At 73.0% G+C, this 55,443-nt stretch carries 55 protein-coding genes and 1 pseudogene (1 of these 56 only partly in view); 25 read left to right on the top strand and 31 right to left on the bottom strand.

The genetic code is table 11. The features are described 5' to 3' along the window. Together ACFXOZ_RS10085 and ACFXOZ_RS10080 are read right to left on the bottom strand one after the other, a co-directional pair. Nucleotides 1–1,087 carry the beginning of a discoidin domain-containing protein gene (locus tag ACFXOZ_RS10085; RefSeq protein WP_380589065.1) on the bottom strand. The gene continues 1,388 nt to the left of window position 1, outside the view, so 1,087 of the gene's 2,475 nt are visible here — the first part of the coding sequence; the start codon lies at nt 1,085–1,087; its stop codon lies beyond the left edge, outside the window. A 270-nt stretch (nt 1,088–1,357) separates the two neighbouring features. Next, the gene (locus tag ACFXOZ_RS10080) at nt 1,358–2,383 is read right to left on the bottom strand and encodes a LacI family DNA-binding transcriptional regulator (protein ID WP_375894386.1); all 1,026 of its coding nucleotides are present in this window, start codon (nt 2,381–2,383) and stop codon (nt 1,358–1,360) included. A gap of 133 nt (nt 2,384–2,516) precedes the next feature. Between ACFXOZ_RS10080 and ACFXOZ_RS10075 the strand changes: the two genes are divergently transcribed. The 7 genes from ACFXOZ_RS10075 to manA all read left to right on the top strand — a co-directional run bounded on the left by ACFXOZ_RS10075 (nt 2,517) and on the right by manA (nt 12,479). Beyond that, nucleotides 2,517–3,806 carry an ABC transporter substrate-binding protein gene (locus ACFXOZ_RS10075; RefSeq protein ID WP_380589062.1) on the top strand — a complete coding sequence of 430 codons (1,290 nt, stop codon included), beginning with the start codon at nt 2,517–2,519 and terminating at the stop codon, nt 3,804–3,806. A gap of 171 nt (nt 3,807–3,977) precedes the next feature. Then, a complete protein-coding gene (locus tag ACFXOZ_RS10070; protein ID WP_375894380.1) occupies nt 3,978–4,850 on the top strand; it encodes a carbohydrate ABC transporter permease in 873 nt (290 codons plus the stop codon). Between the two features lie 4 nt (nt 4,851–4,854). Next, nucleotides 4,855–5,787 carry a carbohydrate ABC transporter permease gene (locus ACFXOZ_RS10065; RefSeq protein ID WP_380525388.1) on the top strand — a complete coding sequence of 311 codons (933 nt, stop codon included), beginning with the start codon at nt 4,855–4,857 and terminating at the stop codon, nt 5,785–5,787. Nucleotides 5,788–5,853: 66 nt separating this feature from the next. Further along, nucleotides 5,854–7,146 (top strand): glycosyl hydrolase, encoded by a 1,293-nt coding sequence (locus ACFXOZ_RS10060; RefSeq protein WP_380589059.1) that lies wholly within the window; start codon nt 5,854–5,856, stop codon nt 7,144–7,146. 73 nt (nt 7,147–7,219) lie between these two features. Next, nucleotides 7,220–10,273: an alpha-mannosidase gene (locus tag ACFXOZ_RS10055; RefSeq protein ID WP_380589056.1), complete on the top strand. Its 3,054-nt coding sequence runs from the start codon at nt 7,220–7,222 to the stop codon at nt 10,271–10,273. Between the two features lie 67 nt (nt 10,274–10,340). After that, nucleotides 10,341–11,267, top strand: a complete 927-nt coding sequence (locus tag ACFXOZ_RS10050; RefSeq protein ID WP_380525391.1) for an ROK family protein — start codon at nt 10,341–10,343, stop codon at nt 11,265–11,267. A 21-nt stretch (nt 11,268–11,288) separates the two neighbouring features. Further along, nucleotides 11,289–12,479: a mannose-6-phosphate isomerase, class I gene (gene manA, locus ACFXOZ_RS10045; RefSeq protein ID WP_380589053.1), complete on the top strand. Its 1,191-nt coding sequence runs from the start codon at nt 11,289–11,291 to the stop codon at nt 12,477–12,479. A 36-nt stretch (nt 12,480–12,515) separates the two neighbouring features. On the opposite strand, the gene ACFXOZ_RS10040 is transcribed toward manA, so the two are convergent. From ACFXOZ_RS10040 to ACFXOZ_RS10015, 6 genes are all read right to left on the bottom strand, one after another. Then, the gene (locus tag ACFXOZ_RS10040) at nt 12,516–12,911 is read right to left on the bottom strand and encodes a DUF2267 domain-containing protein (RefSeq protein WP_380589050.1); all 396 of its coding nucleotides are present in this window, start codon (nt 12,909–12,911) and stop codon (nt 12,516–12,518) included. Between the two features lie 349 nt (nt 12,912–13,260). Next, nucleotides 13,261–13,908 (bottom strand): acyl-CoA thioesterase, encoded by a 648-nt coding sequence (locus ACFXOZ_RS10035; RefSeq protein WP_380589047.1) that lies wholly within the window; start codon nt 13,906–13,908, stop codon nt 13,261–13,263. Then, a complete protein-coding gene (locus ACFXOZ_RS10030) occupies nt 13,905–14,216 on the bottom strand; it encodes a hypothetical protein (protein ID WP_375894358.1) in 312 nt (103 codons plus the stop codon). The genes ACFXOZ_RS10035 and ACFXOZ_RS10030 overlap by 4 nt, the downstream gene beginning before the upstream one ends. Before the next feature lie 265 nt (nt 14,217–14,481). Then, a complete protein-coding gene (locus ACFXOZ_RS10025) occupies nt 14,482–15,534 on the bottom strand; it encodes a DUF6528 family protein (RefSeq protein WP_380589044.1) in 1,053 nt (350 codons plus the stop codon). Between the two features lie 69 nt (nt 15,535–15,603). After that, nucleotides 15,604–16,995 carry an NAD(P)/FAD-dependent oxidoreductase gene (locus ACFXOZ_RS10020; protein ID WP_380589041.1) on the bottom strand — a complete coding sequence of 464 codons (1,392 nt, stop codon included), beginning with the start codon at nt 16,993–16,995 and terminating at the stop codon, nt 15,604–15,606. Between the two features lie 105 nt (nt 16,996–17,100). After that, nucleotides 17,101–17,583, bottom strand: a complete 483-nt coding sequence (locus ACFXOZ_RS10015) for a flavoprotein (RefSeq protein ID WP_380589038.1) — start codon at nt 17,581–17,583, stop codon at nt 17,101–17,103. A 284-nt stretch (nt 17,584–17,867) separates the two neighbouring features. On the opposite strand from ACFXOZ_RS10015, the pseudogene ACFXOZ_RS10010 reads away from it, so the two are divergent. The 4 genes and pseudogenes from ACFXOZ_RS10010 to ACFXOZ_RS09995 all read left to right on the top strand — a co-directional run. Then, nucleotides 17,868–18,365 (top strand): annotated as a pseudogene (locus tag ACFXOZ_RS10010) (NUDIX domain-containing protein); the annotation flags it as partial. Nucleotides 18,366–18,395: 30 nt separating this feature from the next. After that, a complete protein-coding gene (locus ACFXOZ_RS10005) occupies nt 18,396–18,752 on the top strand; it encodes a hypothetical protein (protein WP_375894442.1) in 357 nt (118 codons plus the stop codon). A 249-nt stretch (nt 18,753–19,001) separates the two neighbouring features. Continuing rightward, on the top strand, nt 19,002–19,496 hold the full coding sequence (locus ACFXOZ_RS10000; RefSeq protein ID WP_380525400.1) for a hypothetical protein: 495 nt from the start codon (nt 19,002–19,004) through the stop codon (nt 19,494–19,496). A gap of 145 nt (nt 19,497–19,641) precedes the next feature. Next, a complete protein-coding gene (locus tag ACFXOZ_RS09995) occupies nt 19,642–20,253 on the top strand; it encodes a class I SAM-dependent methyltransferase (RefSeq protein ID WP_375894825.1) in 612 nt (203 codons plus the stop codon). Between the two features lie 86 nt (nt 20,254–20,339). On the opposite strand, the gene ACFXOZ_RS09990 is transcribed toward ACFXOZ_RS09995, so the two are convergent. Further along, nucleotides 20,340–20,987, bottom strand: a complete 648-nt coding sequence (locus tag ACFXOZ_RS09990; RefSeq protein WP_380589035.1) for a response regulator — start codon at nt 20,985–20,987, stop codon at nt 20,340–20,342. Then, a complete protein-coding gene (locus ACFXOZ_RS09985; RefSeq protein WP_380589032.1) occupies nt 20,975–22,219 on the bottom strand; it encodes a sensor histidine kinase in 1,245 nt (414 codons plus the stop codon). Before ACFXOZ_RS09985 ends, ACFXOZ_RS09990 begins: the two co-directional genes overlap by 13 nt. A 373-nt stretch (nt 22,220–22,592) precedes the next feature. Here ACFXOZ_RS09985 and ACFXOZ_RS09980 point away from each other — a divergent pair, with 373 nt between their 5' ends. Both ACFXOZ_RS09980 and ACFXOZ_RS09975 read left to right on the top strand, forming a co-directional pair. Further along, complete coding sequence (locus ACFXOZ_RS09980) at nt 22,593–22,889, top strand: hypothetical protein (protein ID WP_380525404.1); 297 nt, start codon at nt 22,593–22,595, stop codon at nt 22,887–22,889. Continuing rightward, nucleotides 22,886–23,521 carry a ribosome-inactivating family protein gene (locus tag ACFXOZ_RS09975; protein WP_380589029.1) on the top strand — a complete coding sequence of 212 codons (636 nt, stop codon included), beginning with the start codon at nt 22,886–22,888 and terminating at the stop codon, nt 23,519–23,521. Before ACFXOZ_RS09980 ends, ACFXOZ_RS09975 begins: the two co-directional genes overlap by 4 nt. Before the next feature lie 108 nt (nt 23,522–23,629). Here ACFXOZ_RS09975 and ACFXOZ_RS09970 read toward each other — a convergent pair whose 3' ends face one another. After that, the gene (locus ACFXOZ_RS09970) at nt 23,630–25,150 is read right to left on the bottom strand and encodes a hypothetical protein (RefSeq protein WP_380589026.1); all 1,521 of its coding nucleotides are present in this window, start codon (nt 25,148–25,150) and stop codon (nt 23,630–23,632) included. An 89-nt stretch (nt 25,151–25,239) separates the two neighbouring features. Then, nucleotides 25,240–26,265 carry an FAD-dependent oxidoreductase gene (locus tag ACFXOZ_RS09965; RefSeq protein ID WP_380589023.1) on the bottom strand — a complete coding sequence of 342 codons (1,026 nt, stop codon included), beginning with the start codon at nt 26,263–26,265 and terminating at the stop codon, nt 25,240–25,242. A 225-nt stretch (nt 26,266–26,490) separates the two neighbouring features. Between ACFXOZ_RS09965 and ACFXOZ_RS09960 the strand changes: the two genes are divergently transcribed. Next, complete coding sequence (locus ACFXOZ_RS09960; protein ID WP_380525408.1) at nt 26,491–27,399, top strand: LysR family transcriptional regulator; 909 nt, start codon at nt 26,491–26,493, stop codon at nt 27,397–27,399. A gap of 89 nt (nt 27,400–27,488) precedes the next feature. Here ACFXOZ_RS09960 and ACFXOZ_RS09955 read toward each other — a convergent pair whose 3' ends face one another. Continuing rightward, nucleotides 27,489–27,671, bottom strand: a complete 183-nt coding sequence (locus ACFXOZ_RS09955) for an RlpA-like double-psi beta-barrel domain-containing protein (protein ID WP_380589020.1) — start codon at nt 27,669–27,671, stop codon at nt 27,489–27,491. Next, nucleotides 27,668–27,973, bottom strand: a complete 306-nt coding sequence (locus ACFXOZ_RS09950; RefSeq protein ID WP_380589017.1) for a hypothetical protein — start codon at nt 27,971–27,973, stop codon at nt 27,668–27,670. The genes ACFXOZ_RS09955 and ACFXOZ_RS09950 overlap by 4 nt, the downstream gene beginning before the upstream one ends. Nucleotides 27,974–28,259: 286 nt before the next feature. Here ACFXOZ_RS09950 and ACFXOZ_RS09945 point away from each other — a divergent pair, with 286 nt between their 5' ends. The 3 genes from ACFXOZ_RS09945 to ACFXOZ_RS09935 all read left to right on the top strand — a co-directional run bounded on the left by ACFXOZ_RS09945 (nt 28,260) and on the right by ACFXOZ_RS09935 (nt 29,921). Beyond that, nucleotides 28,260–28,472: a hypothetical protein gene (locus ACFXOZ_RS09945; RefSeq protein ID WP_380589014.1), complete on the top strand. Its 213-nt coding sequence runs from the start codon at nt 28,260–28,262 to the stop codon at nt 28,470–28,472. Between the two features lie 365 nt (nt 28,473–28,837). Next, complete coding sequence (locus ACFXOZ_RS09940) at nt 28,838–29,491, top strand: 4'-phosphopantetheinyl transferase (protein ID WP_375894844.1); 654 nt, start codon at nt 28,838–28,840, stop codon at nt 29,489–29,491. A gap of 46 nt (nt 29,492–29,537) precedes the next feature. Continuing rightward, complete coding sequence (locus ACFXOZ_RS09935; RefSeq protein WP_380589011.1) at nt 29,538–29,921, top strand: barstar family protein; 384 nt, start codon at nt 29,538–29,540, stop codon at nt 29,919–29,921. Between the two features lie 9 nt (nt 29,922–29,930). On the opposite strand, the gene ACFXOZ_RS09930 is transcribed toward ACFXOZ_RS09935, so the two are convergent. Beyond that, on the bottom strand, nt 29,931–30,596 hold the full coding sequence (locus tag ACFXOZ_RS09930; protein WP_375894848.1) for a polysaccharide deacetylase family protein: 666 nt from the start codon (nt 30,594–30,596) through the stop codon (nt 29,931–29,933). Between the two features lie 486 nt (nt 30,597–31,082). On the opposite strand from ACFXOZ_RS09930, the gene ACFXOZ_RS09925 reads away from it, so the two are divergent. Beyond that, a complete protein-coding gene (locus ACFXOZ_RS09925) occupies nt 31,083–32,726 on the top strand; it encodes a CehA/McbA family metallohydrolase (RefSeq protein WP_380525411.1) in 1,644 nt (547 codons plus the stop codon). 209 nt (nt 32,727–32,935) lie between these two features. Continuing rightward, entirely contained in the window at nt 32,936–33,457 is a 522-nt protein-coding gene (locus ACFXOZ_RS09920; protein ID WP_380525412.1) for a hypothetical protein, read from the top strand. Nucleotides 33,458–33,495: 38 nt separating this feature from the next. Here the strand turns inward: ACFXOZ_RS09920 and ACFXOZ_RS09915 are convergent, their stop codons facing one another. Next, complete coding sequence (locus ACFXOZ_RS09915) at nt 33,496–34,005, bottom strand: DinB family protein (protein ID WP_380525413.1); 510 nt, start codon at nt 34,003–34,005, stop codon at nt 33,496–33,498. Nucleotides 34,006–34,239: 234 nt separating this feature from the next. Here ACFXOZ_RS09915 and ACFXOZ_RS09910 point away from each other — a divergent pair, with 234 nt between their 5' ends. Together ACFXOZ_RS09910 and ACFXOZ_RS09905 are read left to right on the top strand one after the other, a co-directional pair. Then, nucleotides 34,240–35,052: a class I SAM-dependent methyltransferase gene (locus ACFXOZ_RS09910; protein WP_380589009.1), complete on the top strand. Its 813-nt coding sequence runs from the start codon at nt 34,240–34,242 to the stop codon at nt 35,050–35,052. 365 nt (nt 35,053–35,417) lie between these two features. Then, complete coding sequence (locus ACFXOZ_RS09905) at nt 35,418–36,050, top strand: polysaccharide deacetylase family protein (protein WP_380525415.1); 633 nt, start codon at nt 35,418–35,420, stop codon at nt 36,048–36,050. A gap of 68 nt (nt 36,051–36,118) precedes the next feature. On the opposite strand, the gene ACFXOZ_RS09900 is transcribed toward ACFXOZ_RS09905, so the two are convergent. Beyond that, the gene (locus ACFXOZ_RS09900; RefSeq protein WP_380589006.1) at nt 36,119–36,931 is read right to left on the bottom strand and encodes a hypothetical protein; all 813 of its coding nucleotides are present in this window, start codon (nt 36,929–36,931) and stop codon (nt 36,119–36,121) included. 264 nt (nt 36,932–37,195) lie between these two features. On the opposite strand from ACFXOZ_RS09900, the gene ACFXOZ_RS09895 reads away from it, so the two are divergent. Then, on the top strand, nt 37,196–38,194 hold the full coding sequence (locus tag ACFXOZ_RS09895; RefSeq protein WP_380589003.1) for a SpoIIE family protein phosphatase: 999 nt from the start codon (nt 37,196–37,198) through the stop codon (nt 38,192–38,194). A 101-nt stretch (nt 38,195–38,295) separates the two neighbouring features. Here ACFXOZ_RS09895 and ACFXOZ_RS09890 read toward each other — a convergent pair whose 3' ends face one another. Continuing rightward, entirely contained in the window at nt 38,296–39,405 is a 1,110-nt protein-coding gene (locus ACFXOZ_RS09890) for a peptidoglycan recognition protein (protein WP_380589000.1), read from the bottom strand. Nucleotides 39,406–39,656: 251 nt separating this feature from the next. Here ACFXOZ_RS09890 and ACFXOZ_RS09885 point away from each other — a divergent pair, with 251 nt between their 5' ends. Both ACFXOZ_RS09885 and ACFXOZ_RS09880 read left to right on the top strand, forming a co-directional pair. Further along, a complete protein-coding gene (locus tag ACFXOZ_RS09885) occupies nt 39,657–40,940 on the top strand; it encodes a hypothetical protein (protein ID WP_380588997.1) in 1,284 nt (427 codons plus the stop codon). A gap of 306 nt (nt 40,941–41,246) precedes the next feature. After that, on the top strand, nt 41,247–43,217 hold the full coding sequence (locus tag ACFXOZ_RS09880) for a family 20 glycosylhydrolase (RefSeq protein WP_380588994.1): 1,971 nt from the start codon (nt 41,247–41,249) through the stop codon (nt 43,215–43,217). Nucleotides 43,218–43,321: 104 nt separating this feature from the next. On the opposite strand, the gene ACFXOZ_RS09875 is transcribed toward ACFXOZ_RS09880, so the two are convergent. From ACFXOZ_RS09875 to ACFXOZ_RS09865, 3 genes are all read right to left on the bottom strand, one after another. Beyond that, complete coding sequence (locus tag ACFXOZ_RS09875) at nt 43,322–45,241, bottom strand: NAD-dependent epimerase/dehydratase family protein (protein ID WP_380588991.1); 1,920 nt, start codon at nt 45,239–45,241, stop codon at nt 43,322–43,324. Between the two features lie 439 nt (nt 45,242–45,680). Then, a complete protein-coding gene (locus ACFXOZ_RS09870) occupies nt 45,681–46,352 on the bottom strand; it encodes a response regulator (RefSeq protein ID WP_380588988.1) in 672 nt (223 codons plus the stop codon). After that, on the bottom strand, nt 46,349–46,654 hold the full coding sequence (locus ACFXOZ_RS09865) for a hypothetical protein (RefSeq protein WP_380588985.1): 306 nt from the start codon (nt 46,652–46,654) through the stop codon (nt 46,349–46,351). The genes ACFXOZ_RS09870 and ACFXOZ_RS09865 overlap by 4 nt, the downstream gene beginning before the upstream one ends. Between ACFXOZ_RS09865 and ACFXOZ_RS09860 the strand changes: the two genes are divergently transcribed. Continuing rightward, nucleotides 46,653–47,033, top strand: a complete 381-nt coding sequence (locus ACFXOZ_RS09860) for a hypothetical protein (RefSeq protein WP_380588982.1) — start codon at nt 46,653–46,655, stop codon at nt 47,031–47,033. The genes ACFXOZ_RS09865 and ACFXOZ_RS09860 overlap by 2 nt on opposite strands. Before the next feature lie 188 nt (nt 47,034–47,221). On the opposite strand, the gene ACFXOZ_RS09855 is transcribed toward ACFXOZ_RS09860, so the two are convergent. The 10 genes from ACFXOZ_RS09855 to ACFXOZ_RS09810 all read right to left on the bottom strand — a co-directional run bounded on the left by ACFXOZ_RS09855 (nt 47,222) and on the right by ACFXOZ_RS09810 (nt 55,325). Then, on the bottom strand, nt 47,222–47,623 hold the full coding sequence (locus ACFXOZ_RS09855) for a DMT family transporter (RefSeq protein WP_375894884.1): 402 nt from the start codon (nt 47,621–47,623) through the stop codon (nt 47,222–47,224). A 46-nt stretch (nt 47,624–47,669) separates the two neighbouring features. Further along, nucleotides 47,670–47,990, bottom strand: a complete 321-nt coding sequence (locus tag ACFXOZ_RS09850; RefSeq protein WP_360235350.1) for an SMR family transporter — start codon at nt 47,988–47,990, stop codon at nt 47,670–47,672. A 175-nt stretch (nt 47,991–48,165) separates the two neighbouring features. Then, nucleotides 48,166–48,828, bottom strand: coding sequence for a DsbA family protein (locus ACFXOZ_RS09845; RefSeq protein WP_380525426.1), 663 nt, complete (start codon nt 48,826–48,828; stop codon nt 48,166–48,168). Further along, nucleotides 48,825–49,313, bottom strand: a complete 489-nt coding sequence (locus ACFXOZ_RS09840) for a nucleoside deaminase (RefSeq protein WP_375894890.1) — start codon at nt 49,311–49,313, stop codon at nt 48,825–48,827. Before ACFXOZ_RS09840 ends, ACFXOZ_RS09845 begins: the two co-directional genes overlap by 4 nt. Before the next feature lie 295 nt (nt 49,314–49,608). Then, nucleotides 49,609–50,832, bottom strand: a complete 1,224-nt coding sequence (locus tag ACFXOZ_RS09835) for an IS701 family transposase (RefSeq protein WP_380588979.1) — start codon at nt 50,830–50,832, stop codon at nt 49,609–49,611. Nucleotides 50,833–51,131: 299 nt separating this feature from the next. Next, nucleotides 51,132–51,800, bottom strand: coding sequence for a TetR family transcriptional regulator (locus tag ACFXOZ_RS09830; RefSeq protein WP_380588976.1), 669 nt, complete (start codon nt 51,798–51,800; stop codon nt 51,132–51,134). Nucleotides 51,801–52,422: 622 nt separating this feature from the next. Continuing rightward, nucleotides 52,423–52,698: a DUF6253 family protein gene (locus ACFXOZ_RS09825; protein WP_375894897.1), complete on the bottom strand. Its 276-nt coding sequence runs from the start codon at nt 52,696–52,698 to the stop codon at nt 52,423–52,425. Beyond that, a complete protein-coding gene (locus tag ACFXOZ_RS09820) occupies nt 52,695–53,504 on the bottom strand; it encodes a maleate cis-trans isomerase (protein WP_380525427.1) in 810 nt (269 codons plus the stop codon). The genes ACFXOZ_RS09825 and ACFXOZ_RS09820 overlap by 4 nt, the downstream gene beginning before the upstream one ends. Nucleotides 53,505–53,514: 10 nt before the next feature. Continuing rightward, nucleotides 53,515–54,189 carry a transglutaminase family protein gene (locus ACFXOZ_RS09815; RefSeq protein ID WP_380525428.1) on the bottom strand — a complete coding sequence of 225 codons (675 nt, stop codon included), beginning with the start codon at nt 54,187–54,189 and terminating at the stop codon, nt 53,515–53,517. 17 nt (nt 54,190–54,206) lie between these two features. Further along, a complete protein-coding gene (locus ACFXOZ_RS09810; protein WP_380588973.1) occupies nt 54,207–55,325 on the bottom strand; it encodes an acyl-CoA dehydrogenase family protein in 1,119 nt (372 codons plus the stop codon). Between the last annotated feature and the right edge of the window lie 118 nt (nt 55,326–55,443).

Below are 55,443 nucleotides of genomic sequence, written 5' to 3'. Positions count from 1 at the left end.
AGAAGTCGGCCCGGTCGGTGGCGGACTTCCAGGTCCACTCGGGGCGGTAGAGGCCGAGCGAGGTGGTGTGCGGCTGCCCGGACGGGAAGAGGGTGTTCCAGTCGACGGAGGTGTTGTAGCCGTTCGCCTCGGTGTCGATGCCGGAGTACAACTCGTACTCGCTGCGGCCGAGTTGCCGGGCCAGGGTGCGGGAGGAGTCCAGGCCGTCCTGGCTCCAGCCGAAGTTGAGGAACATCGAGTCCGAGGTTCTCTTCGAACCGTCTTGCAGGAACGGTGAGTTGGCGGAGGTGAGGGCGTTCTGCCAGTCGACCGCACCGGAGGTGGTCATCGCGTCGTACCACATGAAGTCGGTACCGCTCTGCGCCTTGGTGTACTGCATCAGGTTGCGCACCTCGCCGGCCAGGCCCGAATCCCCGCCGCCGGTCTCCTGGTTGATGAACCAGCCGTCGAAGCCGTAGTACTGGGCGGCCTGGGCGAGCTTGTCGGCGACGGGGTAGCGGTTGCCGGACTTCTGGACGAAGTCGCGCACCCACTGGAGCTGGCCGCCGTACGCGGCGGGCGGGAAGAAGACGGTGCCGTAGACCTTGACGCCGTTGCGGTGGGCGGCGTCGATCACCGTCGGGTTGGGCGCGAGGATCAGGCCTTCCCCGGCCGAGCCGCCCCAGAACACCAGCTTGTCGACGTACTGCCAGTAGCCGAAGGCGTAGTAGTTGGGGTCGGCGGAGCCCTGGGAGGGGTTGTTGGAGGTGGGGCCGAAGGAGACCAGTGAGGCGATCTTCCCTTCGCCGGCGCGGGCGTTGGGGTTGGCGGCCAGGGCAGGGTCGCTGGTGCGGGGCTGGAGCGGGACGCGGGAGCGGTTGAACCGGGCATCCGGGTCGGTGGCCGGATCCCAGCTGAGGATCGTGCTGGGGTACCAGTAGGAGGCGTACGGCTGGCTGCCCGGGCCGGCGGGTGCCGTGGGCAGCGGCGCGGCAGCCGTGGGCGGCGGCGCGGCGGCCGTCACGGGTGCGGCCCAGGCGGAGGGCGTGGCGGTGAGTGCGGCCGTCGCGAGGACTGCGCTGAGCAGCAGGGGTAGGCGTCGTGACATGCGGGGGCTCCGATCGGGCGGAGGGGTGGGGGCGGGCCCGCCGTCGCGGACGGGGGCCGGCCGCATGCGGGCGTGCCGGTGCTGAACCGAGGGGAGCCGGAGGCCACAGGAACGGGCAGCAGGAGCGGACCCTCTCGGCGCAGCGAGGCTAAACCGGTTCAGAACGGGTGTCAACGACCCGGACAACAACCACCCGACGGAGTCAGGAACCGGCACCCGGAGGAGTCAGGGCCCGGCGCCCGGAGGAGTCAGGGCCCGGCACCGAGGGAGTCAGGAACCGCTGCCCGGCGGGGAGGTGGACTCCCGCACCGTCAGCCGGGGCGTCGGCATCTGGAGGTCGCGGTCGGGCCCGGCGCCGTCCAGGGCCTCCAGCAGGCTGCGCGCGACCTGCTCGCCGAGCGCGAAGGTGTCCCGGCTGAGCGCGGTCAGCGGCGGGTGGACGATCCGGGCGAGCACCGAGTCGTCGAAGGAGACGATGGACAGCTCCCCGGGCACCGAGACGCCCATCTCCCCCGCCACGCCCAGCCCGGCGACGGCCATCACGTCGCTGTCGTAGACGATCGCGGTGGGCCGCCCGGGCCGGGAGAGCAGGGTGCGGGTGGCCGCCGCGCCCTCGGCGTCGCTGAAGTCGGTGGGCACCGACAGCGCCTCCTCCAGTCCGAGCCGGCGCGAGGCGTCGCGCAGCGCGCGGATCCGGCGCTGGGTGTGCTGGAAGTGCGGCAGCCCGGCGAGGTGGGCGATCCGGCGGTGCCCGATGGCGGCCAGGTAGTCGACGATGGAGAGCATCGCCTCCCGGTCGTCGGCCCAGATCCGCAGCTGGTTGCCGCCCTTGCCGGGCCCGCCCAGGACGACGGCGGGCAGCCCGAGTTCGTCCAGGACGGGCAGCCGCGGGTCCTTGACCTGGAGGTCCACCACGATGAACCCGTCCACCCGGTGCTCGGAGGCCCAGCGCCGGTAGACCCCGATCTCGGCGGCGGTGTCCTCGACCACCATCAGGTGCAGGGCGACCGAGCTGGCCGAGAGCACGGCCTGGAGGCCGGAGAGCAGTTGGCTGAAGAACGGCTCGACGCCGATGGTGCGGGCCGGGCGGGCGATCACCAGGCCGACGGCGTCGGAGCGGGCGCCGCCGAGGGCGCGGGCGGCGCTGTGCGGGCGCCAGTTCATCTCCTCGGCGACCCGCAGGATCCGGTCCCTGGTCGCCTCGCTGACACCGGGGCGGCCGTTGAGCGCGAAGGAGACCGCGCCCTTGGAGACGCCGGCCTGGCGCGCGATGTCGGCGATCGTCGGTCTGCCCACAGGATCCGACTCCTCTCTTGACAGTCAAGTTTAGGCGGGAGCATAGTCCCTGCCAGAGCTAGACCGGTTTAGTTAAGCAGGTTCTGACACACCACCACCCATCCCAGAACCCCAGGACCACCGGGAGACCCTCATGCGAAGAATCTGGGCGGCACTGACCACCACGGCCCTCACCGCGGCGGCCCTCACCGGCTGCGGACTCGGCTCCGGAGACACCAAGAGCAGCGACAACGTGGCGAGTGCGGCCGCCACCGGTGAGGTCAAGGGCAAGGTCTCGATCCAGACCTGGGCGCTCAAGCCGAAGTTCACCGACTACATGCAGGGCGTGATCGACGGCTTCAAGAAGAAGTACCCCGGCGTCGAGGTCGACTGGCTGGACCAGCCCGGCGAGGGCTACTCCGACAAGGTGCTCAGCCAGGCCGCCTCCGGCACCCTGCCCGACGTGGTCAACCTCCCGCCGGACTTCGCCTTCCCGCTGGCCAAGAAGGACGTCCTGCTGGACGTCGCCAAGGCCGACCCGAAGCTCGCGGACGAGTACGTGGCCGGCGGCGTGAGCGCCTACCGCTACCGCGGCTACCAGGGCACCTTCGGCTACCCCTGGTACCTCAACACCGATGTGAACTACTGGAGTTCCGACCTCCTGACGAAGGACGGGCTGGACCCGAAGAAGCCCCCGACCACCCTGGACGAGCTGATCGCCCAGGCCCGGGTGATGAAGGAGAAGTCCGGCGGCCAGGCCTACCTGATGAGCCGCAAGCCCGGCCTCGGCGACCTCTACAACATCGGCGTCAAGATCATGGCCGACGACGGCAAGTCCTTCACCTTCAACACCCCGGAGGCCGCTGCACTGCTCGACAAGTACCGCGACGCCTTCAAGGAGGGCCTGATGCCGAACGGGGTGCTCACCGACACCTACGCCGGCAACTCCAAGCTGTTCAGCGCCGGGACCGCGGCCTGGACCACCGGCGGCGGCAACTTCATCACCAGCCTCGCCACCGACAACCCCACCCTGGCGCCGAAGGTCGTCCCGTCCCCCGCGATGGGCACCCCGCCGATGTACGTCCAGGGCCTGTCCATCCCGAAGAACACCAAGAACCCGGCCGCCGCGGTCGCCCTGGCCCGCTGGGTCACCAGCCCGGAGAACCAGGCCGCCTTCGCCCACCTGACCAGCGTCTTCCCGTCCACCAAGGCCTCCGCGAGCGACCCGTTCTTCAGCAAGAGCGACGGCACCAACGCGGGCGACGCCAAGGTGATCGCCTTCACCTCGCTCGCCAAGGCCGAGCTGATCCAGCCGGTCGAGGTGGACGACGCGATGGGCACCGTCGTCAAGCAGCAGTTCGCCCTCGCCATCAGCGGCCAGAGCAGCTCCCAGCAGGCCCTGGACACCGCCGTGGAGCAGTGCAACAAGCTGCTCAAGGGCTGATCCCCCGCAGCCGCGGCCTCACCGTCCCGACGTCCCGACGAACCGCAGTCCCGTACCCCCTACCGGCGAAGCGGCGGGTCCTCCCCCACACCCGCCGCCCCGGGCCTCGCACACCCCCGGGGCCTGTACCACCCCGGGCCCCGGAAGGCCCAGCCCCAGGAAGGCATCCGCATGACCCACCGGCGCTGGTTCACTCCCTGGCTGCTCGCCGGCCCCGCGATACTCTGGCTGGCCGTCTTCAACCTCTGGCCGGCCGTCAACACGGTGATCCTCTCCTTCACCAACGCCAAGCCCATCGGCGGCGGCCGGTTCACCGGCCTGGAGAACTACGGCCGGCTGCTGGACGACGCCCAGCTCGCCGACGCCCTGCTCAACAGCATCGTGTTCATGCTGGTCTGCCTCCCCCTGCTGACCGTCCTGCCGCTGCTGCTCGCCCTGCTGGTGCAGCGCCGGATCCCCGGCATCACCTTCTTCCGCACCGCCTTCTACACCCCGGTGATCGCCTCCGCCGTCGTGGTGGCACTGATCTGGGGCTGGGTGCTGGACGACCGGGGCCTGGTCAACGGCCTGCTCCAGGAGGGCGGCCTGGCCGACTCCCCGGTCCCCTTCCTCACCGACCGCTGGCTGCTGCTGTTCAGCGCGATCGCCCTGACCGTCTGGAAGGGGCTCGGCTACTACATGGTGATCTACCTCTCCGCCCTCGCCAACGTCCCGCACGAGCTGCACGAGGCGGCGGCCGTGGACGGCGCGAGCCCGCTGCGCCGCTTCTGGCACATCACCCTGCCGGGGGTGCGCCCGACCATGGTGCTCATCTCCGCGCTCATCTCGGTGAGTTCGCTGCGCGTCTTCTCCGAGTTGTACGTGCTCTCCAACGGACTGGGCGGCCCCGGCGGCCGCGACATGTCGGTGGTGATGCTGATCCAGATGTACAGCCGCGGCTTCAACGGCCACCTGGGCTACGCCTCCGCGCTCAGCCTGCTGCTGTTCGTCGTCACCCTCGGCCCGATGCTGTTCCTGCTGCGGCTGAACCGGAAGGCGGCCTGAACCCGTGACCACCGCGACCACCGACCCCCGCCGCAAGCCCGACCCGAGCGCCGAGGGGGGCAGGAGGACCAAGGGGGCCAAGGAGGCCAAGGGCGGCGCCCGCGGCTTCAACACCCCCTCCCGCGCCCGGACCGCCTCCCGTTACCTGCTCCTGCTGCTCGTCCTGCTGCTGGTGATCGGCCCCTTCCTCTGGCAGCTGTCCACCGCCCTCAAGGGCCCCACCGAGGACGTCTACACCCGCACCCCGAGCTTCCTGCCCGACCAGCCCACCCTAGGCAACTTCGGCAAGGTCGCCGACACCATCCCGGTGTGGACGTACGCCCTCAACTCGCTGACCGTCGCGGCCGTCTGCATCGCCGGCAACGTGGTCGGCTGCACTCTGGCCGGCTACGCCCTGGCCCGACTGCGCTTCCGCGGCGCCCGGCTGCTCCTCGGCCTCTTCCTGGCCACCCTGGTGCTGCCCGGCGAGGTCACCATCGTCTCCCAGTACGTGCTGGTGCGCGGCCTCGGCCTGGCCGACAGCCTGGCCGGGGTGGCCCTGCCCGGGGCGATCGCGATGCTCAACGTGCTGCTGATGCGCACCGCCTTCGCCGCCGTACCGGCCGAGCTCGACCAGGCGGCGCTGGTGGACGGCGCCAACGTCTGGCAGCGGCTGTGGTACATCGGTCTGCCGAACGTGCGCGGCATGCTCAGCGTGATCGTCATCTTCACCTTCATCGGTGCCTGGGACGACTTCCTCTGGCCGCTGATCGTGCTCAACGACCCGCAGAAGTACACCCTGACCGTCGGGCTCCAGTACCTCAACGGCACCTTCTCCGCCAATCCCCGGCTGATCGCGGCCGGCACCATGATCGCGTTCCTGCCGATCGTCGTGGTGTTCGCCGTCTGCCAGCGCTTCTTCTTCCAGGGCGTCGAGGAGGGAGCCGTCAAGGGCTGAGCCCCCGAGGACGAGAACACCGTCCGTACGCCCCGACCCAGTTGAGGTAGCCCACCCGTGACCCCCGTGACCACCGATTCCGCCGCTTCCACCGCTTCCACCACTCCGAAGGCCCCGCGCTTCGGCGTCAACTACACCCCCAGCAAGGGCTGGTTCCACCACTGGCTCGACTTCGACCTGGACGCCGTGCGCGCCGACTTCGACTCCGTCGCCGCCCTCGGCCTGGACCACGTCCGGGTCTTCCCGCTCTGGCCGCTGTTCCAGCCCAACCGCACCCTGATCCGCCCGCGCGCCGTCGAACAGCTGACCGCACTCGTGGACGCGGCCGGCGAACGCGGCCTGGACGTCGCGGTGGACGGCCTCCAGGGCCACCTGTCCAGCTTCGACTTCCTGCCCGCCTGGACGCAGACCTGGCACCGCCGCAACCTGTTCACCGACCCCGGGGTCCTGGACGGCCAGGCCGCCTACCTGCGCACCCTCGCCGGGGCCCTGCGCGAACGCCCGAACTTCCTCGGGATGACGCTCGGCAACGAGATCAACCAGTTCTCCGGCGCCCCGCACCCCGACCCCGACCGCTGCACCCCCGCCGAGGCGGAAGCCTGGCTGCACCGGATGCTCACCGCCTGCGAGGACGGCGCACCCGGGCGGCTGCACCTGCACGCCTCCTACGACGCCGCCTGGTACCTGGACGAACACCCCTTCACGCCTTGGCACTCGGCCCGCCTCGGCGGCGCCACCGCCGTGCACTCCTGGGTCTTCAACGGCACCGCCCAGCGCTACGGCGCCCACTCCACCGCCACCGCCCAGCACGCCGCGTACCTGGTCGAGCTGTCCAAGGCCTGGGCGGACGACCCGGCCCGCCCGGTCTGGCTGCAGGAGGTCGGCGCGCCCGCTCCGCACATCACCGCCGCGGACGCGGCCCGGTTCACCGGCGCCACCGTCGAGGCCGTGCTGGACTGCCCGGACCTCTGGGGCGTCACCTGGTGGTGCTCCCACGATGTGGACCGCTCGCTCGCCGACTTCCCCGAACTGGAGTACAGCCTCGGCCTGTTGACCACCGACCGGGCGGTCAAACCGGCCGGCGCCCGGCTCGCCGAGGCCGCCGCCGAGGCCCGCCGCAGCTGGCAGCCGCCCAAGCCGCGCGGCACCGCCGTGGTGGTCGCCACCGGTGACGAGGTCACCTCCCCGCGCCGCGCGGACTGCGGCCCCGGCGGCCCGGTGTACGAGGCCTTCATGCGCCTCGCCGAGGCCGGCGCCCGCCCGACCACCGTGCTCGCCGAACGCGCCGGGGACGCGGCGCACCTGGCGGCGCGCGGTATCACCGAGGTGGTCCACCCCGCCGACGTAGGTTCTCTGTAGTCCGCGCCGTCCCCCTCCCTTCCACCGCCCTCCCCCAGCAACTGCCCTCCCGCACGCAACGGAGCCTGCCGCCATGCACGATGACCGCACCCTCGTCGAGTCCCGCCTCAAGCGCGTCCTGGAGGAGCGCATCCTCCCGGCCGTGTACCCGGAGTCCGTCCCGCTGGAGGTCGGCATCTGGACCGCCCCCGGCGAGCCCGTCCCGGTCGCCGAGGGCCTGGCCGCGCCGCGCACCCCGATCGCCGTCGGCGACGCCTGGGGCGCGCCCTGGGGCACCAGTTGGCTGACGGTGTCCGGCACGGTGCCGCAGGCCTGGGCCGGACGGACGGTCGAGGCGCTGATCGACCTCGGCTTCGACGCCAACATGCCCGGCTTCCAGTGCGAGGGCCTGGTCTACCGCCCGGACGGCAGCCCGGTGAAGGGCCTCAACCCGCGCAACCAGTGGGTGCGGATCGCCGCCCCGGCGGCCGGCGGCGAGCAGGTGCTGCTGCACGTCGAGGCCGCCGCCAACCCGGTGATCCTGGACTACCACCCCTTCCTGCCGACCGAGTTGGGCGACAAGGAGACGGCCGGGGACCGTCCGCAGTACAAGCTCGCCCGGATGGACCTCGCCGTCTTCGACGACACCGTCTGGCAGCTGTCGCTGGACCTGGAGGTGCTCGGCGAGCTGATGGCCGAGCTCCCGGTGGACGGCGCCCGCCGCTGGGAGGTGCTGCGCGCGGTCGAGCGCGCACTGGACGCGATCGACCTCCAGGACGTCAACGGCACGGCCGCCGCGGCCCGTTCGGAGCTGACCGCCGTCCTGGCCGCGCCCGCCGTGCCGTCCGCGCACCGGATCAGCGCGATCGGCCACGCCCACATCGACTCCGCCTGGCTGTGGCCGCTGCGCGAGACGGTGCGCAAGGTGGCCCGGACCACCGCCAACATGACCGCCCTGCTGGAGGACGAGCCGGAGTTCCGCTACACCATGTCCCAGGCGCAGCAGTACGCCTGGATCAAGGAGCACCGCCCGGAGGTGTACGCCCGGGTGCGCAAGGCCGTCGCCGAGGGCCGGTTCGTCCCGGCGGGCGGCATGTGGGTGGAGTCCGACACCAACATGCCGAGCTCGGAGGCGATGGCCCGGCAGTTCGTGCACGGCAAGCGGTTCTTCCTGGAGGAGTTCGGGGTCGAGAACCACGAGGCCTGGCTGCCCGACACCTTCGGCTTCACCGGCGGCCTGCCGCAGATCATCCGCAACGCCGGCTCCAAGTGGCTGCTGACCCAGAAGATCTCCTGGAGCCAGGTGAACAGGTTCCCGCACCACACCTTCCTCTGGGAGGGCATCGACGGGACCCGCATCTTCACCCACTTCCCGCCCGTGGACACCTACAACTGCTCCATGAAGGGCAGCGAGATCGCCCACGCGGCACGGAACTTCAAGGACAAGGGGGTGGCCCGGCACTCGATCGCCCCGACCGGCTGGGGCGACGGCGGCGGCGGGACGACCCGCGAGATGGTCGGCAAGGCCGCCCGGCTGCGGGACTTGGAGGGCTCGGCCACCGTCCGCTGGGAGAACCCCGCCGAGTTCTTCGCCAAGGCCGAGGCCGAGTACCCCGACCCGCCGGTCTGGGTCGGCGAGCTCTACCTGGAGCTGCACCGGGCCACCCTGACCAGCCAGGCGAAGACCAAGCAGGGCAACCGGCGCAGCGAGAACCTGCTGCGCGAGGCCGAACTCTGGTGCTCCACCGCCGCGTTGCGCGCGGGCGCCGAGCAGCCGTACGCGTACCCGTACGAGCAGTTGGACCGGATCTGGAAGACGGTGCTGCTGCACCAGTTCCACGACATCCTGCCCGGCTCCTCGATCGCCTGGGTGCACCGCGAGGCCGAGGCCACCTACGCGGCGCTGGCCCGGGAGCTGGCGGAGCTGATCGACGCGGCCCAGCAGGCACTGGCCGGATCCGCCGACGGCGGGCGGGAGTTGGTGTTCAACTCCGCTCCGCACGCCCGTTCGGCCGTCCCGGCGGGCGGCGCGGCCGTCGCCACCACGGACGCCCCGGCCGCCACCGTCACTGCGCTCGACGGCGGCGGGTTCACCCTGCGCAACGGCCTGCTGGAGGTGGTGGTCGACGCCGACGGCCTGATCGGCTCGGCCGTCGAGCTCGCCACCGGCCGGGAGACCGTCGCCCCCGGCAGCCGGGCCAACCTGCTCCAGCTGCACCCCGACTTCCCCAACATGTGGGACGCCTGGGACGTGGACCAGTTCTACCGCAACACCGTCACCGACCTGACCGGCGTCGACTCCCTCACCGCCACGGCCGCCGACGGCCGGGCCGAGGTCAGGATCGCCCGCTCCTTCGGCTCCTCCACCGTCGTCCAGACCCTCACCCTGCACCCGGGCGAGCAGCGGCTCGACATCGACACCGAGGTCGACTGGCACGAGACCGAGAAGTTCCTCAAGGCCGCCTTCCCGCTGGACGTCCACACCGAGCGGTACGCCGCCGAGACCCAGTTCGGCCACCTCTACCGGCCCACCCACACCAACACCAGCTGGGACGCCGCCAAGTTCGAGGCCTGCAACCACCGCTTCGTCCACCTGGACGAGCCCGGCTGGGGCGTCGCGCTGGTGACCGCCTCCACCTACGGCCACGACGTCACCCGCACCGTGCGCGCCGACGACGGCGGCACCACCACCACGGTCCGCTTCTCGCTGCTGCGCGCCCCGCGCTTCCCCGACCCGAAGACCGACCAGGGGCTGCACCGCTTCCGGCACGCGCTGGTCCCCGGCGCCGCGATCGGCGACGCCGTCCGCGAGGGCTACCGGATCGGCCTGCCCGAGCGGCGGGTCACCGGCACCGCCGAGCGGGTCGCGCCGCTGGTCGAGGTGGACCACGACGCCCTGGTGGTCAGCGCCGTCAAGCTCGCCGACGACCGCAGCGGCGACCTGGTCGTCCGGGTCTACGAGGCCGGCGGCGGCCGCGCCCGGGGCCGGCTCAGCACCTCCTTCCCGCTGGCCGGCGCCGTCCCCTGCGACCTGCTGGAACGGCCCTGGGACGGCACCCGCGGCGAGGTGACGGTCGAGGACGGCGCGGTGCGCCTGGCACTGCGCCCGTTCGAACTCGTCACGCTGCGCCTCAGCCCCGCCCGCTGACCGACGTACGGTGAAGGCGCCCCGGCCCGCCCGGCCGGGGCGCCGCCGACCCCTCCTGGAGCCCGCCATGCCGCTCACCCCCCTGTTCGCCGCCGTCGACGTCGGCGGCACCAAGATCGCCGGCGCCCTGGTCGACGGCACCGGCCGGCTGCGGCACCGGCTGCAACTGCCCACCCCCGCCCGGGAGCCGGGCCCGGCCGTGCTCGCCGTCGTGCACAAGGTGCTGGAGCAGCTGGCCGGCACCCCCGACTGGGCCGCCGTGACGGCCGTCGGCATCGGCAGCGCCGGCCCGGTCGACCTTGCCGACGGCACCGTCAGCCCGGTCAACATCCCCGGCTGGCGGGGCTTCCCGCTGGTCGCCGAGGTCGCCGCGCACCCGGCGGTGGCCGGACTCCCGGTCCGCCTGGCGGGCGACGGCGTCGCGATGGCCGCCGCCGAGCACTGGCAGGGCGCCGCCCGGGGCGCCGCCAACGCGCTCTGCCTGGTGGTGTCCACCGGCGTCGGCGCCGGACTGGTGCTGGACGGCGCCGTGCGCCCCGGCCCCAGCGGCAACGCCGGACACCTCGGGCACATCACCGTCGACCTGGACGGCGAGCCCTGCCCGTGCGGCTCCCGCGGCTGCCTGGAGGGCCTCGCCAGCGGCACCGCGATCGCCCGCCGGGCCCTCGCCGAGGGCTGGCGCCCGCCCGGCGAGGACGCCACCGCCCGCGCCGTGGCCGCCTCCGCCGCCGCGGGCGACCCGGTCGCGCTGGCCTCCTTCGACCGGGCCGCCCAGGCCCTGGCCGCCGGGATCGCCGCCACCGCCGCCCTGGTCGACCTCCACCGGGTGGTGGTCGGCGGCGGCGTCGCCACCGCCGGGGAGGTGCTGTTCGCCCCGCTCGCCCGCCACCTGGACCGCTACGCCGCCCTGTCCTACGTCCGAGGCCTGGACGTGCGCCGCGCCGAGCTCGGCACCGACGCCGGGCTGATCGGCGCCGCCGCGCTCTGCCGCTGACAGCCCCGGGAGACCCCTGGCATGCCGCCCTACACCCTGCTCGACAACCCGGTCCGCCACTACCCCTGGGGCTCCCCCACCGCCATCCCCGCCCTCACCCGCACCGCCCCCGACGGCACCCCGCAGGCCGAACTGTGGATGGGCGCCCACCCCTCCGCGCCCTCCCGGGCCGGCGGCCGGGCGCTCGACGCACTGATCGCCGCCGACCCGGACGGCCTGCTCGGGCCGGACACCGTACGGCGGTTCGGCCCGGAACTGCCCTTCCTGTTCAAGGTGCTGGCCGCCGACCGGGCGCTCTCCCTGCAGGTCCACCCCACCCGCGCCCAGGCCGAGGCCGGGTACGCCGCCGAAGAGGCCCGGGGCATCCCGCCCACCGCCCCGGAGCGGGTGTACAAGGACCGCTCCCACAAGCCCGAACTGCTGGGCGCCCTCGGTGACTTCGAGGCCCTCTGCGGCTTCCGCCCGACCGCCGCCACGGCCCGGCTGCTGGACGCCCTCGGCGTGCTCGCCCCCTGGGCGGCCACCCTGCGCGAGCGGCCCGCCGCCGAGGCACTGCCCGCACTGCTGCGCCGGGCACTGGCCGCCGACGCTCCCCAACTCACCACCGTGGCCGGGGCGCTGCGCCGCACCGCCGCCTCCGGCGGCCCCCACGCGGACACCTGCGCGGCCTACGCCCGGCTCGCCGAGGAGTACCCCGGCGACCCTGGCCTGCTCGCCGCGCTGCTGCTCAACCACGTCCGGCTCGCCGCCGGCCAGGCGCTCTACCTCGCCGCCGGGGTGCCGCACGCGTACCTCCGGGGCGTGGGCGTCGAGTTGATGGCCAACTCGGACAACGTGCTGCGCTGCGGGCTCACCGGCAAGCACGTCGACGTGGCCGGACTGCTGGCCGTCACCGACTTCCGGGCGGCCGCGCCCGCCGTCCTCGAAGCCCGCCCACTGACCGCCGTCGAGGCCGAATTCCCTTCCCCCGCCGCGGAGTTCCGGCTCTCCCGGCTGCACCCGTCGGCCGCCCCCGTCCGGATCGAGCTGCCCACCCCGCAGATCCTGCTCTGCACCGCGGGCAGCGCCCGGCTGCACGCCCCCGGACACCCCGGCCTCGACCTGCCCCGGGGCGCCTCGGCGTACCTGCCCCCGGGCGCCGGGCCGGTCGAGCTGACCGGGCCGGGCGCGGAGCTGTTCCGGGCCACCACCGGCCGCTGGGGCGTGCCCTAGGCGCCCTGACCCGCAGGGTTGTGCACGCGGGGTTGTTCACGCGGGCAGCGGGTGGCCGAAGAGCAGGTCGTAGCCGTCCGGCAGCTGCTCGACCACCCGGTCGACCAGCTCCCCCGGGACGAGTTCGGCCAGGGTGCTCAGCACCGCCCCGATGTCCCACTGCGCGGTCGCGGTCGTGGCGCCGTCGATCCAGCCCACCACGGCCTCGACGAAGCGCTCGGCGGTCAGCGGCTCGGCGGCGGGCCGGGCGTCCCGGAGCAGCGTCGCGTACGTGGCGGGCAGCGCCCCGGCGAGTTCGCCGCGCTCCGAACCCACCAAGTGCTCACCCAGCAGGCAGAGCACGACCCGGACGGCGTGGTCCGCCTCCGCCTCGCCCCGGTACTCGCCGCGCTCCACGACACGGGCGAGGAAGTCCTCCCAGGAGATGGTCATCGCGTCCTCCTTCCGGTCGGCGGGACCGGGCCGGGTCGGCGGCCGATGGTCCAGGGAGGCTGCTGGTCGCAGCCCGTCACCGCCGGGGGACGTACCGGTTCCCGTGCTGCTCAGCGTACTGCGCTCCGGACCGGGCGGACCCGCCGCTGCGGGTGGGGCGGCGGTCCTGAACGGAACCCTGACGCCGTGCCCTTGCGGTGCGGCGGAAGCGGTCCGGGAGGGGCCGGACGGGAGGGGCCGGACCGACGGATCGACGCCGTTGTCGATCACGCCGCCGGCCCGCGCCGTCACCGGCACGGGAGCCCACGGTCGCCGGGCGGCTCAGTCGCCGGGCGGCTCAGCGGGCGGTTCAGCCCGCCGAGGTACGACACCGCCGACGCGGACCGCGCGGCGAGCCCACCCCGCCACCCAGCCGGGCCGGCGCCCAGCGCACCGGGTCCGACTCCGAGGCCGGGACCGGCGCCTGCACAGACGCCTGCGCCCGGGCCGCCGCAGCGGCACCAGCGGCAGCGGCAGCGGGAAGGCCGCCCGCCCGGCGGTCGCCACGCGCCGTGTCCGGCGCCGGGCCGGCCGCCGAGACCGACATAAACGCCGCCAGAAAGCGCCGCTCGTTCTGGCTGAGTTTGCGCGAACGCCCGGATTCCGGGTCCCGTGCGACCACCACGGTCCGCGCCCGCATAAACGTGAGCGGTTCCCGGCAGACATTCACCTCGACGTGCGCGGAACTCCGCCCGAGGTGTTCCACCGTCAGCCGCACCGACAAAGGCTCGGGGCGGTGGTGCAACTGTTCCAGGTAATCGATCTCGTGCCGGGCGATAATGAATCCGGACGGGAACAGCGATTGCCGGACGGCGGTCGCGTGGTGGCGGAACAGGTCGTAAATCCCCTCCTGGACGTAGCCGACCAGCCGGGCGTTGTTGATGTGCCCGTTCTCGTCGACGTCGCTCCACCGGGTGGGGCAGGACAGCACGTGCACGCCCGGACGCAGGGCGCTCACTGCTCCGTCAGCCCGGCGCCGGCGACGGTGGGGAGCAGCGCCCGCTGCAACCTGGCGTAGTAGCCGGACTGTTCGGCCGCCATCCGGGCCGCGGTCCAGCCCTCCTCGGCCGCCTCCGCGGCGGCCTGCACGACCAGGCTGTCGAGCACCGTGTCGACCGACCGGCAGAGTGCGGCGACCGCCGCGAGTCGCTCGGTCACGTCCGCCGTTCCGGCCGCATTCCGGGCCGGAAATGCCGCCAGCGAGTCGACCGCGAGCTGCAGATCGTCGATGACGTCCGACCGGCTTTCCTCCGGGGAATTCCGCATGCTTTTCTCCAGGACCAATTCGGGCCGTTACGGCCCGGTAGCTGACGTTCGAATACACCCGATCGGTGTCGGCCCCCCGACGGCTTCGACGCTATCCCAGTCGGCGCAGGTCCGCAGATGGTTTTCGGACGCTGAGGGGAAACTGACTTCCATTGGAGTAGTTTGCCGGGGTACACAATATGCCCCATCAGCCGAACGCGGTAAGCAGAACGGGTGGTATCGCCGACCCGCCGACCAAGATCGACTACTGTCCGTCACGGATCTGCTACCAGCCACCCCACCAGCGCGCCTTGTACAGCTGCGTGCCGGTCAACTTCCACGTCCTCTCGGGGCGGTGCAGGCGGATCACCGAGGTGCACCAGTCGCAGGCCGGGGAGTGGTCCGGGACCACCGTGAGCAGCCGCCCGGTGCCGGGCTCGTCACCGATGCTCTTGACGTCCCGCTCCTCGGCCGGATCTGCGGAACGGGCGGGATCGGCGGGATCGGCCAGATGGACGGCGGTGAACCCGTCGGCGGCGGGGTCGTACTGCCAGAGGCCGTTCAGGGTGCTCACCCAGAACCGGCCCGGCGAGCCCAGGACGGGCGCGAGGTCATGACCGCCCTGGTCGGGCAGCGGGGCACTGCGGACGGCGGTCAGGGCGGGCGCGTCCGGGTCTCCGCCGACCCGCAGCCCGGTCAGCTCACCGTCGCCGAGCACCCAGAGCAGGCCGGTCCGCTCGTCCCAGTGCACCCCGTGCGCGCCGGGGAGCCGGAACGTCGCATGGGCGGTGGCCCGGGAGCCCTGCGAGGCGGCGTACAGCCGTACCCACCCGCCGGCACTCGCGGCGACCGCGACGTTGCCGTCCGGGAGCAGCTCGATGCTGTGCGGATTGACGTCCCCGCCGAGGTCCGCCGCCCAGCGGCTGGCGCCGGTGGCGGTGTCGACGACGGCGGCGAGCCCGCCGGAGGCCGTGGTCAGCAGGTAGTGCCGGCCGTCCAGGGTCCGGCCCTTCGCCTCGTCCGGGTCGATCCAGCTCTGCTCGGGGTCCAGGTCGCCGAGGTCGGACGCCCGGTCGGCCGCCCAGGACCACACGACGGGCGGACGGTCGACGCCCTGATACTCCGTCAGCTCATCGACCCCCCGCAGCACGAGGACGCGGCGGGACGCCTGGTCCACGGCGACCACCTCCCCGTCCCGCGCGGCGTCCGGTGCGGCGGACGCGGCGCGGGTGACCGACGCGCCATGGGCAACGGACGCGGCACGGGCGGCATACGCGCGGCCCGCGGGCACGCAGAGCAGCAGGGCGAGGCACAGGGCCGGCAGGGTTCTCCTCAGCACGCCCCAACGGTGCGCGGCGCACGGCGCGGCACCCGGCAGACCAGCCGCGCGCCTCGGCCGAACGGCCCGTCAGATTCGCCCGGAGACCAGGTCCGCGACCCGGGCGATCGGCGAGGTGGTGGCCCGTCCGGCCGCCTCCTGCCGGTCGGCGGCGTGGTACGCGGCGTACATCGCCTGCACCCCCAGCCAGCGCAGCGGCTCCGGCTCCCAGCGCCGCACGGTGTGCCCCACCCAGGGCAGCGCGGTGAGTTCGGTGTCCCGCCCCAGCACCAGGTCGCGCAGGGTGCGGCCGGCCAGGTTGGTGGTGGTCACCCCACTGCCGACGTACCCGCCCGCCCAGCCGAGCCCGCTCGCCCGGTCCAGCTCCACCGTCGCGCACCAGTCCCGGGGGACGCCCAGCACCCCGGCCCAGGCGTGGTCGATCCGGGCGTGCGCGGCGGCGGGGAAGAAGTCGTTCAGGATCCGGCGCAGCTGGCGCACCGTCTCCACCTGGGTACTGCCGTCCGAGTCCGTCCGCGAGCCGAAGCGGTACGGCACGCCCCGCCCGCCGAGGGCGATCCGGTCGTCGGCGGTCCGCTGGGCGTACATGTAGGCATGCGCGAAGTCCCCGAGCACCTCCCGGCCCTGCCAGCCGGCCTCCGCCCAGAACTCCGCGGACAGCGGCTCGGTGGCCACCATCGCCGAGTTCATCGGCAGCCAGGTCCGCCGCTCGCCGCGCAGCCCGGCGGTGAACCCCTCGGTGGCGCGCAGCACGCGGTCGGCGGTGACGGTGCCGTACGGCGTCACGGCGCGCGGACGGCGGCCGTCGCCGCCGGGGACGATCCCGGTGACGGGCGTGCCCTCGTACACCTCGACCCCCAACTCCCGTACCACCCGCGCCAGGCCGCGCACGAGCTTGGCCGGCTGGATCCGGGCCCCGTACGGGGACCACGCCCCGCCGAGGATGCCCGCGGCGTTGACGCGCCCGCCGGCCTCCTTCGCGGAGAGCTCCTCCACCCGGCCCTCTCCGTAGCCCCGCTCGGTTTCGACGAAGGCCTTCAACCGCTCCAACTGCGGCCCGCTCCGGGCCACTTCGAGCACCCCGCCCCGGACGACGTCCGCCTCGATCCCCTCCGCGGCCGCGGTCTCCACGACCTCGCCGACCGCTGCGTCCATCACCCGCTGCATCGCCGCCGCCCGGCCCCGGCCGTACGTCCTGGCGAAGGCCCCGCGGCCGGCGAAGCCGTTGTACAGCCACCCGCCGTTGCGCCCCGAGGCGCCGTAGCCGCAGAATCGGCGCTCCAACAGGGCTACCCGCAGGCCGGGTTCGGCCTTCTTCACGTAGTAGGCCGTCCACAGTCCGGTGTACCCGCCGCCGACGACGCAGACGTCCACGTCCCGGTCTCCCGGCAGGGCAGGGCCCGGCTGCGGAACCCCCTCCGCCGCGTACCAGAACGACACCTCGCCGTTGACCGCTGCCACCGGAACCTCCCACACCGTCGCCGACCTGCCCGGACGCTACTCCGGGCCGCTCACGGGGCAACACCCGCACACTGCCAGGATCGGGCCGCCGGACCAGCCACCCTGTCAGTCCCCCAGCAGGTCCAGCGCCCGGGTCCAGCTGTACGACCCGGGCGTGAACTCCGCGATCCGCACGCCCATCCGCCGCAGCCGCTCCAGGCTCTCCCCGTACGCCGGGTGCGCCGCCTGGGCCGCGCTCAGACAGGGCTGGACGGCGACGGGGATGCCCCAGCCGTAGGACTCGCAGAGGATGCCCAGCGCGAGGGTGTCCGAGATCCCGGCGCTCCACTTGTTGATCGTGTTGAAGGTGGCCGGCGAGACCACCAGCGCGTCCGGGTCGGGCAGCGGACGGGGATCCCCGGGCTTCCGCCAGGCGGACCGGATCGGGAAACCCGTCTGCTCCTCAAGCCCTTCCACGTCGATGAACCCCATCGCCAACGGAGTCGCCACCACCCCGACGGACCACCCCCGCCCCTGCGCGGCGGAGACCAACTCCGGCACACCATTGGCCACTCCGGCCGCACACACCACCACATAGAGCATCGGCATCACCCGCACGCCCCTCTCTTACCTAGCAGCCCACCACCAGATCCGCATGCACGATCTTCCCGCATACCTCCACAGAGGCCCCCCAACGCCCGCCCCCGGCGCCCCTCCGATCCCATGACTCCGAGTCGGAGTCACCACACTCTCCGTAGCCGTACTATTGGCCCAGCCTTCAGGAGAGCGAGCGGTGGCGCGTCAACCAGACCCGAGCGAAGTCATCGAAGGGCGAGCAGAATCAGACTCCTCCTGCTCGCCGACATCATCCCGTCGCCCCGGAGAGGTCCATCATGAGGCCGACCACCACCGACACCGAGGCCTGGAACGCCCACCTCGCCGAGGGCAACGCGCGACAGGCGCGCAAGCGCGTCTCGGCGGACGTCATCCTGCGCGACGACGTCGGCCGGATCCTCACCGTCAACCCGACCTACAAACCGGCCTGGGACCTGCCCGGTGGCATGGCGGAGGCCAACGAGCCGCCCGACCGTGCAGCCGTCCGGGAACTGCGGGAGGAACTCGGCCTGAACATCACCGTCCACCGCCTCCTCGTCGTCGACTGGGTCGCCCCGCACGGCCCCTGGGACGATCAACTCGCCTTCGTCTTCGACGCCGGCGTCCTCGCTCCCGCCCTCGCCGCCGCCGTGCGCCCGCACGACGACGAACTCTCCGAGGCCATCTTCCTCCCCGCCGCCGAGGCCACCGCCAGGCTCCGCCCCCGTCAACGCCGCCGGTTCCAGGCCGCCCTGCACTCGCTCGCCGACGGCCGAACCCGGTACCTGCACAACGGGATTGATCCCACCACCGAGAAGGAATCCCCCATGACCGAGGACGGCCGGATCTTCCGCGAGGCCTGGATCGCCGGGGTGCGCAAGCACTTCCCCGGCGATCCCAAGCCCGGCTACGTCTCCCCCTGGGAGGAGACGCCCGACTGGGAACGGGCTGCCGCAGCCGCCGTGTTCGGCCAGGTCCGCGATTTCATCACCGTCAGCGGCGGGAGCACCTCGAAGCTCACCCGCGAGCAGAAGGGCCGCTTCGTCGCCCTCTGCTGGATCGCCCAGATCCACCACCACATCGCCGCCCCCAAACCCGCCTACACCGCCGACTGGGACGACCTCCCCAAGTGGCAGCAGGAGACCGACGCCGACATCTTCGAGGCCGTCGAACGCCACCTCTGACCCTCCCGCCCGCGCCTGCGAGTCCGCAGGCGCGGGCGCGGGCGCGGGCGCAGACCCGCGCCGCGTCGCCGGAGTTGGTCGCGCGGCCGCCGCGCGAGAAGCGGTCGCCGCGAAGTCGGTCATGGCCGCCCTGACGGACGGTACCTAGCACCACCATCAACTCGGATAGGAGCGCTACTGCCTCCGGCGCGCGCGAACGACATGCTGATGCCGTGCCCGAGGAACGGGCACGGGAGGGAGTCAGGTGTCATGGCGAGCACTCAGCCGACCGGCGTTCATTCGCTCCGTCCGGTCGGCGGGGACGCCGGTTCGGACGCCGGTGCCCGGCGGATCCTTCCGAAGGCCGCGGCCGCTTCGGCGCTCCCCCTGCTGCTTCGCCGGGGGGCCACGGTCCTCACCGCGCTCGGGCTGGCGATGATTCCCTGGCTGGTCTTCCTGCACACCGGACTGCCGGCCACCGCTCGGGCCTCGCACTGGGCCTGGACGTGGACGGGTCTGGACGGCCTTGAGGCGCTCGGCCTGCTCTCCACCGGACTGCTCCTCAGGCGCGGCGACCGCCGGGCCTGCCTGGCCTCCGCCGCGACCTCGGCCCTGCTGCTGGTCGACGCCTGGTTCGACACCATGACGGCCGCCCCGGGTTCGGACTTCACGCAGGCGGCGCTCATGGCGGCCTTCGCCGAGGTGCCGCTGGCGCTGGCCTGCGCGGTTCTCGCGACCCGGACCTTCCCTCGGCCGGGCCGCTGAGCGGAACAGCTCGTGACGTGATCGGCGCGCCTGCGGTCCGGTCCGCAGCGTCGGCGCTCCGACGCAAGTCGACTGCACACAAACACACCTGACGGACCATCAGAACTGCTCTCGATGGCCTTAGTCGGACATTTATGGAGGAATGATGAGGAATTCACGAGCATTGATCGGCGCGGGCGCTGCCGCCGCCGTCGCCACCTGGTGGTTCACCGACTCCGCGCCGTACCCGTACTCCCAGCACTGGCTGCTCGACCTGCCACTGCCGTTCCTGACCTTGAAGCGTCTGGACCACGTGCTGCAGGCCCGGGAGGGCGAGAGGATCCTGGAGATCGGCCCCGGAACCGGCCTGCAGTCGCTGCACGTCGCACCGCAGCTGGGCCCGGACGGGCAGCTGGACATCGTGGACATCCAGCAGGAGATGCTCGACCACGTGGGCCGCCGGGCCAAGGAGCAGGGTGTCGGCACCATCGTGCCGACCTGCGCCGACGCACATGAACTTCCTTTTGCGGACGGCTCGTTCGATGCGGCCTACCTGGTGACGGCGCTGGGCGAGATCCCGGATCCGGCGCGCACGCTGGCCGAGCTGCGCCGGACGTTGAAGCCGTTCGGGCGGTTGGTGGTCGGCGAGTTCTTCGACCGGCACCAGATCCGGCCGTCCTCGCTGATCAGCCTGGCGGAGGGAGCCGGGCTGCGGGTCGCCCGGCTGTACGGTCCGCCGTTCGCGTACTACGCGGTGCTGCGTCCGATCCACGCCTGACGCCACCGTGCGCGCGGCCGCACGGGTGCCCGAGGACCACGACGGGACTGGACGCGCACCAGGGGGCCCGCCCCCGCTCCCGGGGCTCAGTCCCTGGACGCGCCCAGGAAGCGCAGCACGGCGAGCACCCGGCGGTGGTCCGCATCGGCCACCGGCAGGTCGAGTTTGGCGAGGATGTTGTTGATGTGCTTGGCCACCGCGCTCTCACCGACCGTCAGCGCCTCGGCGATGCCAGCATTGGACCGGCCCTCCGCCATCAGGGCCAGCACCTCCCGCTCGCGCGGGGTCAGGGCGGCCAGCGGGTCGCCGCGGCGGAGCAGGAGTTGGGCGACGACCTGGGGGTCCAGCGCCGTCCCCCCTTCGGCCACCCGCCGTACCGCTGCCGCGAAGTCGTGGACATCGGCCACGCGTTGCTTGAGCAGGTAGCCCACTCCGCTCGTGTTGTTCGCCAACAGGTCAGCGGCGTACCGCTCCTCCACGTACTGCGAGAGCAGGACCACCGCCGTGCGCGGCCGGCTGCGGCGGATCGCCGTGGCCGCCCGCACGCCCTCGTCGGTGAAGGTGGGCGGCATCCGGACGTCCACCAGGGCGAGTTCGGGCCGGTGCTCCTCGACGGCGGCCAACAGCGCCTCCGCATCGCCGACTTCGGCGACGACCTGGAAGCCGCCCATCTCCAGTACCTTGACCAGGCCGACCCGCAACAGCACCGAGTCCTCGGCGATCACCGCGCGCACGGCAGCTCCACCGTCACGGTCGTCGGTCCCCCGACGGGGCTGCTGAGCCGGAGGACGCCGTCGACGGAGCCCACCCGCTTGGCCAGCCCGCTCAACCCCGTACCACCGGAGGGGTCGGCGCCGCCCAGCCCGTCGTCGGTGACGTTCAACCGCAGGACCGTCCCGACCCGTCGGACCGTCACCTCGACCCGCGAGGCGCCGGCGTGCTTGGTCACGTTCGCCAGCGCCTCGGAGATCACGAAGTACGCAACCGACTCCACGGCGGGCGCCGCCCGTTCCGGCAGCTCGACCCGCAGGCGCACCGGCAGCGGAACGCGGGCGGCCAGTCCGGACAACGCCGCATCCAGGCCCCGGTCCTCGAGCACCGCCGGATGCAACCCGCGTACCATATCGCCGAGTTCGGCGATCGCCGCCTTCGCCTCCAGGTGCGCTTCCGCCAGCATCGCACGGGTCTCGCCCGGCAGGTCGGGGCTGGTGGCCATGGCCAGTCCCAGGTTGACCGCCAGCGAGACCAGCCGCTGCTGGGTGCCGTCGTGCAGGTCGCGCTCGATCCGGCGGCGCTCGGCATCGACCGCCTCGATCAGATCGGTGCGGCTGGTCGCCAGGTACGCGACCCGCTCCTGGAGCCGATCGGCCCGGCTGGGTCCGAGCAGCGCCGCGGCGGAGCGCGACTCCGCCCGGGCCACCACCCCGGCGAGCCAGGGCAGGAGGGACAGCAGCAGGAGGCCGAGCACGGTGTAGCACGGCATCAGCGTCGCCCAGCCGAACCATACGCGCCGCGCCCCGACCGGCAGCGCCCACACCCAGCCGTACCCGGTGGCGCCCGCCAGACCCACCGCCGCCGCCACCAGCACCAACAGCTCCGCCAGGGCCGCCGGCGGGCCCAGCACCAGGTGGTACCCGACCTGGCGCCAGGCGCGCGGCGAGGCGAGCCACCGCAGGGCCGTGGCGGGCGACCACCGCTGCGGCACGGGCGCCGGGCGACGGATGTCCACCCCGAGCAGCGCCCGGTGCCGGTACCGCTGAACCATCGTCAGCACCGGGACGCCGCTCAGGACCAGGGCGACGGACACCGGGAGCACGAGCGCCCAGTCCCCCGTCCTGGCAATGGTCGCCGCGCCCCAGGCCCACACGGGCACCAGCGCCAGGTGCAGCGGGACACCCGTGGCCAGGAAGCCGGTGTCCCGCCGCGCCCGCCGCGCCAGGCGCCCCAACCGGGGTGGAATCGTCATGGCTCGACGTTAGAGCACCCCGACACGGGCCCGCTATGGATCTTGTATCCGCATCCCTGGTGAACCCAGTACCACCACGCCGGGGCCGGGTCCCAGCGGACGTCCAGTCCCGTTCTTGACGGTTCGGCAGCGCCCCATGGCCTGCCGGCCTGGCCTCGGCGGCGTTCCACTGCTTCGCCCTGTGGCGCGAGCGCGACCCGGACCGGCAGATTCAGGAACCGGCCTCCGAAGCCGTTGTCCACCGGCTGAACCCGCGGGCATCGTCGGCCCATGGTTCCGTACATACGGAGTATGTATCGCCGTACGCGTCAGGCCCTGCCCGACGCACCACCGCAGCACCATGTCATGCACGCCCAGAAAGGCCCCCTGGTCCATGCCCGCAGCAAACCGCTCCCTCGGCGGCTCGAAGCGCCTGACGGCGCTCCTGCTCTCACTCGTCGCCCTGTTCTCCGTGGCCCAGTTCAAGGCCGCCCCGACCGCCAAGGCCGACACCAGCAACTACTGGTCGGTCGTCACCTGGGACATCACCGGACTCGCCGCTGGGGGCAGCCGTCCCGCGGCGAGCTACCGGAGCATGATCAGGCAGCTCAGGGAGCTCTCCGGAACCAGCATCGCCCCCGCCTGGCACGGACCACCACGGCCACCGGGCGGTACATCGAGATCAGCGTGAACGACTACAGCGACCCGATCAACACGCACCGGCTCTCGCTCTACCTGCGCCTCGACAACCTGTACCTCGACGGCTTCACCGCCTCGGGGCGGAACTGGCGGTTCAGCGACGCTCCGACGTACCTCAGCACCCGGTTCGCCGCCGCCTACCCGCGGGACGGCCTCCTCGAGAACCTCCGGTACTCCTCCCACTACTCGGACCTCGCCAGCCCCGAGGCCCGCGGTGCCCAGCGCTACAGCGGAGCGGCCTTCTACGGCTTCCTCAGCACGCTCTTCGGGGTCTCCGAAGGCTCCCGGGACCAAGCCCGCGCCCCACTCGCCGCCATGATCGGAGCGACCTCCGAGGCGGCCCGTTTCGGTTGGATCGAGAACCGCATCGCCGCCTCGATCGAGACCGGCGGACAGCAGGACGGCGCCCAGCGCTACGACAACCTGGGCCCCTTCGGAGCCGGCCTGGAGAACAGCTGGGACGAGCTGTCGCGCCTCGTCTACCGGGAGCAGAACGGTGACTCCCAGCGCCCCACCGTCAGGATCGACGGCCGCAACTACAGCAGCATCAGCGACATCGTCAACGGGATCGGCACCGGAACGCCGAGGATCGCTCCCTTCCTGACCCACGGAACCGCCCACTGACGGCATCCCCACCTGCCCGGAGAACCGCCACGGCCGCCACCGAGAGCACTCGGTGGCGGCCGTGGCCCGGTATCAGCCCTGCGCGGAACGCGGGTCGCACCACCCGCCTCAGGACGGCATCCGCACCGGGGCGATCACCGAGGGCGGGGAGCAGTGCGGGGAGGTGCGGCAGACGGTGAGGGGACGGGGGTTGGCGCCGTCCAGGACCTGGACGGACCACAACACGGGGTAGCTGCCGCCGCAGATGCCGCAGGTCGGGGGCGGCGGCGGGGTGAAGCCCTCGGGCGGCGGGCCGAAGCCGGGCGGCACAGCAGGCGACGCGGCGGGCGGGGCAACGGGCGGGGCAACGGGCGGCTCCGTGGGCGGCGCCGGCATCGGGGCCACGGCCGGCATCGGCGGCACGGCCGGGCGCGGCGGCGCCACCGGTGGCGGGGGCGCGACCGGCGGCACCGGCGGCACCGGAGGCGGCGCCGCGCCCCACACCGCCAGCCCCGCCACCAGCGCCTCGAAGTCGTACCCGCACTCGCCGCAGCTGATCAGCGCCCCCTCCGTACGCATGTCCCCGCAGCCCGGGCAGAAGGTCACCGGGTGTTCGTCGGCCGCCGTGCTCTCGCAGCGCGAGCAGATGAAGTCGGGCTCGACCTTGCCCTGTTGGAGGAACGCCCCGATCATCGCGAAGGGGTTGATCTCACCGTTCTTGCCGTGGCCGGCCCGGACGACGGTGGTGATGAGCTTGAGCCGCCTCCGCCGTTCCCGCATCCGCTGGAGGTCCAGGTTCACCACCTTGGTCTGCCGGCAGTCCCGGCAGGTGCACAGGGTGCGGACCGGCAACTGGGAGCGGATGCCGAACTGGCGGTACAGGAACTCGAAGACGGGGCGCTGTTCGCTGCCGATCCGCACGTCCACCACACCGAACCCGACCGCCGCCAGGCAGCCCTCCACCTCGGCGGCCAACCGGGCTACTCCGGCGCCGAGTTGTTCCGGTACGCCGTCCGGCCGGCTGCTCATCATCACCGGTATCGCCAGCAGGGCGGCCAGGGCGGAGTGGTCCAGGCCGAGTACGCCCGCGCGGGAGTGGAAGACGGCGCCCTGCACCCCGCTCCAGAGCGAGGGCCCGGTGCGCCGGGGGGTGCCGGAGAGCCGGTCGTTGATCATGGCGGTGACCCCGCCGACCACCCGTTGCCCGGTCTGGTGGTGCCGGGCCAGCGTCTCGGCCTGGGGTGCGCTGGTCCACCAGCGGGGCTGCGGGAAGTCCGTCGCCGCCTCGGGGTCGAGGGCGGTCAGCGCCCGGTCGAGGGCGAACAGCGCGTTCTGGTACGCCGTCACGTACGGGGACTGCACACCGAGGGCGACCACCGAGACGGCCCGGTCGGTGAGGTGCACCGCAACCGTGGTGCCGTTCCCGTCGGCCGCGGCAGCGGCGGCGAACTGGAGCCGCGCCGCGAGCGGGACTTCGTCGGGCAGCAGCATGGCGGAGCGCACGACCGAGCCGCGCCGGGCCTCCACCACGGTGGCCTGCTCCGAGGTGACCTGGAAGCCGAGCGAGCGCAGCGCGTCGACGGCGGCGATCCGGACGCGTCCGGCGTCGGCGCGGACGCGGCGCTCGGCGTCGAGGGTGATCGAGGCCAAGACTCCTCCGCAGGAATGGATTTCGGGGCGGAACGACCGCACGACGGACCGGGATTCTAGTCACCGACGGCCGCACCCCGCAGGACGAATCATCGGATCCGGGCACCCGCCCCGACCAGCTCCACCACCGCGTCCGCACACCCCCAGCTCAGTGTCACGCCCGCGCCGCCGTGCCCGTAGTTGTGCACGATCCGGAGCCCGGCCGCCGCCTCCCCGCCCACCGCTTCCCCATCGGCCGACTCCTCGACCGCCAGCCGCACCCCGCCCCTGCGGTCGGGCCGCAGGCCGACCGGGCAGCCGATGAGTTCGGCTCCGCGCAGCTCGGGGACGTGCACCGCGCACCGGGCCAGGATCGCCTCGGCCGCCGCCCGGTCGCCGCGGAGGTCCCAGCTGCCCTCCTCGAAGGTGCCGCCGAGGACGACGTCCCGGCTGCGCGGGTGGACGTAGGTGTACCCGGCCGGTTCGTCCTGGATCCGCAGCGAGGCCCGCAGACCGGGGTTGCGCACCAGGGCGAGCTGTCCCCGCACCGGCCGCACCGCGTCGTCGCCGCACAGCAGCCGGGCGCCGAGGCCGGCCGCGTTGACCACCACGGGCGCCCAGGCGCCGGCCTGCCGGAGGGTGTCGAGCCGCCGGTGGAGCACCTTGCCGCCGCCCTCGCGGAAGCGGCCGAGCAGCCAGGGCAGGTAGCGCGGCATCTCGACCGTGGGGGCGGTGAACCGCCAGCCGTCCGCGTAGGCCGGGGCGAGGTCGGCCGGCTCCAGTCGGCGCAGGTCGGGGACGCCGGCGCCCCACCAGGGGGTGCCGCCGTCCTGATGCCGGAGCGCGGGCATCCAGGTGTCGCGCAGGACGACGCCGGGCACGCCGGCCCGGGCCTGCCGGGCGAGTTCGGCGTAGGTGGCGGCCGACCAGGCGGCCACCTGCCCGCCCGCCTCCACACCCACCGGGTACCAGACGGCTGCGGCCACGGCCGAGACCGTGGACAGCAGCCCGTCCGCCGTCACCACCCCGACCCGCAGGCCCCGCTCCTGGAGGCGCAGGGCCGTGGTGAGCCCGATGATCCCGCTGCCGATCACGACCACGTCCAGGCCCACGCCCAGGTCCGCATCCGCATCCACGCCCGTACCAACACCCGTACCAACACCCACACCCACGGTGCCCCCCCCTCCCACCGACTCCCCGCCGGCCGATCCGGCCGCGGCGTCCGGACTCCAGGAAAGCGGGGCGGGCGGCGAGGCGTCCAAGACCGGTTGCGTCCTCCGGCGATAAGGCGCCCTTATCGCCGCCGGTGGGCGGTGCGCGGGCCCGGCGCCGGTCCACCGCGGCGGGCCTATCATCGCCCGGTGGACCTCCGTCGCATGCGTTACTTCGCGGTCCTGGCCGAGGAGTTGAACTTCACCCGGGCCGCCCGCCGACTGCGGGTGGCCCAGCCCGCACTGAGCCAGCAGATCAAGGCACTGGAGCGGCAGCTCGGCGTGCAGCTGGTCGAACGCACCAGCAGGGGCTGCACGTTGACCCCGATCGGCGGCGCGGTCGCCGAGGAGGCCCGGCAGCTGCTGCACCGGGTGGCCGAGGCCGACCGGCGGATCGCGGCGGTGGCCCGGGGGCAGCAGGGCAGCCTGCGGGTGGCGTACACCCGCTCGGCCCGCGGCGGCGTCTCGGACACCCTGATGGGCGAGTTCCGCAGTCGCTACCCCCGGGTGGACGTCGCCCTGCAGACCGGCTGGACCGCCCTCAACGTCGACGAGCTGCTCGCCGGGCGGCTGGACGCGGCCTTCGTCCGTCCGCCGCTGGACGTCCCCGAGCTGGCCTGCCGGGTCATCGCCGAGGAGGAACTGCTGCTCGCGGTGCCGAGCGGCCACCCGCTCGCCCGGGGCCGCGGCCGGCTCGACCGGGGCGCGATCCGGGACGAGCCGGTGGTGCTGTGGCCGCGCGACAACGGGCCCGGGATGCACGCGTCGATCACCGGCCAGCTCTGGCCCGACCGGCCGCCCCGGATCGTCCGCGAGGAGCCGGACGACGAGCAGCTGCTGCTCGCGGTGGCGGCGGGCCACGGCATCGCGCCGATCCCGGAGGGCCGGGCCCGGGTCTTCCGGATCCCCGGTGTCAGCCTGCGCCGCCTGGCCCGCCCGGCGCCGACGGTCTCACTGGGCCTGGCCCACAACCCCCGGACGGCCTCCCCGGCGGTCCAGCTGCTGCTCGCCATGGCCCCACGGCTCGGCGCCACAGCGGCTTCCCCGCCTGGCAGTTGAGACCGCCGGGCCCACCCCCGTACGCACGCGCACGAGCCCGTGGGCACGCGCGCGAGCGGCCGAGGTGGGCCCGGCGGGGTGGGCGGCCGTCAGCCGATGGTCGAGCCGGTGACGGGCTCGGACAGCTCGACGGTCCTGCCGTTCAGCCCGGCCTTGACGAACTGCCAGGTGAGGCCGCTGATCACGCCCTTGTCGAGCGGGGCCAGCTTGGCGAAGGCGGGCTGGCTGAGGTCGATGTGAGTGGAGTCGCAGGACGGACACTGGTCCTTCACCGGGACGGTGATGGCTTGCCCTGGTACGTGACCTTGACCGAGATGCCCTTGCACACCGGGTCGTTGTTGGGGTTCGCGGTGGTCCACCAGGTGTGCGAGACGGCGACCAGCATCTGGTTGGAGGCGTTGATCTGGGTGCCGCAGGCGCCGTAGCCCGCGTCGGTGTAGTACGTGGCCTTGCCGGTCATCGGCTTGTTGATCGGTATCGCGGCGCTGGCGGAGCCGGCCGTCAGGGCGATGAGGGCGGCGGCGGCGAGCGGGGCGCCCGCGAGGATCCTGAGGTTCTTGCCGATGGCGCGCATGGTTCGTTCCCTCCGGTTCGACGATCCCGGGAAAGGTCATGGGCATGACAGCAAGAAGTCACCGAGGCCACAGTGCAGTTCGGCGACCGATCCGACGATCCGATGCCCACCCGGTGAAAGGAACGTATGCGCCCGTCCTCGGCATGGTCCAGACCTCCCCGGTGTTGCCATGAACACAAGGCAAGGATCTTTACCAATGCGGCCGAAGGGGCGAAGATGCGTGACCGCTCCACCACACAGGGTGTTGACAGGCCGTCACGACCGCCCGCCCCGGAGGCCCGCCCCCATGCGCACCGCCCTCGCCGCCCTGCTCCTCGGCGCCGCCCTGACCCCGGCCCTCGCCGCACCGGCCCTCGCCGCCCCCTCGCCCGCCGCCGCACCCGCGACCCGCGAGGTGAACCAGGGCTACAGCATCCCGGTCGGCGGCGTGACCGACCTCGGCGCACTGCCCGTCCTCGGCAGCCTCGGACTGGACTTCGCCCACCTGCTCGGACAGTGACGGGCGGTCACCACCGCCCCGCACCCGGGCAGCACCCGACCCCGACAGCCGCACTCCCGCCATCGGACCGCCACCCCGCCGCCCGGTCACCCTGCTGCCCGGCACCCCCGAGCTGGAACGCTACCGCTCCTCCCGGCTGATCTCCCTCCGCTCCTTCACCGCCGTACGACCGGAGACGGTCGCCCGGGCCCTGCGCGAGGCGGCGGCCGCCTTCGAGTGACCGCCCCCCCAGTGACGGCCTTCCAATGACCGCCGCTGCGCGAGCGGCCCCGATTTGCCGAAGATCACGGACCGGGCCCGCCCGCCCGCGTTAGGCTCGCTCCGCGCGGCCCGCCGCCCGCGCTCGCCGACCCAGGGGGGAACGCATGATCGGGGACCTGCTGCCGGACGTCGTGGTGACCGAGGTGGCCTACGACGACCCGCCCGAGGCCCGGCTGGAGCCCGCCGAGGAGGCCGCCGTCGCCCGCGCCGTGGACAAGCGCCGCCGCGAGTTCACCACCGTCCGCCACTGCGCCCGCACCGCGCTGGCCCGCCTCGGCGTCCCGTACCGCCCGCTCGTCCCGGGCCTGCGCGGGGCGCCGAGCTGGCCGGACGGCGTGATCGGCAGCCTCACCCACTGCGACGGCTTCCGCGCGGCCGCCGTCACCCGGGCCGGCACCCTGGCCTCGGTGGGCATCGACGCCGAGCCGGCACTGCCGCTCCCCGAGGGCGTGCTGGACTCCGTCGCCCTGCCGGTCGAGCAGGAACGGCTGGCGAAGCTCGCCGCCGAACACCCGGACACGCCGTGGGACCGCATCCTGTTCAGCGCCAAGGAGTCGGTCTACAAGGCCTGGTTCCCGCTCACCCGGCTGTGGCTGGACTTCCACGAGGCCGAGCTCGACCTCTCCCCCGACGGCACCTTCACCGCCCGGCTGCTGGTCCCCGGCCCGGTGGTCGGCGGCCGCCGCCTGGACGGCTTCGAGGGCCGCTGGGCGGTGCGCGACGGCCTGCTCGCCACCGCGATCGCCGTCCACCCGTAACCGGCCGCCACCCGGCGGTTCGCCGCCCGGGCATATCCTCGTCCCCGTGACGGTGACCTATGTGCTCGACGGCGGGAAGATCGGCAACCTGGAGGACTTCTGGGCGGAGGTCGGTCGGAAGATCGGCGCCGACGGCTACTTCGGCCGCAACCTGGACGCCTTCGCCGACTGCCTCAGCGGCGGCTTCGGCACGCCGGACGACGACGACTACGTCATCGAGTGGCGCGACCACGAGGCCTCCCGCCGCGCCCTCGGCTACCCGGAGACAGCCCGCCAGCTGGAGCGGCAGCTCCCCCGGGTCCACCCCACCAACCGCGCGCAGGTCGCGGCCGAGCTGGCCGCCGCCCGGGCGGGCAAGGGCCCGACGGTCTTCGACTGGCTGGTCGACATCATCGAGGAGCAGCACCCGGGCGGCCTCCGCCTGGCCTGACCCTCGGGCTCACAGCACGTCGGACAACCGGACGAACCTCCGCCCCGCCGCCAGCAGCCCCGGCAGCGCCGCCGCCACCCCGCGGGCGGTGCCGTGGCCGGGCTGGTTCATGTGCCCGATGACGATCGCCCCCGGCGGCGCCGACGCCACCTCCTGCCGCACCTCAGCGGCCGGGAGGGTCGCCCCGCCGTCAGCGTTCACGGTGAACCCGGCGATCCGTTCGCCCAGGTCGGCGACCACCCGGACGGCGACGTCGTCGTAGTACGCGGTGCCGGAGCGGAAGAACCGCGGCGGGTGCCCGAGCAGCTCGGTCAGCTTGTGGGCGTTGCCCGCCACCTCGTCGTACACCTCGCCGACCCCGCCCGTGCCGGCGATCCCCTCGGCCGAACGGCCGGTCACGGAGAGCGGGCGGTGCACGGTGCCGTGGTTGCCGATCTCGAACAGCGGGTCGGCGGCGAGCTGTTCGAAGGTGCGCGGATTGGCGTCGATCCAGCGGGCGTTCAGGAACAGCGTGGCCGGGACCTCGTGGGCGCGCAGGAAGTCGATCAGCTCGGCGTCGTAGCGGCTCCCGCCGGGCCCCCCGCAGGCGTCGAAGGTGAGCGCCGTGGCCTGCTGACCCTCCGGCAGCCCGGTGACCACCCCGGGGAGGTCCAGGCCCCAGGCGGTCGGCGCCACGGCCGCGTAGCGCTGGACCAGCTCGGCCCGGCCCGGCTCCCGGGGGGTCGCGGCAGCGGAGGGTGCGGCCGACGCCGTGCCCGCGGGACTCCCCGAGGGCGCCGCCGAAGGGCTCGGCGTAGAGGTCGCCGAAGGACTCGGCGAAGAGGTCCCCGCCGGAGTCCCCGTCGAGCCGACGGCCGCCCTGCCCCCCTCCGCGCCGCGCCCCGACCCGCACCCCGCCAGCGCACCGCCGCCCACCACCGCCGCCAGCAGCGTCCGCCGACTCAGTGCCACGCCTGCCTCCCGACCGCCCCGTCGTCACCTTCCGTACGAACCACCACATGACTATGAACCGGTCATCCGTCACTCCCCGCAACTCGCCCCGCCCTGGCCGGGCCCCTCTTTCACCGGCCCGCCCCACCCCGGTGGGTCCCGCCTCACCCCGGGTTCACCCCCGGGGGTAGGCGAACGGACGGACCAGCCCACCCCAGCCCGGAGGCCCCGATGCCCGCCGACCCCACACCTCCCGCCGACCCGACACCCCCCGCCCGGCCCGCGCACCCCGCCGCTCCCCCGCACCCCGCCCGCCGCGACCTGCTCCGCACCGGCCTCGCCACCGGCGCCGCCACCGCCCTCGGCCTGGCCGCCACGACCGGTGCCGCGGGCACCGCCTCGGCCGCCCCGAACCGCGACACGAACCAGGACGCGGACCGGACCGACCGCACCCTCACCCTCACCGGCCACCTCCCCACCGGCTGCCCCGACTTCGTCTACCTCCCGCTCGAAGTCCCCGAGGGCGTCCGCGAGATCGCCGTCTCCTACGGCTACGACAAGCCGCCGGTCCCGGCCGGCACCCCCGGCAACTCCTGCGACATCGGCATCTTCGACGAGCGCGGCACCGACCTCGGCGGCGACGGCTTCCGCGGCTGGTCCGGCGGCTTCCGCACCGAGTTCGCGCTCGCCCGCGGCTCCGCCACCCCCGGCTACCTCCCCGGCCCGATCAACCCGGGCACCTGGCACCTCGTCCTGGGCCCGTACCAGGTCGCCCCGCAGGGCCTGGAGTACCACGTCGAGGTGACCCTCCGGTTCGGCGAGCCGGGGCCGGAGTTCACCCCGCACTACCCGCCGGAGCGGGCCCGCGGCCGCGGCCGGGCCTGGTACCGGGGCGACTGCCACCTGCACACCGTGCACTCCGACGGCCGCCGCCTGCCCGAGGAGGTGGCCGCCGGGGCCCGCGCCGCGGGCCTGGACTTCATCGTCTCCACCGACCACAACACCAGCTCCTCGCACGCCGTCTGGGGTCCGCTGGCCGGCCCGGACCTGCTGATCGTGCCCGGCGAGGAGGTCACCACCCGCAACGGCCACTGGCTGGCCCTGGGCCTGGAGGCCGGCCAGTTCGTCGACTGGCGCTACCGCTCGCGCGACGAGGAGTTCCCGCGCTTCGTCCGCCAGGTCCACCGCTCCGGCGGCCTGGTGGTGCCCGCGCACCCGTACTGCCCGTACGTCGCCTGCCAGTGGAAGTTCGGCTACGAGCAGGCCGACGCCGTCGAGGTGTGGAACGGGCCGTGGACCTACGACGACGAGTCGGCCGTCGACACCTGGGACTCCGAGCTCGCGGTGGCCCTGCGGGGCGGCCGCTCCTGGCGGCCCGCGATGGGCAACAGCGACGCCCACAGCGCGCCCCAGGTCATCGGCCTGCCGCACAACGTCGTCCTCGCCGAGGACCTCACCCGCGACGCCGTCCTCGACGGGCTGCGCGCCGGGCGCAGCTGGCTGGCCGAGTCCGCCGCCGTCCGGCTCGACCTCACCGCCACCGGCCACGGCCGCCGGGCGGCCATCGGTGAGGAGCTGACCGTCCCGGCCGACGCCCCGGTGGACGTCCGGCTCGCCGTCTCCGGCGTGCCCGGCGGCACCGTCCGGCTGATCACCGACGAGGGGCAGCTGCACCAGGAGTCGCTGCCCGCCGACGGCTCCGGCACGGTCGTCTGGCGCACCACGGCCTCGCTGGCCGCCTACGTCCGCGCCGAGGTCCGCCACCCGAGGGCGGACGGGACGCCCGGCAAGGGCAACGCGATGGGTCCGGACCTGCCGTGGGGGCCGATGGCGGCCCTCACCAACCCGATCGTGCTGCGCGCCGAGGAGCGCTGAACGGGTCCGGCGACCCGCCCACCGGCCGGGAGGGGGACGACTCGGGGCACCCGTTTGGACTAGGTTGATCCCCGAAACGCATCAGTCGTAGGGACGAGGCGGTCGGCTGTCCGTATCCGGGGCGACCGGCTCCTCCGCACGCCCACCGTCTCGCCCCGGCTGCCCGTCCGTACCCGTCCCGTCCCCGGCCCGCGAAGGGATCAGCAGCTGTGAACCGTACGACCGTAGGTGGGCCGGAGCTCGGGGGCGGCCGGGGCGCCGGAGGCGTCCTCGTCCTCGTCGACCCCGCCGGGGCCGCCGATCCCGCCGGGGCCGCCGGTGGAGCAGGGGGCGGCAGCCCGGTCGCGGGGCTGCTCGTCCAGGAGCTGCGCCCGAGCGTCCACCTGCGGACGGACGACTTCCTCCGGGTCATCCGCAACGGCCAGGTCCCGCCGCAGCTGCCCGGGGCCGACCGGCAGCAGGCCACCGCGCTCGCGGCCACCGCCCAGGCCGCCTTCGCCTACGCCACCGGCGGCTACCAGGTCGTCGTCGAATGCGCCGACGCCCCGGCGGCCCTGGACACCTTCCGCCGCGAGAGCCGCACCACCGGCGCGGCCCTGCACTACGTCGTCCTCACCGGCGCGGCCCCCGCCACCCCGCACGAGCTGGACACCACCGACCTCACGCCGGAGACCACCGCCAAGTCGGTGCTGGCGGCCCTCACCGCCCGCACCCACCTGCTCGGCTGGTAGCCCGCCACCCCGGCCCCAGGCCCCTACGCCCCCAGGGCCTACGCCCCGACCGTGCCGTCGATGGCCTCCCGCAGGAAGTCCGCGTGCCCGTTGTGCCGGGCGTACTCGTGGATCAGGTGCAGCATCACCAGCCGCAGCGACACCTCGGCCCCCCACCGCGCCTGGTAGCCGGTGACGTCCAGCGAGGGCGCCGCCAGCTCGATCCGGCGCGAGTGCTCGACCTCGGCCCGCCAGGCGGCGAAGGCCTCGGCACGGGTGGCCCCGGTCGGGTCGTAGGCCACCTGGTAGTCCCCGTCGGGGGACCAGACCAGCGGGACGTCCTCGCCGTCGATCACCCGGCGGAACCAGGTACGCTCCACCTCGGCCATGTGCCGCACCAGCCCGAGCAGGCTCAGCTCGGACGGCGGACTGGAGCGCTGCCGCAGCTGTTCGTCGGTCAGGCCCTCGCACTTCATGGCGAGGGTCGCCCGGTGGAAGTCCAGGAACTCGCGCAGCATCTGGCGCTCGCCACCGGTCAACGAGGGTACGGGTCGGTCGTCGGTGCTCATGCGGGGTCGTGCTCCTCGTGCTCTGGCCCTGGGGCGTGTCCGGTGGATCGGGCCGGTCCGGTCGGCCACCGGCGGACTGTAGCGAACCCGCACCCCCGTCGGACACCGGGTTTCCACGCCCCGTCAACCCCGAACCCGCCCCGTCACGTACCGTGTTCGGACCACCACAGGTTTGGGTACGTACCTCGGCGCGCCCGACCGCCGGGCGCCCACGAGCAGGAGACCCGACGGCCCATGGACCACAACCACATCCCCCCGACAGTGCGCCGCACCTACGGTGCCGACGACCTCAGCACCGCGCCGTCCTTCGCGGGCGGATTCATCAACTTCGGTGACTGGCACGGCATCGACCTGACCGCCCCGTCCGCCGAGGACCGGGTGCACAGCCAGGAGCAGCTCTACCGCCGGGTGCTGAACGCCTTCCCGGAGCCACGCGGACAGCTGCGCCTGGCGGAGGTCGGCTGCGGCCGCGGCCTCGGTACGGCGCTCGCGCTACGGGAGTTCCGCTTCGCCTCCGTCACCGGTGTCGACATCCACCCCGACCAGATCGAACGCGCCCGCGCCGTCAACGCCCGCGCCCTGGCCACCTACCCCGACCGGCTCGCCTACACCCTCGGCTCCGCCGCCCAACTCCCCTTCGCCGACGCCACCCTGGACGGCGTCTACTCCGTCGAGGCCGCCCAGCACTTCCGCGAACTCGGCGGTTTCGCCCGCGAAGCCGCCCGGGTCCTGCGCCCCGGCGGCCGTCTGGTCGTCACCACCTTCTTCGCCGCCCCCGGCCCCGAGATCGCCGAACGCCTCAAGATCCTCCTCGCCAGCTTCGCCGACGGACTCGACGTCGCCCACACCCTCGACGGCTTCACCGGCGACCTCACCGACGCCGGCTTCACCGACGTCGGCACCGAGTCCATCGGCCCCGACGTCTGGCCCGGCCTCGACCGCTACCTCGCCGACACCGTCCCCAACGACCACTGGACCCGCAACTTCCTCCCCGCCTGGCGCCACGGCCTCCTCGACTACCACCTCCTCACCGCCACCCGCACCTGACCCGCCCCCACCGCCCACCAACCCCGGGCCTGCCCGCACCCCCCGCGGACAGGCCCGGGGCAGGACACACCCCACAGCTCCGGGGGCCCCTGCCTCCCAGCGGTCGACAGCGCCCCGGCCGGTCTGCCATTCGGGTGAAAAGCTCCGGGTTGGCCGGGCGCGGATGGACAGCCGGTCCATCGCTGTCAGAATCTCATTTTCCTTGAACTCCATCCGATACACGCGGTGCCGCCCAGGAGCTGGAGCAGAACGTGCGATTCATCCGACCACGCAGCATTCCAGGTCAGGCGACCGGCACAATGGCGGGGCATTTTCCGTGGACGCTGATGTACCACTCCGTGGCGATCGCACGCGACGACCCCTATATGATCACCGTTTCCCCCGCGCGCTTTCGTCGCCAGCTGCGCTGGTTGTCCTCGTGGGGCCTGCGCGGGGTGGCGGTGGAAACCCTGCTGCGCTGCCATCGGGAGGGCACCGCGCGGGGGTTGGTCGGGCTCAGTTTCGACGACGGGTACCGCGACTTCACCGAGGAGGTCATGCCCGCACTGGTGGAGTACGGCTTCACCGCGACGGTCTACGTGGTGGCCGGCCGACTGGGCGGGTACAACGACTGGGACCAACTGGGCCCGCGCAAACCGCTGATGACGGCACTCCAGGTCCGTGAGGTCGTCGCCGCCGGACTGGAGATCGGCTCGCACGGATTGACGCACCAGCGCCTGGCGGGCCTCGGCGCCCGGGATCTGGCGGCCCAGGTCACCGGCAGCCGCCGTGCGCTGGAAGACCTCACGGGGCAGGAGGTCGCGGGGTTCTGCTACCCCTACGGCTCGCTCGACGCCGCTGCCGTGGCGGCGGTGGCGGGAGCCGGCTACAGCTACGGGTGCGCGGTCAGCCCCGGAGCCCACGGCGGGCGGTACGCGATTCCCCGTGCCTACATCGGCGACCGGGACGGGCCGCTGCGCATGATCGCCAAGCTGGCGCGCGACCGCTGGCAGCGCTGACAACTCACTTCTGACAACGCACAGTTGACGGCCCACGGGTGTCCGCGGAGCCGGAGCTCGCGACGCGATCAGGAATCGGCGGCGCCGGGCTCCAGCCGCAGCCAGGACTCGTGCCAGAGCAGTGCGCACTGGCGGTCGCAGCCGTTGGCCACCGGCTCGCCGCCGCAGCGGAGGCCCCGGAGGATGAACCACCTTCCTCCGGCGGGCCGTTGCCACCACGCGAGCGACCGGTGGCGCAGCTCGAAGGCTCCGTGGCGGGTGCCGACGTGGCGTTCCATGCCGGGCTGGAAGGGCACGCCGTCCAGACGGCCGTCGGCCCCGAGGGTCGCGCTGATCTCCGCGAGACTCCGCACGGTGGCCCATCGCGTGGCCGGCCGGGCGGGCGGGAGCGGCGCGGAGGCCGGCTCCAGCCATGCGTCGCGGAACAGCAGGGCGCAGTCCAGTCCGCAGCCCTGGGTGCCGTCGGCGCCGTGACAGGTGGCGCCGGCCAGGGTGACGGTGTCCGCCAGGCGCCGCATGCGGTAGTGGTCGTCCACCATGCGCCGCACGACGCGCTCGACGCGGTGGACCCCACCGCAGAACGACCATTGGCTACGGGTGAACCAGAGCCCTCGATGCCGGTCCTCGGCGTCGAGGGTGGCACGCACCGCCGCCTCGTCCTTCACCCGGACCCAGTCCCCCACGGAGAAGCGGGAGGGCCGGCCGGGTGCGGGAAGACCGCTCCGGCTCTCGCGCAGGTCCTCGAAGGCGAGCCGGGCGCGGCGGACGACACCGAGCGGGGGGAGGTCGCACAGGGGGAGGTTCTTGTACTGGCACCGCTCCGCCGCCGTTCCGCAGCGCATCCCCGCGGCGCCGTCGAACCATGATGTCTCTGCGGTCATCTGCGCTTTCCCGTCGGGTCGGAAATATTGACACAGGGTAGCGCGACGCGGCCTTTCCGGACGGACTCACCGAGCCTGCTCGAGGGCATTCCCAGCAAATGATACTAGTCATATCGACGATATCCCCGAGAATGTCTTCCTCACCCTCAGAACCCTTTGTCCAAGGCGTCCGATGCGTCCGAGGCGATCGTGAGGTCGGCCGCACTCCGGGTGTCGAATGCGCGCGGGGAGCGATCGGATCCGCCGTTCCTCTAAGGTCGCGGCATGTCGACTCCGACTTTCTCCACACGCGGCCTGGTGCTGACGGTGTCGGCGCTCGGGGTACTCGCGGGAACGGATTTGCTCAGCAGGTCGGCGCATTCCGCCGCCCTCGCGATTTTCGCGCCCGCCCTGGAGTCATCGGTGCTCCAGGCCGTCCCGTGGGCGGCCTTCGTCCTCCATCTGGCATCGATCGCCGTGCGGACGGTGCTGGAGCCGCGGCGGGACCTCGCCGCCGGTTGCGGACGGCTGCTCACGGGCACGGCGGTCAGCTGCCTGGCGGCCGTCGTGGTCCTCGGGGGCGTCGCCCGGCTGCGCAGGGCACGCCGCCGGGCGCCGGGGCCGACGGTGGGTCCGGTGCGGCGCGGGGTGCTCCGACCGCCCGGCCGGGTGGGGGACCTGGCCGTGACGGTTCGGCGGGTGTCGACGGCCGAGCCCGGCCAGGACCGGGGCGTGCTGTGCGAGGTGCTGGAGACGCCGTTCGGGGTCCGGATGGTGATGGGCGATGTCCGGGGTGGCGGCCGGCCGGCGGCGGTGCGGGTGATCGCCAGGGTGGCCGGGGAGATCCGGGAGGCCGCACAGTACGAGCCGTCCCTGGCCGGGGGGGCGGCCAGGGCGGAGTCGTGCGTGTCCGGGGCGGTGGCGGCCGGTGTGCTCGTGACGGCCGTGTTCGCGGAGTTCTCCGGCGCGGCGGAGGTGCTGCTCCTGTCGTACAGGCATGCGCCGTTGCCGCTGGTCGCCCACGACGACGGCGTGCGGACCGTGGCGTGCGAGCCGGGCCCGCCCGTGGGCCTGGCCGAACTGGCCCTGGGCGAGCCGCTCTTGCGTCAGGAGCCCTTCGTCCTGGGGCAGACCCTGGTGGTGTGCTCCGACGGTGTCGCCGAGGCCCGGGGATGCGGGGGCGCGGGCCCCCGCTCGCGGAACGCCTGGCGCGACTCACCGGAACAGGCGGGTGGCGGGCGGGCGGGACGGAGGAGCGCGCGGACCTGCTGTGTGCGGATCTGACGGCCTTCACCGGGAGGGAGTCGGACGGTGCCGCCGTGGTCCTCCTGGTGGAACGGGTACGGTCCGCCGACGGGTAGCCGCGTCGACGGGCCGCCGGCTCGTCAGCCCTGGAGGCGGGCCGCCGTGTCGCGGATGTCGGGGAGTCGCTGGTACAGGGCGTCACCGGGGCATTCGGTGGCGAAGCCGTCGCGGTGGCCGGAGATGGAGGCGAAGTCGACGACGGTGCCCTTGGGGTAGAGGCTGCCGTCCGAGCCGGAGGTGAGCTGGGCCGATCCGTCGGCCTTCCACCCGCCGAGGTCGAGCTTCCAGGCGGCGATCTTGGCAATGCCGTCCTGCAGTTCCTGCGGCGGATCGTCCTTGCTGAACGTCCCGATGGCAGCAATGCCGGAGGAGTTGGTGTTGAAGCCGAGGGTGTGGGCACCGAGCACGGGCTGGTTGACGCCGCCGGCCCGGCCCTCGTAGATGGTGCCGCAGCGGTCGACCAGGAAGTTGTAGCCGATGTCCCGCCACTTGTTGGTCTGCACGTGGAACAGGTAGATGCTCCTGATCACCTTGGGCGCGTCGGAGCAGGCGTAGTCGGTGGCGGTGTCGGTGTGGTGGACGAAGGCCACCCGGGCCGAGCCGGTGTACACGAAGCCCGCTTCGCGGATGGACTCGTCCGCACCCCAGCCCTTCCGGGTGACGATGCCGGGGCGCGGAGCCGTGGGGGCCTCGGGCCCGGCCGCGTGTTCGGTGAGGGGCTGGTCATCGGCGGCCGCGGCTCCCTGGCCGGGGTCGACCAGGTCGACCCGCAGTCCGCGCGGGAGACCGGCCGGACCGGGGTGCACGTCGACCGCGACGCCGTTGCTGTGTCCGACCCACAGCGGGGCGGTGGAACCGCGCTGGGCGGAGTCGGGCCCGTCGGCACCGGTCTCCAAGGTGTGCCAGTCACCCCAGCGGCCGGTGGCGGCATCGCGGGTGCGGACTCGTACGGAGCCGCCGGCCAGGGCGGTCGGGGGGCCGTCCCAGACCACGCCGAGGAGGTCGAACGCGCGGGTGGCCCGGGGCGCGACGGCTCCGCCGGAGGTGAGGGCCACCGAGGTGACCGAGCCGCCTCCGGCGGAGGTACGCGGCGCCGGGTCGACCGAGCTGTCCGTAGCGACGGCCGGGGGCTGGAAGAGCAGGGTGGCGGTGCAGCCGGCGAGGACTGCTGCCGGGATTGAGATCCTCATGTAAGGGATGTTCAGGGCAAATCACGATCCCCGCATGTCACCGTCGGGGCCCGTGCGGTCACGGTGGGCATCCGTGGCCGGGACGGCGACGGGGCGCCGGCGCGGGCGGTGGTGCGCGGAGCGCGGGCGGCAGTCCCCCGTTCTCAGCAATTCATTGGGCCAGGCCGGTTAACTCGCGGCGGCGCATTTCGCCTCCCGATGGTAGAAGCGCGTATTCAGAAGATCCGTTTTGCGGATCATCCAGGAGCGTCATGCGAACTCGAATCACCACCCTGGTCCTGTCGGGCCTGACGTCGTCCGCCCTCCTCTGGGGCGCCGGCGGTGTGGCCCACGCCTCCCCCGCCATCGACCACAGCGTGACCGTCGACTCGTCGCAGGCCCAGGGCGAATGGGTCGACAGCATGCTGCGGCTCGCCCAGGAGAGCGGTGTCCCATCGGACGGCACCTGGAGCAGCGGGAGTAACGGCGACCTCCAGTCGATGCAGGTCGTCCGCCCGGCCCACCGCGCCGACGCCGGCGAAGGCACCGAGCCCGAGGGCATCGCCCCCGAGGGGATCACGCCCGAGGGACTCGTGCTCGACGGCCAGGCGCCGGGTTCGGCGCAACCGGACGACTCGACCAGGCCCGGCGCGCAGGGCCAGCCGATGGAAAAGGCCCCGGATTCGGCCCTGTCCGAAGGCGCCTGGGACAACGGCGGCAAGCCCTGCGACCAGGCCCCCGGCCACGAGACCCACGGCCACGTTCCCGGCCCCGGCGGCTCCGACTGCATCTGCGTGCCCGAGACTCCCGGCGCTCCCCCGCACGGCGAGCACGGCGAGCACGGCGAGCACGGGGAACACGGCGAGCACGGGGAACACGGCGAGCACGGGGAACACGGCGAGCACGGCGAGCACGGCGAGCACGGCGAGCACGGCGAGCACGGCGAGCACGGGGAACACGGGGAACACGGCGAGCACGGGGAACACGGGGAACACGGCGAGCACGGGCACGGGGAACACGGCAGCTCGGAGCAGAACCAGGGCCAGAACGGCCAGCAGAACCAGGGTCAGGGCCAGGACCAGAACCAAGGCCAGAACCAGGGCCAGGGTCAGGACCAGAACGCCCAGCAGAACCAGGGCCAGGACCAGCACGTCGCCGTGACCGTCGTCGTGCAGAACACCGTGGCCAACAATCTGAACAACAGCGCCAACAACAGCGCCACCAGCAATTCGAACAACTCCGCGCACAACAGTGCCCAGAACTCCGCGCTCAACAACCAGTCGGCCTCGCAGGCCAACAACCTCTTCAACCACCAGAGCCAGGCCAACCAGCAGTCCGCGTACAACCTGAACAAGATCAAGCTCGTCGCCAAGGAGGTGCCGTCGCACCCGCACACGCCGGCCCACCACGGCGGCGGCGAGCAGCACCACTACAACCACCACCACGGCGAGCTGGCCCAGACCGGCGCCCCGAAGACCCCGGTCCTCCTCGGCCTCTCCGCCGCGTTCCTCGCCGCCGGCGTGGGGGCCCTGCGGCTCAGCCGACGCCGTTCCTGATCGGACCCGTACGCGGGGAGGATCGACCACCCGGCACTTCGTCCATGAACAGGCCTCCGCCAGGCAGTTGACCTGGCGGAGGCCTCTTCGTGTTCGGTCCGGAGTCCGGAGCCGTCCCGTCGTCCGCTCTCACCCGATCCGGGCGGTTCCGGCGGTTCTGCACCGCGAAATCTCAGCGAATGGTCCAGACCTCTCTTGGCGGCCCGGCCGGGGCACCTCATCATGGCGGCACATCGTGCCACCCGGCGGCCGGAGGCTCACACCCGCGCGCCGTGCACGCCCCCCACCCCACCCGAGGTCACCCCCATGCGGCTCAAAGCCCTTCTCCTCGTCGGAAGACCGGTCTGCCTGCCACTGGTCTCCGCGCTCGCCCTGCTGCTCCCCACGGCGTCCACTGCCGCCGCTGATCCCGTCCCGGTGAACGCGGCGCCCGCCGTCGTCCCCGCCGTTCAGCAATGGACGGGCGGCAAGGGGCGGGTGGTGCTGGCCGACCACCCCCGGGTCGCCACCCCCGTCGACTCCTCCCCCGAACTTCGCCACCTGGTAGGGCAATTCACCGGTGAAGCGGCTGAGATGACGAACCATCAGATCGATCCCGTGGTGGATGCCGGCGGTGACGGTGACATCGTCATCCAGGTCGACCCGGACGCGGACTTCGGGGCGGCCCTGCCCCGGCTCAGGGCCGAGGCCTACCGGATCGACACCGACCGCGGACTGGTCACCGTCACCGGGGCGGCGCAGCAGGGCGCCGTCGAGGGCACCCGGACCCTGCTCCAGCTGCTCGCCGGCTCCGCGGACCACCGCAGCCTCCCGGTCGGATCCGTCGTGGACTACCCGAACTACGCCCTGCGCGGGCTGATGCTCGACGTCGGACGGCGCTACTTCACCCCCGAGTTCATCCGCTCGTACATCCAGTGGATGGGCTACCAGAAGCTCAACACGCTCCAACTCCACCTGAACGACAACGAGATATCCCCGGCGAACTGGTCGACCGCGCAGGCGGCGTTCCGCCTCAGGAGCGACAACCCCGCCTTCGCCGGACTGGCCGCCGCCGACGGCTCCTACACCAAGGCGGACTGGGACTCCTTCGAGGACACCGCGGCCGCGGTCGGCGTCACCATCATCCCGGAGATCGACGCACCGGCCCACGCCCGGGCGTTCACCAGGTTCAAACCGGGGATCGGCCTGAACAAGGGCGACTCCGACGAGTTGGACCTCTCGAAGCCCGCCGCCACCGACTTCATGAAGTCCGTCTACGCCGAGTTCACCCCGTGGTTCCGGGGCCCGACCGTCGGCATCGGCGCCGACGAGTACAAGGGCCCGGCCGCCGACTTCAAGGGGTACGTCAACACCATCGCCCCCTACGTCCGGAGCCTGGGCAAGCAGGTCACCATGTGGGGCAGTCAGAAGGGGATCTCCGGCGGCGGCGCCGGCTACGACAAGGACATCACCGTCGACAGCTGGAACAACGGCTGGTACGGCCCCCAGCAGGCCATCGCCGACGGCTACGCCAAGGTCATCAACTCCAACGACAACTGGCTGTACGTCGTGCCGTTCGCGAACTACTACCACGGCCAGGGCCTCGACGGGAAGGCGATCTTCGACAGCTGGCAGCCCAACGTCTTCTCCGGCGACCAGAGCCTCGCCCCGCAGGACCCCCACCTGCTCGGTGCGATGCCGGGAGTCTGGAACGACCTGGTGCACGAGGACTACACGGAACTCCAGGTGCACGGCCTGATCGAGAAGAGCCTGCCCGCCCTCGCCCAGAAGATGTGGTCCGGCACCAGGGCCGGTACCGACTACCAGGCGTTCCTGGACACCGTCCGCGCCGTCGGCCAGGGCCCCGGCACCGGCTACCTGCCCGACACCCTCGGGTCCGACGACGTCACCGCCGACCTCGCCCTCGGCCGCACCACCACCGCCTCCTCCAGTGAAGGGCCCAAGTGGCAGGCGTCCAACGCCACCGACGGGCTCGCCGACACCCGCTGGTCGAGCAAGCGCACCGACGGGGAGTGGCTCCAGGTCGACCTCGGCTCGGTACGCCGGGTCTCCTCCGCCACCCTCACCTGGGAGAGCGCCTACGCCCGGGACTACGACCTCCAGGTCTCCACCGACGGCACCACCTGGACCACCGTCTCCCAGCAACGCGGCCGCACCACCGCCGGCACCGACACCCTCACCTTCACCCCCACCGACACCCGCTATGTCAGGATGCAGGGCATCCACCGCGGCACCGCCTACGGCTACTCCCTCTACAGCCTCCGTCTCGGCAACTGACCACCCCGCACCCGGACGGGTCGTCCGCCGCCGCACCGGCCGGTGGACGACCCGTCCGGGCCTCCGGGCCGCCGGACGACCCCGTACCCGGCGGCGTGTGCCGATCAGTCGACGTGGAGTTCCATCCACTCGGCGAGGGCCGCGAGCCCCTGGTCGAAGCCCGTGCGCGGGGCCCAGCCGAGCGCCGTACCGCCGCGGCGCGGTCCGCCGTTGCGGGATGCCGCGGTGGTGGCGGCCATGACCGGGCGGCCGCTGTCGAGCCGCGCCGCGGCGAGGGCGATGTCCTCGGTGGTGAGGCGCTCGTCGCCGGTGATGTTCATGATCCGGTGGACGGGCGGCGCCTGGAGGGTGCGGTCGACCGCGTCGACCACGTCGTCGATGTAGACCGGCCGCCAGGTCTCCGTCGTCTCGTCCCCCGTACGGTCGGCCCGTGGCGGCAGGGTGCGCCGCAGGGCCTGCTCCACGACGGAGCCGTCGAGCACCTCCGGGCCGAAGACCAGTCCCAGCCGGAGCCAGTGGACCGTGGGGGCGGGTGTCCGCACCCCGTCCGGGGCCATGGCGGCCGGCCACAGCGGGCGGTCCGCCGCGGGTCCCCAGCGCAGGGCCAGGTCCACGCTCGTCGGATCGCCGACGCAGACCACCTGCGGCACCCCGGCCTTCGCCGCGCCCGCCACGACGTTCTCCACCCGGGCCCAGAGCCTGCCGATGTCCGCGGCGCAGGAGTCGGCGGTCTCGGGGGAGAGCAGGTGGACGACCGCGCTCGCGCCCGGGAGCACCGGGTCGAGGGCCTCCCGCCGCACGGGGTCTACGGCCAACTCGCGCACGCCCGGGTAGTCGTGGACCAGCAGCCGGGGCGCGACCGCGGTGACCTCCCAACCGGCGTCGGCGAGGCGTCTGGCGAGCGCCGTGCCGATCGGCTCGTCGGCACCGGTGAGGACCAGTCGTCGGGCCCGCCGTCGGCGCCGCGGGCCCCCGCCCCCGGGGTCCGGGGGCAGCCGGGCCCCGCGGGCGAGACCGGCCCGGTAGGCCTCGCGGGCGACCTCCAGGAGGCTGGGCCGCAGCTCCGCGAGCGTCAGCCAGTCGACGGCGGCGGACAGGCCTCCGACTCCCACCGTGGCCAGGCCCCGGTCGGTGGCGGCGCCGTCGGTGCTCCGCTGCGACGACCCGTCCGGGGGGAGACGGGCGCTGGTGACCACGCCCATCAGGAACGCGGTCAGCCAGTGCCTGGTGGACAGTTCCGGGCCGATGCGCTCGACCAGTTCGGTGGAGGCGTCGGAGTTGAGGCCGAACAGCAGCCTCAGCCGCCGGTCGTAGCGGGCCGGGTCGAGGCCGAGCCGGGCGAGGTAGTGGTGCGCCGGGGAGGTCGCCCAGCCACTCCTGATCCGGGTCGCGACGTGGACCCCGCCCCGGACGAAGAAGGGGACGGCGTCCAGTGCGGCGAGCCCGGGTGCCCGGCTCCAGCCGGTGTCGACCTCCGCGTCCTGCGGCCGGGACGACGGCGCGGGGTCGTCGACCGGGTGGAACGGCAGGGGGAACCGGACGTGCTCCGCCGTGGCCAGGTAGGTGGGCACCCCGAAGGTCCTCAGGTAGCGGGCCAGGACGGGACCGTGCCCGGTCCGGTGGGTGCGGCGGGTGGCGTAGCGGACGAAGCCTTCGGCCCGGCCGGTCGGCAGGACCAGCGCCGTGGTCGGTACGGCACCCACGACACCGGGCGCCCAGCGGTGCCCCGTCAGGGCGGCCATCCGCACCGCCGCCGCGGCGGGCGTGTCGGGGTGGGCGTGCAGGACGAGCGCGGCCTCCGGCGCGGCCCGCACGGCTGCGCTGACCCGCGCGTGGAAGTCCTTCCCGAGGACGGCTCCCTCTTCGATCAGCACGTGGTGGGTGGATCCCGGTGGAGGGGTGGACCAGGCGCGGATCGCGGCATTCGATCCGTTGATCCCCCGCGCCGTCACCACGGCGTACGGTTCGGGCGAAGCCCGTTCGGCCAGCTCCCGGGCGGAGGCCGCCCGTTCCGGCCTGGCCATGACAACGCCGCTCAACCGAATGTGCACGGTCAGGGAACTCCTGTTCTCAAGAGGTGGCGCCGGGAGTCCGGCTGTGGTGGAAGTGGCCCCGTCCCGCCCCGGCGCACGACCGACCGTCAGCCGCGCGCGCCCACCTCACCACGGGGGTGTGCACCCCGCCGCGACCGACCGGCCCCGGGGAGCGTCGGCTGTTCCGGGGAACACGGTGCACGAGATTCGAACAGAGGTCTACACCAATTCAAAAAGTCCGGCCCTCGTTGCACCATGTGCACCGGCCCGCGACCCGGACGGCGGCCTTGATCCGGACCAACCCGATCCTAGGTTCGGCGGGGACGGGATTTCGCGGGCCGACCGGCCGGAACGACCGTGCCGTTCGGCAGAGGCCGGAGCGGCCGGACGGCCGGCCGGGGACGGGCCCGGGAGTCGTCCCGACGACGGTTCAGGCGCCGCGCAGCAGACCCGCGTCGCGGGCGACGACGGCGGCCTGCACCCGGTTGGCGCACTCCAGCTTGGCCAGCAGGCTGCTCACGTGGGTCTTCACCGTGCCCGCCCCCAGGTGCAGCCGCGCCCCGATGTCGGCGTTGGAGGCGCCGGTCCCGAGCAGCGCGAGGACCTCGCGTTCCCGGGCGGTGAGGCCGGAGAGCCGGTCGACCCCCTGGCGCGCGGGAGCCGGTTCGTCGCCGGACGCGCTCGCCGCGAGGTACCGGTCGATGAGGTGCCGGGTGACCCGCGGGGACACCACCGGCTCACCGCGCACCACCGTCCGGACCGCCTGGATGAGCTCCTCCGGGGGGCTGTCCTTGAGCAGGAAGCCCGCCGCGCCCGCCCGGAGCGCCCGGGCGATGTCCTCCTCCTCGCCGAAGGTCGTCAGCATGACGACCTTCACCGCGGGGGCCAGCTCGGCGATCCGTTCGGCCGCCGTCAGGCCGTCCGCGCCCGGCATCCTGATGTCGAGCAGCGCCACGTCGACCGGGATCCGGGTGGCCAGCCGGACCGCCTCGTCGCCGTCGCGGGCCTGCGCCACCACGTCCAGGTCGTCCGCGCACCCGAGCACGAGCCTGATGCCGGCCCGGACCAGGTCCTGGTCGTCGGCGAGCAGCACGCGTATCACGATCCGGGGCCTCTCGGGACGGGGATGTCGGTGGGGATCACGGTGTCCTCGACCAGCCGGTCACCGAGGAAGCAGTACCGGTGCACCGCCAGCCGGACCGCCCCTTCGTCACCGTAGTCCGGAAAGTACTCGCACCCGGCACCGGCCGGCGGCTCGGGCTCCTGCCCCCGGACGGCCGCCCGCGCGAACGGATCCCCGAGGCCGTGGTCACGGACGAAGGCCTCGCGGGACGGTTCGGCGGACGGCGGCAGCAGCGCCGCGCCTCCGCGGTACGGGACGAAGACGAATAGGAGGGACTCCATGCACCTGGCACAGATCGTTCTCGTGGCGGAGACCGCCCTCGTCCTCGTCGGGGTGGGATGGATGCTCCTCGCGGTGCGCCACCGTACCCGCATGGCGGGCGCGACCCGGGCCCGGCACGAACTGCTCGCGCCCACAAGGGAACTGCTGTCGGCAGCGGCCCTGGGCCTGGGGACAGGATGGGCGGTGACCCGGCATGAGGTTCCCGACCTGCTCTCGCTGGCGATGCTCGGCGTGCTGCTGCCCGCCACGGCCGGAATGGCCGTGGCGCTGATGGTCGGGCAGCGGGGCGTGCCGACCCGCAGCACCCGCGGATGGCTGGTGCTGACGGTGCCGCTCCTGGGCGGCGCCACGGCCGGGATGTACCCCTCGCTGTTCTGACACCGGCCCCCCGGCACGAGGAACGCGAGAAGGGCCTCCTGGCCGTCCGATCGGATTCCGACATCCGACCGGCCACCAGGAGGCCCTGAACCACACCCCGGCCGCTCCGCACCCCATCCGGTCGGGACCGGGCCGGGGTGCGCCTCACGAGCGGCGCGGCGGCTTCCCGCACCGGGGCGGCGCGCCCGTCACGCGTCCGCGGTCTGGACCTCACGCGGCGCGGCGGCGGTCTCGGCGGACTTCTGCGGCCGGTCGGCGAGCTTGAGCCAGACCACGCCGGCGATGATCACGGCCAGCCACACCGCCTTGGCCGGGGTGAGGCTCTCGTCGAAGACGACGGGCCCCAGCAGGGCCGCGCCGACCGACCCGATGCCGGCCCAGACGGCGTAGCCGATGCTGACGTCGATGGTGCGCAGCGCGGCGCTCAGGGCCCAGAGGGTCAGCAGGAAGAAGACGACGGCGACCAGTGACCAGGTCAGCCGGGTGAAGCCGTGGCTTCCACCGACGGCGAGCGCGTAGCCGACTTCGAAGCCGCCGGCGAGCAGGAGCATGATCCACGGGTTGACCGAGTTGCGGCCGGTGTCGGACATGTGCACGGGTCCTTTCGGGAGGTGGAGCCGGGTGGGGGCGGGAGGATCAGGCAGCGCCGCTGAGCTGGAGGCCGACGACGCCGGCGATGATGACGGCGATGCCGACGGCCTTGCGCCAGTTCAGGCGCTGGCCGAAGAGCAGGGCGCCGAGGAGGGTGATGCCGACGCCGGCGACGGAGGTCCAGATCGCGTAGCCGACACCGACGTCGAAGGTCAGCAGTGCCTTGCTGAGGAAGAAGGTGCCGAGGGCGCCGGTGATCAGGGTCACGGCGGTCCACGTACGGTTCTTGAAGCCTTCGGCCTTGCCGGCCGCGATGGCGACGGCGATCTCGAAGATGTCCGCGATCGCGAGGTAGAACCACTGCATGGCTGGTCCTTTCGTTCTTGGGAGGTCGGCGTTGACGGGGAGAGGTGGAGCGGGGAGAAGACGGGGGAACAGGGGGAAGCGGTAGATCAGGGGAAGCGGGGGAACGCGGGAAGGCAGAGGGAACGCAGGGGGGGAACGCGGGGGGGAAGGCGGGGAGCCGGGCGTCAGGGCCGGTTCAGCAGCCGTCGATCCCGCAGGCGGGAGCGGCGCCCCCGAGGGCCTCCTGCTCGGCCTGGGCGTCGAGCACGGCCTTGCGGATCTGGGCGACGGAGGGCACGCCCTCGATGCGGTGGCGTCCGTCGATGATGATCGTGGGCGCGACGGAGACCCGGTTGGCCTCCGCGTCCCGCAGCGCCGCCCGGTGCGCCTCGGTGTACCGGCCGGAGGTCAGTGCCTCGGCGAAGTCGGCGCTGTCCAGGCCGAGTTCGGCGGCGATGTCGGCGAGGACGGCCACCTCGCCGATGTCCCGGTTCTCCTGGAAGAAGGCCCGCAGTACCCGGGGGGTGTACTCCGCGGCCCGGCCGTGCTCGGCCGCGTACCGGTAGCCCTCGAAGGCCAGCCGGGTGTAGGGCTGCGGCGAGACCGTCGGGAGGGTGATGTCCACGCCGAGGCGGCGGGCCATCGGGTAGACGGCGCGGTCCCAGATCGCCGGCAGGTAGTCGTCCTCCGGGCGCAGCGTCGGGGTGGGGTGGGGCCGCAGCTCGAACGGCATCCACTCGATGTCGACGTCGAGGTCGCGGGTGGCCTCGTGCAGCGGGCCCTCGGCCAGCATGCAGAAGGGACAGACGTAGTCCGACCAGACCTTGATGCCGATCCTGCCGGTTGCCGTTCCGCTCACGGCCGCCCCCGCTCCATGGTGAGGAAGTCCTCGAACGGCGCCGTGCCTTCCGGGATCTGGATCGAGGTGACCTTGATCGGCCAGGTCTCCGGGTCCTCGGCGAAGATCGAGTACGAGCTGGTGTAGTCGAAGCCGTACCGCGCGGCCGTCTTGCGGTCGACCACGTTGACGATGTGGCTGACGCTGAAGTACAGCGACGCCATGTAGCACAGGGCGCAGGGCTCGCCGGAGGCGATCAGGGTGGATCCGGCGGTGGCGTGCAGTCCGTACTTGGCGGCGGCCGCCCGCAGTGCGGTGACCTCGGCGTGCGCGGTGGGGTCGTTGTCCTCGCGCACCCGGTTGACACCGGTGCCGAGGATCCGGCCGCTGTTGATCACCACACCGGAGAACGGGATGCCGCCCTTGGCGACGTGCTCGCGGCTGATCCGTACCGCCTCGCGGGCGTACTCGGTCAGCTCGCTCTCGGAGAGTTCGGAATAACGCAACGCTGCTCCCCCGCTCAGACCGCGGTCGCGGTGTCGACGGTGGGTGCCGTGGGATCAGGCATGGAGTCCCCAGGTAGTTGCTTGTATGTACATGTTGTTTTTGCCCGTGAGAACCTCAGGCGGACAGGTAGAGCTTGCATGAACATACATCTTGCTGTCAATCGCCGGCGGTGAAGAACTTCGCCTGACCCATGCTCATCAGCTCATGCCGGCACGACAATTGGGGCATCGTCGACCCCGCGCCGAGCGCGTCGGGCGTGCCGGGAGGGGTCGGCGGCGCGCCCGAAGCGACGGCTCAGACTGCTACGGGGTACCCCAGGGAGGCTTCCCGGACCCACCGGGAGCAGGGCACGAGCGGCGGCCTCGCCAGACCGTCGGTTCCGGCGCCCGGGCCGGGGCGGAAGGCCCGCATGCCGAGGTCGGCCGCCAGGCGGCTGTAGGTGAAGGCGGCCGAGACCAGGGCCATGTGGTGGTGCCACCCCGGGAACGAGCGGCCCTCGAAGTCCCTCAGCCCGAACCGCCGTTCGAGCAGCTCGACGGTCTCCCCGGTCGCGGCGTGCCGTTCCGCGTACTCCAGCAGCTCGTCGACCGGCCGGTGCACCATGCTGGTGAGCCAGAGCTGCCCCGCACCCGTCGCGTCCTCGTCGGGCTGGGTGAAGAGCCGGAACGGCTGCGGTCTCTGGTCGGCCGCGACGGCGCCGGGGACCTGCACCAGGCCGTCGCGCACGGACGCCCAGCCCGCTCTGCAGACCCCGGAGCGCACCTCTGGGCACCGCTCGCTCACCGTCCGGGCCGCCGCGGCCACCGGCCGGCGGGAGCCGGAGGCCTGGTGCTCCAGCGGGGCCAGCGGGAAGCTGTCCGGGATCGCGACCGCGAAGTCCAGCCCGCGCCGGGTCAGGCCCTCGACGAGCCGGCGCGAGTCCAGGTAGCCGTCCAGGTCGACCACCACCGGGACCGGGTCGTACTGCGAGGCCTGCGCCATCTGGTCGATCAGGTTGAGGAGTTGGCCCTCGCACGAGGCGGTGGCGGTGTGCGGGATCCGGGCCTGCTCGCGGAGCGGCCCCTGGGCGGCCCACGTCTCCGGCAGGAACAGGCACCAGCCCACGGGGAACTCCCCCGCCTCCGTCGACATGAAGACCGCCATGCCGATCTGGCAGTTGACGGTCCGTCCGGTGTGCGGGATGAAGCGGCGGTGCACCCCGCAGGACTTCTCACCGCGCTTGGGCAGCACCACGGGGGCGATCGTCCAGGCCTTGGGCCGGGCCCGGTCCTCGACCCACTGCCGGAGCTGGTCGCAGACCGGATCCCACTCCCAGGGGCTCTCGTTGACGAACTGGTGCAGGGCCTGCGAAGCGGTCGGGGAGTCGCTCGACACGGCCGCCAGCCGGCGGATGGACTTCTTCCCGGGCGTGCTGAGGAGGCCGTTGACGTAGGTGTGGGCCCACTTGCGCTGGTCAGCTCGGCGCAAGTGGCCGAACAGCTGGTCCGTGAACTGGGTGACGGAGTCCCATCCCCTCATAGCTACCCCTCCCGTGTTGCGGCTGCGGCTTTCACACAGATCCACCCACACTAAAGAATGAGCACTATTTTTTTCTCGGGTAAAGGACTTCCGGTCGCCACTTCGCCAACTCGATACAAAGCCCTGGCGCGAATCGCCCGCGCCCGGCCCGGGGAAGGGGCGGCCGGGGTCGGCGGTCCGCGCGGGAAATGGAATCGCCCCCGCGGATCCGGGCACGGCACGCCCTGCGGGACATCGGCCCCGCAGGTCAGGGGCGTGCCGCCGGGTGTGCCCGCGGTCGCCGTACGTCTACCGCCCGGTCACCCCTCGTTGCGGGCAGCGTCGCCCCGGGACGGGGCGCGCAACCGCGGCGGGGCGGGCGTCCGGTCGTGCTCGCAGGGGTCGGGGCCGTCCTCCGGCCGGGCGCCGAAGCCCGCCCCGGCCCGCCGCCACAGTCGGCCGAGCTCGTGCTCGACGACGCTGACCGGGCGGCCGGAGCGCAGCTGCGCCTCGGCGCCGGCCAGCAGGTAGGCGACCAGCAGTTCGATGTCGGCGAGCTCCGCGTCGGTGGTGCCGCCCGCCCGGGCCAGTTCCAGCGCGTGCAGCAGGGCGGGCCGCCAGGCCTGTTCCCAGGCGCCCTGCGAACCGGGGCACTCGTGCGCGAGCCGCATCGCCGCGTGGGCCCGGACGTCCTGCTGGAGGAAGGCCGCCAGCAGCTGGGTGAGCCGGCTGACCGCGGCCAGCCCGGGCGTCGTGAGCTGCTGGACCTCGTCCAGCGCCGAGGAGGTCGCGGCCGCCCCCGCCCTGAGCACCTCGTGCGCGAGGTCCTCCTTGGTCAGGAAGTGGAAGGTCAGCGCGCCCGAGGTGACCCCGGCGGACTGGCTGATCCGCGCCAGGGTGGCGCCGGCGTAGCCGTGCCGGGCGAACTGTCCGGCGGCGGCGTCGATCAGGGCGGAGCGGGTCTGTTCCGCGCGGGCCTGCCTCAGCACTGCGGCGCGCGCCGGTACCGCGCGACGGGTGCGGCCGCGGACCGTTGGACGCCCCAGGGACTTCGTGTGAGCTGCATGGCCCCTCCGGCTCGTTCGTGCACCAGCCCCCGTGACGACGCGGCAAGCATACCCCGGTCCCGGCGGCGTCCTGACGTATCGTCGAACTCGCGTTCACCTGGCTCGACCTGCGGCGATCCCCTCCGCGCCACCGGGAACCGGGGCGTGGTGGAAGCGTGGCCGGAGCGTGGCCGAGACGTGGCGGAAGCGTGGCCGGGCCCGGGACGCGACGGTCCTCGGGGGAGGTTGCGTGAGGCCGAGTACGGCACCGCACCCCGGGGCAGGGAGGCCCGGGGTGCGGTGGATCCGGAGTGCCCGGGAAAACCGCCGGGTGCGCGGCGGCCCGACGGGCGGCGGGAGGATCCATTCCGATCGGCGGCGAATAGGCATTGACCGAATAGCGAATTGCGATAAGCGGGTCGAGCACCGGCCGGGCGGCCGGGAAAAGCGGAGCGCCGGGTCCCGTTATCTCACCGGGACTTCACAAATGACCGCACCCTCCGCGGGCGCCGCCGGCCGACGGACGGGCGGCACCGAATGGCGGACGCCGCGGAATGGGCGGACGTCACCGAATGGCGGGCACGTACGAGTCGTCCACCCGACCGTCCGCCGTCGCCGGGTCGAAGGTCGTCGCGGGCGCCTCGTCCCCGCGCGAGCCGTTGCGGCGGTCGTACCGCAGGAAGTCCGACAGCTGGTCCGTGCGCCGCAGGTGCCCCTTGACCAGGACCACGCCGAACAGGTGGTCGCCGTCCTCCCGCCAGCAGACCAGCGGGATGCGGTAGGTGTCGCCCTCCGGCGTCCCGAAGACGGCCTCGTAGGCCTGTGCGTCCAACAGGCTCACGCGTGGCCGTCCTTCGGGGTCGTGGTGAACAGCTGTCCGTAGTCGGTGATCTCCTGAGCGGTCCCGGCGGCGCCGGCCAGGTGGAGGGCGTGCCAGAGGATCACCTGGTTCGCGGTGACGACGTTGAACCCGAGCTCCTCCTCCAGCGGCTTGATGGTGCCCACCGCCCGGATGCCGTTGCCGGCCACCAGGACGGCGTCCGGCCGGTGCTCCGCCACCGTGCCGCGGATCCAGGCCGACAGGTTCTCCGGCGTGATGGCCTTCTGGTTCGACGGCAGTCCGCAGGGGGCGTGGTGGACCACCTCGTAGCCGAACTCGCGGAAGTAGTCGGCTCCTTGGCCGGAGAGCGAGTCGGTGAACCACGGCGGGTTCACCAGCGCGATCCGCCGGGCACCCAGGGCGTCGAACGCGGCCCGGGCGGCCTTGGTGGTGCCGGTGATCGGCAGCCCCCGGGTGACGGGCAGCAGCCGCTCGTACAACTCCCGTTCGCCCTGGGCCTTCAACGCGTAGCTGGAGGAGGTGAACCCGAGCGTCAGGGCGTGCAGCGGGGAGGCCGCGAGCAGTTCGACGGCCTGGTCCAGGTACGGGGCCTGGACGAAGGACAGGATCGGGTCGTACGGGATCTTCTCGTCCATCTCACCGCCCGCGCGCATGGCGGCGAAGTGCACGCGCGATCCGTGGACGGAGACGGAGGCGGGGGCCACGGCCTGCAGTTCGGCCTCCGGGCCGACGTCGGCGTGCGGCACGACCACGCCGATCCGGGTCGAGGCGTCCCATCCGTCGACGGGCGGCGGGGTGCTGGTCATGGGGGTTCTCCTACCGGGTGAGGGTGGACTCTTCGGCGAGGCGGCCGCCGTGGACGGTGCCGGTGCCCGTGGTGTCGAGGAACTTGGGGTGCTTGCGGCGCATGGTCTCGATGACGAACTCGTAGGGGAGGTCGTCGAAGCTGCCGTGGTCGGTCAGGAACTCCATCGCGCCGCCGCCGTCGTGGGGGTGGTGGAGGCTGTCGTTGACGCCGTCGAACTCCAGGGCGCGCATGCCGTAGAGCTTGCAGAGCAGCTTGTTGAACACCGGGGTGACCTTGATCCACTTGCCGTCCAGGTACACCTGGGCGAGCGAGTGGAAGAACACGTCGCCGCCGATGTGGGACAGCAGGCGGGGCGAGGCCAGGTGGTTGCGCACGTCGCCGTAGACCAGCCGGGAGGGGATGCCCAGGGCGCGCACCCCGGCCGCGTACAGCGCGGCCTTGTGCAGGCAGAACCCGGACTTGGTGGTGGCGGTGGTGGAGGCCCGCAGGCCCTCCCGGGAGAGCGGGGCGCCGTAGACCTCGTAGTCGACGCCGTCGCGCACCGCGTAGTACAGCTCGATCGCGTTGGTGCGCCGGTCCGCCGAACGGTCCCGGACGGCGTGGTCGACGAAGGCCTGCACCGCGTCGCTCTCGTGGTCGAGGAACTCGGTGGAGCGGGTGAGGTGGTCCAGTGTGTCGGTCATGTCGGGATTCCCGTCGGTCAGAGTCCAGCCAGCATGGCGATCCGGTTGCGCTGGATCTCGGAGGTACCGGAGTAGATCGTTCCGGCGATCGAGTTGCGCAGGTCGCGCTCGACGCCGTACTCGGTCAGCACGCCGCGGCCGCCGTGGATCTGCACCGCGTCGAGCGCGGTCTGCACGTTGGCCTCGGAGACCACCGTCTTGGTGGCCGCGAGGTCGAACGCGGCGTCCTCGTTCCGCTCGACCTTGGCGCCGGTGTCGGCGAGCCACTTGCGGGCCGTCTCCACCCGGATCTTCATGTCCGCGATCTTGTGGGAGATGCCCTGGTAGGAGCTGATCGGCCGGCCGAACTGGCGGCGCTCCTTGGCGAAGGCGATGGTCTCCTCCACCCGCCGGGTCATCTCGCCCAGGGTGATGGAGAAGCCGAAGAGCACCTCGCGCTTCATCACGTAGTCCAGGACCCGGAAGCCGGAGCCCTCCTGCCCGACCCGCTGGGAGACCGGGACGCGCAGCTCGTCGAAGGAGAGCGTGCCGATCGGGCTGGTGCGCAGGCCGATCTTGTCCATCGCGGGGCCCACGGTCAGGCCGGGGGTGCCGGCCTCGACGAGCAGGGTGGTGAGGCCGAAGGGGCCGGGCTTCCCGGTGCGGACGTAGAGCAGGAACAGGTCGGCGACCGGGGCGTTGGTGATGAACATCTTGTCGCCGCTGACCACGTAGTGGTCCCCGTCGCGGCGGGCGACGCTGGCCAGGTTCATGGCGTCCGAGCCGCCGGAGCTCTCGGTGATCGCGTGGGCGGTGATCAGCTCACCGGACATGATCCGCGGGAGGTACTTCTCCTTCAACTCCTGGGTCGCGAACCGTTGCAGGGGCACGCCGACGGACACGATCTGGGTCGAGGCGGAGAAGGACAGGCCCGCGTCCCGGGAGGTGTGGCCCAGTCCCTCCAGGGCCCGCATCGTCCGGGTGAGGCTGTGCCCGGCGCCACCGAACTCGGGCGCGAAGTGCACCTGCAGGAGTCCGGTCTCCCGCAGGGCCTTCCACTTGTCGTGGGGGAACTCGCCTGCCGCGTCCAACTCGCTGGTGTTGGCGTTGAGTTGCTCCGCCCACGGGGCGGTGAGGTCGAAGAGGTCATCGTCCATGGGGGGTCCTGGGGTCCATTCCGGGGTCGGTCGTGCTGCGGAGGATCGGGGTCGTGCCGTGGCGGGGTGCCACGGCCCGGCCCGGCCACGGGCTCGGGGCGGCGCGTGGCCTGACTCT

The sequence above is a fragment of the Kitasatospora sp. NPDC059160 genome (genome assembly GCF_042755465.1).
GTDB lineage: Bacteria > Actinomycetota > Actinomycetes > Streptomycetales > Streptomycetaceae > Kitasatospora.
Note: the sequence above shows the minus strand (reverse complement) of the source record. Positions and strands in the feature narration are given on the sequence as shown.

Bases quoted from the DNA above. Each gene is read 5' to 3' on its own strand.
- ACFXOZ_RS09895 (WP_380589003.1), top strand. From the start codon at position 37,196: ATGTCGACTCCGACTTTCTCCACACGCGGCCTGGTGCTGACGGTGTCG.
- ACFXOZ_RS09985 (WP_380589032.1), bottom strand. From the start codon at position 22,219: ATGACGATTCCACCCCGGTTGGGGCGCCTGGCGCGGCGGGCGCGGCGG.
- ACFXOZ_RS09860 (WP_380588982.1), top strand. From the start codon at position 46,653: ATGCACCTGGCACAGATCGTTCTCGTGGCGGAGACCGCCCTCGTCCTC.
- ACFXOZ_RS10040 (WP_380589050.1), bottom strand. From the start codon at position 12,911: ATGACCATCTCCTGGGAGGACTTCCTCGCCCGTGTCGTGGAGCGCGGC.
- ACFXOZ_RS09995 (WP_375894825.1), top strand. From the start codon at position 19,642: ATGAGGAATTCACGAGCATTGATCGGCGCGGGCGCTGCCGCCGCCGTC.
- ACFXOZ_RS10055 (WP_380589056.1), top strand. From the start codon at position 7,220: ATGCACGATGACCGCACCCTCGTCGAGTCCCGCCTCAAGCGCGTCCTG.
- ACFXOZ_RS09945 (WP_380589014.1), top strand. From the start codon at position 28,260: ATGCGCACCGCCCTCGCCGCCCTGCTCCTCGGCGCCGCCCTGACCCCG.
- ACFXOZ_RS10070 (WP_375894380.1), top strand. From the start codon at position 3,978: ATGACCCACCGGCGCTGGTTCACTCCCTGGCTGCTCGCCGGCCCCGCG.
- ACFXOZ_RS09880 (WP_380588994.1), top strand. From the start codon at position 41,247: ATGCGGCTCAAAGCCCTTCTCCTCGTCGGAAGACCGGTCTGCCTGCCA.
- ACFXOZ_RS09910 (WP_380589009.1), top strand. From the start codon at position 34,240: ATGGACCACAACCACATCCCCCCGACAGTGCGCCGCACCTACGGTGCC.
- ACFXOZ_RS09865 (WP_380588985.1), bottom strand. From the start codon at position 46,654: ATGGAGTCCCTCCTATTCGTCTTCGTCCCGTACCGCGGAGGCGCGGCG.
- ACFXOZ_RS10050 (WP_380525391.1), top strand. From the start codon at position 10,341: ATGCCGCTCACCCCCCTGTTCGCCGCCGTCGACGTCGGCGGCACCAAG.
- ACFXOZ_RS09940 (WP_375894844.1), top strand. From the start codon at position 28,838: ATGATCGGGGACCTGCTGCCGGACGTCGTGGTGACCGAGGTGGCCTAC.
- ACFXOZ_RS09885 (WP_380588997.1), top strand. From the start codon at position 39,657: ATGCGAACTCGAATCACCACCCTGGTCCTGTCGGGCCTGACGTCGTCC.
- ACFXOZ_RS09980 (WP_380525404.1), top strand. From the start codon at position 22,593: ATGCCCGCAGCAAACCGCTCCCTCGGCGGCTCGAAGCGCCTGACGGCG.
- ACFXOZ_RS09815 (WP_380525428.1), bottom strand. From the start codon at position 54,189: ATGACCGACACACTGGACCACCTCACCCGCTCCACCGAGTTCCTCGAC.
- ACFXOZ_RS09900 (WP_380589006.1), bottom strand. From the start codon at position 36,931: ATGACCGCAGAGACATCATGGTTCGACGGCGCCGCGGGGATGCGCTGC.
- ACFXOZ_RS10000 (WP_380525400.1), top strand. From the start codon at position 19,002: ATGGCGAGCACTCAGCCGACCGGCGTTCATTCGCTCCGTCCGGTCGGC.
- ACFXOZ_RS09875 (WP_380588991.1), bottom strand. From the start codon at position 45,241: ATGGCCAGGCCGGAACGGGCGGCCTCCGCCCGGGAGCTGGCCGAACGG.
- ACFXOZ_RS10005 (WP_375894442.1), top strand. From the start codon at position 18,396: ATGACCGAGGACGGCCGGATCTTCCGCGAGGCCTGGATCGCCGGGGTG.
- ACFXOZ_RS09810 (WP_380588973.1), bottom strand. From the start codon at position 55,325: ATGGACGATGACCTCTTCGACCTCACCGCCCCGTGGGCGGAGCAACTC.
- ACFXOZ_RS09855 (WP_375894884.1), bottom strand. From the start codon at position 47,623: ATGTCCGACACCGGCCGCAACTCGGTCAACCCGTGGATCATGCTCCTG.
- ACFXOZ_RS09835 (WP_380588979.1), bottom strand. From the start codon at position 50,832: ATGAGGGGATGGGACTCCGTCACCCAGTTCACGGACCAGCTGTTCGGC.
- ACFXOZ_RS10075 (WP_380589062.1), top strand. From the start codon at position 2,517: ATGCGAAGAATCTGGGCGGCACTGACCACCACGGCCCTCACCGCGGCG.
- ACFXOZ_RS09950 (WP_380589017.1), bottom strand. From the start codon at position 27,973: ATGCGCGCCATCGGCAAGAACCTCAGGATCCTCGCGGGCGCCCCGCTC.
- ACFXOZ_RS09925 (WP_380525411.1), top strand. From the start codon at position 31,083: ATGCCCGCCGACCCCACACCTCCCGCCGACCCGACACCCCCCGCCCGG.
- ACFXOZ_RS09890 (WP_380589000.1), bottom strand. From the start codon at position 39,405: ATGAGGATCTCAATCCCGGCAGCAGTCCTCGCCGGCTGCACCGCCACC.
- ACFXOZ_RS10030 (WP_375894358.1), bottom strand. From the start codon at position 14,216: ATGCGGAATTCCCCGGAGGAAAGCCGGTCGGACGTCATCGACGATCTG.
- manA (WP_380589053.1), top strand. From the start codon at position 11,289: ATGCCGCCCTACACCCTGCTCGACAACCCGGTCCGCCACTACCCCTGG.
- ACFXOZ_RS09915 (WP_380525413.1), bottom strand. From the start codon at position 34,005: ATGAGCACCGACGACCGACCCGTACCCTCGTTGACCGGTGGCGAGCGC.
- ACFXOZ_RS09850 (WP_360235350.1), bottom strand. From the start codon at position 47,990: ATGCAGTGGTTCTACCTCGCGATCGCGGACATCTTCGAGATCGCCGTC.
- ACFXOZ_RS09905 (WP_380525415.1), top strand. From the start codon at position 35,418: ATGATCACCGTTTCCCCCGCGCGCTTTCGTCGCCAGCTGCGCTGGTTG.
- ACFXOZ_RS10015 (WP_380589038.1), bottom strand. From the start codon at position 17,583: ATGCCGATGCTCTATGTGGTGGTGTGTGCGGCCGGAGTGGCCAATGGT.
- ACFXOZ_RS09820 (WP_380525427.1), bottom strand. From the start codon at position 53,504: ATGACCAGCACCCCGCCGCCCGTCGACGGATGGGACGCCTCGACCCGG.